General features: G+C 67.2%; 35 protein-coding genes and 2 tRNA genes (2 of these 37 running past the window's edge). 27 read left to right on the forward strand and 10 right to left on the reverse strand.

Going from position 1 to position 57,671, the window contains the following annotated elements:
- The 7 genes from ODR01_RS01295 to ODR01_RS01325 form a co-directional block, all read left to right on the forward strand.
- Positions 1–428, forward strand: partial view of a heavy metal translocating P-type ATPase gene (locus ODR01_RS01295; protein ID WP_316975782.1) — the 3' end only. 1,921 nt of this gene lie to the left of the window's left edge; only the last 428 of its 2,349 coding nucleotides appear in the window; its start codon lies beyond the left edge, outside the window; the stop codon is at positions 426–428.
- Positions 425–604: a cbb3-type cytochrome oxidase assembly protein CcoS gene (ccoS, locus tag ODR01_RS01300; protein ID WP_316975783.1), complete on the forward strand. Its 180-nt coding sequence runs from the start codon at positions 425–427 to the stop codon at positions 602–604. The genes ODR01_RS01295 and ccoS overlap by 4 nt, the downstream gene beginning before the upstream one ends.
- Positions 605–613: 9 nt before the next feature.
- The gene (locus tag ODR01_RS01305) at positions 614–1,384 is read left to right on the forward strand and encodes a sulfite exporter TauE/SafE family protein (RefSeq protein ID WP_316975784.1); all 771 of its coding nucleotides are present in this window, start codon (positions 614–616) and stop codon (positions 1,382–1,384) included.
- A gap of 34 nt (positions 1,385–1,418) precedes the next feature.
- The gene (locus ODR01_RS01310) at positions 1,419–2,024 is read left to right on the forward strand and encodes an SCO family protein (protein ID WP_316975785.1); all 606 of its coding nucleotides are present in this window, start codon (positions 1,419–1,421) and stop codon (positions 2,022–2,024) included.
- A 121-nt stretch (positions 2,025–2,145) separates the two neighbouring features.
- Entirely contained in the window at positions 2,146–2,766 is a 621-nt protein-coding gene (locus ODR01_RS01315) for a response regulator transcription factor (protein WP_316975786.1), read from the forward strand.
- Positions 2,767–2,888: 122 nt separating this feature from the next.
- Complete coding sequence (locus ODR01_RS01320) at positions 2,889–3,290, forward strand: response regulator transcription factor (RefSeq protein ID WP_316975787.1); 402 nt, start codon at positions 2,889–2,891, stop codon at positions 3,288–3,290.
- Between the two features lie 85 nt (positions 3,291–3,375).
- A complete protein-coding gene (locus ODR01_RS01325) occupies positions 3,376–3,747 on the forward strand; it encodes a response regulator (protein ID WP_316975788.1) in 372 nt (123 codons plus the stop codon).
- 10 nt (positions 3,748–3,757) lie between these two features.
- On the opposite strand, the gene ODR01_RS01330 is transcribed toward ODR01_RS01325, so the two are convergent.
- Together ODR01_RS01330 and ODR01_RS01335 are read right to left on the reverse strand one after the other, a co-directional pair.
- Positions 3,758–4,108, reverse strand: coding sequence for a MarR family transcriptional regulator (locus ODR01_RS01330; protein ID WP_316975789.1), 351 nt, complete (start codon positions 4,106–4,108; stop codon positions 3,758–3,760).
- An 83-nt stretch (positions 4,109–4,191) separates the two neighbouring features.
- Positions 4,192–5,574, reverse strand: coding sequence for a leucyl aminopeptidase family protein (locus ODR01_RS01335; protein ID WP_394356795.1), 1,383 nt, complete (start codon positions 5,572–5,574; stop codon positions 4,192–4,194).
- Between the two features lie 85 nt (positions 5,575–5,659).
- Between ODR01_RS01335 and ODR01_RS01340 the strand changes: the two genes are divergently transcribed.
- Both ODR01_RS01340 and ODR01_RS01345 read left to right on the forward strand, forming a co-directional pair.
- Positions 5,660–6,319 carry a glutathione S-transferase family protein gene (locus ODR01_RS01340; RefSeq protein WP_316975790.1) on the forward strand — a complete coding sequence of 220 codons (660 nt, stop codon included), beginning with the start codon at positions 5,660–5,662 and terminating at the stop codon, positions 6,317–6,319.
- A 64-nt stretch (positions 6,320–6,383) separates the two neighbouring features.
- Entirely contained in the window at positions 6,384–6,890 is a 507-nt protein-coding gene (locus ODR01_RS01345) for a copper chaperone PCu(A)C (RefSeq protein ID WP_316975791.1), read from the forward strand.
- A 173-nt stretch (positions 6,891–7,063) separates the two neighbouring features.
- Here the strand turns inward: ODR01_RS01345 and nikR are convergent, their stop codons facing one another.
- The 3 genes from nikR to ODR01_RS01360 all read right to left on the reverse strand — a co-directional run bounded on the left by nikR (position 7,064) and on the right by ODR01_RS01360 (position 34,096).
- Positions 7,064–7,540, reverse strand: a complete 477-nt coding sequence (gene nikR, locus ODR01_RS01350) for a nickel-responsive transcriptional regulator NikR (protein WP_316975792.1) — start codon at positions 7,538–7,540, stop codon at positions 7,064–7,066.
- Between the two features lie 118 nt (positions 7,541–7,658).
- Positions 7,659–11,060: a hypothetical protein gene (locus ODR01_RS01355; RefSeq protein WP_316975793.1), complete on the reverse strand. Its 3,402-nt coding sequence runs from the start codon at positions 11,058–11,060 to the stop codon at positions 7,659–7,661.
- A gap of 374 nt (positions 11,061–11,434) precedes the next feature.
- Positions 11,435–34,096: a right-handed parallel beta-helix repeat-containing protein gene (locus tag ODR01_RS01360; protein ID WP_316975794.1), complete on the reverse strand. Its 22,662-nt coding sequence runs from the start codon at positions 34,094–34,096 to the stop codon at positions 11,435–11,437.
- A 602-nt stretch (positions 34,097–34,698) separates the two neighbouring features.
- Between ODR01_RS01360 and ODR01_RS01365 the strand changes: the two genes are divergently transcribed.
- The 4 genes from ODR01_RS01365 (at position 34,699) to ODR01_RS01380 (ending at position 40,846) form a co-directional block, all read left to right on the forward strand.
- Positions 34,699–36,102 (forward strand): TolC family outer membrane protein, encoded by a 1,404-nt coding sequence (locus ODR01_RS01365; protein ID WP_316975795.1) that lies wholly within the window; start codon positions 34,699–34,701, stop codon positions 36,100–36,102.
- 84 nt (positions 36,103–36,186) lie between these two features.
- Positions 36,187–38,457, forward strand: a complete 2,271-nt coding sequence (locus ODR01_RS01370; RefSeq protein ID WP_316975796.1) for a type I secretion system permease/ATPase — start codon at positions 36,187–36,189, stop codon at positions 38,455–38,457.
- Positions 38,458–38,487: 30 nt separating this feature from the next.
- Positions 38,488–39,783 (forward strand): HlyD family type I secretion periplasmic adaptor subunit, encoded by a 1,296-nt coding sequence (locus tag ODR01_RS01375; RefSeq protein ID WP_316975797.1) that lies wholly within the window; start codon positions 38,488–38,490, stop codon positions 39,781–39,783.
- Between the two features lie 79 nt (positions 39,784–39,862).
- Entirely contained in the window at positions 39,863–40,846 is a 984-nt protein-coding gene (locus ODR01_RS01380; RefSeq protein ID WP_316975798.1) for an aldo/keto reductase, read from the forward strand.
- Positions 40,847–40,893: 47 nt separating this feature from the next.
- Here ODR01_RS01380 and ODR01_RS01385 read toward each other — a convergent pair.
- A tRNA-Ala gene (locus tag ODR01_RS01385) sits at positions 40,894–40,969 on the reverse strand.
- Between the two features lie 163 nt (positions 40,970–41,132).
- On the opposite strand from ODR01_RS01385, the gene ODR01_RS01390 reads away from it, so the two are divergent.
- The 8 genes from ODR01_RS01390 to lepA all read left to right on the forward strand — a co-directional run bounded on the left by ODR01_RS01390 (position 41,133) and on the right by lepA (position 48,182).
- Positions 41,133–41,435 carry a YggT family protein gene (locus tag ODR01_RS01390; RefSeq protein WP_316975799.1) on the forward strand — a complete coding sequence of 101 codons (303 nt, stop codon included), beginning with the start codon at positions 41,133–41,135 and terminating at the stop codon, positions 41,433–41,435.
- Complete coding sequence (locus ODR01_RS01395) at positions 41,428–41,760, forward strand: DUF167 domain-containing protein (RefSeq protein ID WP_316975800.1); 333 nt, start codon at positions 41,428–41,430, stop codon at positions 41,758–41,760. Before ODR01_RS01390 ends, ODR01_RS01395 begins: the two co-directional genes overlap by 8 nt.
- Positions 41,753–42,652: a bifunctional methylenetetrahydrofolate dehydrogenase/methenyltetrahydrofolate cyclohydrolase FolD gene (gene folD, locus ODR01_RS01400; RefSeq protein WP_316975801.1), complete on the forward strand. Its 900-nt coding sequence runs from the start codon at positions 41,753–41,755 to the stop codon at positions 42,650–42,652. The genes ODR01_RS01395 and folD overlap by 8 nt, the downstream gene beginning before the upstream one ends.
- A 399-nt stretch (positions 42,653–43,051) precedes the next feature.
- Entirely contained in the window at positions 43,052–43,336 is a 285-nt protein-coding gene (locus ODR01_RS01405; protein ID WP_316975802.1) for a FeoA family protein, read from the forward strand.
- Complete coding sequence (gene feoB / locus ODR01_RS01410) at positions 43,333–45,741, forward strand: Fe(2+) transporter permease subunit FeoB (RefSeq protein WP_316975803.1); 2,409 nt, start codon at positions 43,333–43,335, stop codon at positions 45,739–45,741. The genes ODR01_RS01405 and feoB overlap by 4 nt, the downstream gene beginning before the upstream one ends.
- Positions 45,742–45,745: 4 nt before the next feature.
- Positions 45,746–45,985, forward strand: a complete 240-nt coding sequence (locus ODR01_RS01415; RefSeq protein WP_316975804.1) for a FeoC-like transcriptional regulator — start codon at positions 45,746–45,748, stop codon at positions 45,983–45,985.
- A gap of 50 nt (positions 45,986–46,035) precedes the next feature.
- Positions 46,036–46,347, forward strand: a complete 312-nt coding sequence (locus ODR01_RS01420; RefSeq protein WP_316975805.1) for a PGPGW domain-containing protein — start codon at positions 46,036–46,038, stop codon at positions 46,345–46,347.
- Positions 46,348–46,379: 32 nt separating this feature from the next.
- A complete protein-coding gene (gene lepA, locus ODR01_RS01425) occupies positions 46,380–48,182 on the forward strand; it encodes a translation elongation factor 4 (RefSeq protein WP_316975806.1) in 1,803 nt (600 codons plus the stop codon).
- On the opposite strand, the gene ODR01_RS01430 is transcribed toward lepA, so the two are convergent.
- Positions 48,179–48,616 carry a hypothetical protein gene (locus tag ODR01_RS01430; RefSeq protein ID WP_316975807.1) on the reverse strand — a complete coding sequence of 146 codons (438 nt, stop codon included), beginning with the start codon at positions 48,614–48,616 and terminating at the stop codon, positions 48,179–48,181. The genes lepA and ODR01_RS01430 overlap by 4 nt on opposite strands.
- 90 nt (positions 48,617–48,706) lie before the next feature.
- Between ODR01_RS01430 and ubiT the strand changes: the two genes are divergently transcribed.
- From ubiT to ubiV, 3 genes are read left to right on the forward strand one after another with little or no spacing between them, the layout of a single operon-like run.
- A complete protein-coding gene (gene ubiT, locus ODR01_RS01435) occupies positions 48,707–49,387 on the forward strand; it encodes a ubiquinone anaerobic biosynthesis accessory factor UbiT (protein WP_316975808.1) in 681 nt (226 codons plus the stop codon).
- On the forward strand, positions 49,384–50,373 hold the full coding sequence (ubiU, locus tag ODR01_RS01440; protein WP_316975809.1) for a ubiquinone anaerobic biosynthesis protein UbiU: 990 nt from the start codon (positions 49,384–49,386) through the stop codon (positions 50,371–50,373). Before ubiT ends, ubiU begins: the two co-directional genes overlap by 4 nt.
- Positions 50,374–50,380: 7 nt before the next feature.
- On the forward strand, positions 50,381–51,292 hold the full coding sequence (ubiV, locus tag ODR01_RS01445) for a ubiquinone anaerobic biosynthesis protein UbiV (RefSeq protein WP_316975810.1): 912 nt from the start codon (positions 50,381–50,383) through the stop codon (positions 51,290–51,292).
- A gap of 23 nt (positions 51,293–51,315) precedes the next feature.
- On the opposite strand, the gene ODR01_RS01450 is transcribed toward ubiV, so the two are convergent.
- A complete protein-coding gene (locus tag ODR01_RS01450; RefSeq protein WP_316975811.1) occupies positions 51,316–52,014 on the reverse strand; it encodes a cytidylate kinase-like family protein in 699 nt (232 codons plus the stop codon).
- Positions 52,015–52,204: 190 nt separating this feature from the next.
- On the opposite strand from ODR01_RS01450, the gene ODR01_RS01455 reads away from it, so the two are divergent.
- Positions 52,205–52,295, forward strand: a tRNA-Ser gene (locus ODR01_RS01455).
- A gap of 467 nt (positions 52,296–52,762) precedes the next feature.
- Here ODR01_RS01455 and ODR01_RS01460 read toward each other — a convergent pair.
- A complete protein-coding gene (locus tag ODR01_RS01460) occupies positions 52,763–53,164 on the reverse strand; it encodes a RidA family protein (RefSeq protein WP_316975812.1) in 402 nt (133 codons plus the stop codon).
- 431 nt (positions 53,165–53,595) lie between these two features.
- Positions 53,596–56,589: a class I SAM-dependent DNA methyltransferase gene (locus ODR01_RS01465; RefSeq protein ID WP_316975813.1), complete on the reverse strand. Its 2,994-nt coding sequence runs from the start codon at positions 56,587–56,589 to the stop codon at positions 53,596–53,598.
- Positions 56,590–56,954: 365 nt separating this feature from the next.
- Here ODR01_RS01465 and ODR01_RS01470 point away from each other — a divergent pair, with 365 nt between their 5' ends.
- A complete protein-coding gene (locus ODR01_RS01470; RefSeq protein ID WP_316975814.1) occupies positions 56,955–57,182 on the forward strand; it encodes a hypothetical protein in 228 nt (75 codons plus the stop codon).
- A gap of 13 nt (positions 57,183–57,195) precedes the next feature.
- Positions 57,196–57,671, forward strand: partial view of an AAA family ATPase gene (locus ODR01_RS01475; RefSeq protein ID WP_316975815.1) — the 5' portion only. It continues 328 nt past the right edge of the window; the window shows 476 of its 804 coding nt (coding positions 1–476); it begins with the start codon at positions 57,196–57,198; the stop codon falls past the right edge of the window.

Consider the following 57,671-nt stretch of genomic DNA (forward strand, 5'->3'; position numbering starts at 1 on the left):
CTGCCGTCGGCGTCACGGCCTGGCGGGCCGCCTGCACGCCGGCCGAAAAGACGGCGCGGCTGGCCGAGCTGGCGGCGGCGGGGTCCACCGTGCTGATGGTGGGAGACGGGCTCAACGACGCCCCGGCCCTGGCCTCGGCCCATGTTTCGCTGTCGCCGGCTTCCGCCGCCGACGTCGCCCAAACCGCCGCCGACGCCGTCTTCCAGGGCGACCGCCTGGGACCGGTTGCCGAGATCCTTGGCATGGCGAGACGGTCGCAGCGCGTCGTTTACCAAAACTTCGCGCTGGCCTTCGGCTATAATGTGTTGACGGTGCCACTGGCGGTGGCCGGCTGGGTGACCCCGCTGGTGGCCGCCGTGGCGATGTCGGCCTCGTCGGTGGCGGTGATCGCCAACGCCTTGCGGCTCAACCGCGGGAGTGCCTTGTGAGCACGCTGCTGATCCTGATTCCGGTTTCGCTGGCGTTCGGGCTGCTGGCCCTGGTGGCCTTCCTGTGGGCCCAGCGGTCCGGCCAGTTCGACGATCTGGACGGGGCGGCCAGCCGTATCCTTTTCGACGATGACGATCCGCCGTCCCCGGCGAAGAAGTCCGGGCCGGAGAAATAGGAGGGGGAAATGGATGCTTTCGCCCCGTTCGTGGAATTCCTGGGTGCCGGCCTCGGCCATTGCCGCGCCGTCATCGAGGACCAGGGGACGCTCTTGGGCAGCCTGTTCATCGCCGGCCTGGCCGGCGGCGCCAGCCATTGCATCGCCATGTGCGGCCCCTTCGTGCTGGCCCAGTCGGTGGCCCGCCTGGAGGCGCTGCCGGTCGCCGACATGCGCCAGTTCCACCGGCTTGCCGGGGCGGCGCTGGTGCCCTACCATCTGGGACGGCTGACCACTTACGTCGGATTGGGCGCGCTGGCCGCCGCCGTGGCCGGCAGCCTGATGACGGCGGCCGGCCTCAAGTGGCTGTCGGCCGTTCTGTTGGCCCTGGCCGCCGCACTGTTTCTGGGTTATGGCATCCGCCGGCTGGCTTCGCGGCTGCCGGGATCCTCGACCGGCGGCGAAGGGTGGTGGTCGCGCCACCTGGGCCGGCGGGTCAGGCCGCTGTTCGAGCGCCCGGTCGGAGTACGCGGCTATGGGCTGGGGGTGGCCCTGGGATTCCTGCCGTGCGGGCTGCTGTACGGGGCGTTGACGGCGGCGGCGGCAAGCGGTACCGCCCTGGGCGGGGCCATCGTCATGGGCGCCTTCGCGCTGGGCACGGTGCCGGCCCTGCTGGTGGTCGGCTTCGCCGGGCACGTGATCGGGCGCCGCTGGCAGCCCCTGATGGTGCGGGCGACGCCGGCCTTGATGACGCTCAACGCGGCGCTGTTGGCGTTCATGGCCTGGCGGGCCGTCGCGTGATCGAACGATTGCACCCTTGGGAGACGAGAACGCGATGAAGACACCGCTCGCCCGCATCGGAATCGTGCTCGCCGTCATCGTCCTCATCGCCGTCGCCGGGCTGGCCGGCCGGCACTATTGGGGTTTGATCACCAGCGCGCCGGAAAGCGGCGCCGCCGCCATCGGCGGCCCGTTCACCCTGATCGACGAGAGCGGCCGCACCGTTACCGAGGCCGATTTCCGGGGCCAGCCGCTGCTTGTCTATTTCGGCTACACCTACTGCCCCGACGTCTGCCCGACGACGCTCACCGCCATCGCCGAGGCCCTCGACCTGCTGGGCGACAAGGGACACGACATCGCGGTCCTGTTCATCACCGTCGATCCCGAGCGCGACCGCCCGGAAAACCTGGGAGAGTATGTCAGGGTCTTCCACCCGCAGATCGTCGGGCTGACCGGCAGCCCCGAGCAGGTGGCGGCGGCGGCCCGCGCCTATCGCGTCTATTATGCAAAGGCCGCCCAGGACCCCGACGATCCCGAGGAATATGCGATGGACCACAGCGCCTACACCTACCTGATGGGGCGGGACGGCAAGTTCCTGACCCATTTCCCTCACGGCGTTTCGGCCAAGGACATGGCCGAGCGGATCGCCAAGCTGCTGTAGGCCCCGAATCCGGCCAACCTTGCGAAAACGGGGACAGGCGTTTATCCTTCGCTCAGCCTATAGGTGCGGCACCAGGGCCGGCCGCGATCGTTCTTAGGGATAAGAAGCCGTCGCCATGGGCATGCCCGAACCAATCGTCTATGTCGTCGACGATGACCCCGCCGTGCGAGACTCGTTGCGCTGGCTTTTGTCGTCGGTCGATCTCAAGGTCGAGACTTTTGCCTCCGCCCCCGACTTCCTTGCCGCCTACCGGCCCGACCAGCTCGGCTGCATCCTGGTCGACGTCCGCATGCCCGGCATGAGCGGGCTGGAATTGCAGGAGGAACTGACGGCGCGCGCGACCACGCTGCCGGTCATCATCATCACCGGCCACAGCGACGTGCAGATGGCCGTGCGGGCGATGAAGTCCGGCGCCTTCGACTTCATCGAAAAGCCGTTCAACGACCAGGCTCTCCTCGATCTTGTCCAGAAGGCCATCGAGGAAAACGAGACGATGGTTCGCGTGCGCCTGGAATACGACGAGATCCGCGAACGCTTCGACCTGCTGTCGCCCCGCGAAAGACAGGTCCTGGAACAGATCGTCGCCGGCGAACCCAACAAGCGCATCGCCTATCATCTGGGGTTGAGCGAGAAGACGGTGGAGGCGCATCGCGCCAAGGTCATGGAGAAGACTCGGGCCGGCTCGTTGGCCGATCTCATCAAGATGGCGACGCTGCTGGAGGCCGCTAAGGGGAATCCCTAATGTCGCCATGGTTTTTCCCAAGTTTCCCGGCTACCTTGTGCGTTTCATAGTGATGGCGGGCGACATCCTGACGATTTCGTCCAGGACGGTTTTTGGGAAACTTTTGGAAAGCGGTTCCTCCGGTGTCACCAGCAGGGCCTACCGTCTATATCGTGGATGACGACAACGCGGTTCGCCACTCGCTGGAATGGCTGCTCGCCGGCGACGACTTCGCCATCCGTACCTTCGCCTCGGCCCACGAATTTCTCGCGGCCTTCGACCCCGGCCATCCGGGGTGCCTGGTCGTCGACGTCCGCATGCCCGGCATGACCGGGTTCGAATTGCAGCGGGAACTGGCGGCCCGTTCCATCGACCTTCCGGTCATCATCATCACCGGCCACAGCGACCGCCAGATGGCGCTCAAGGCCAAGCGCGCCGGCGCGATGGATTTCCTGGAAAAACCGTTGGATGACCGGGTCCTGGTGAAGCTTATCCACAAGGCACTGGGGCGCGAGGAACCGGCGACGTCCGAAACCGAGTCCTGATTTCCGATTCTCGCGCCTTTCCATCGGCTCCTATTTTCTGTAGTCCTGATAGGACGCCGCGGCATCGAGGAAAAGGCGAACGCCCATGGCCAGCATTCTTGTCGTCGACGACGAAGACTTGGTGCGCTTCTCGGTCCGCCAGATGCTCGAGGACGAGGGCCACACCGTCAAGGAAGCGGCCGACGGCGTCGAAGGCATCGCCCAGCTTCAAAGCTGCGCCTTCGACCTGATGATCACCGACATCGTCATGCCCCGCAAGGAGGGCATGGAAACCATCGCCGAGGCCAAGCAGATGCAGCCCGATCTGCGCGTCATCGCCATCTCGGGCGGCGGCCCGGTCGGGCAGTTCCACTACCTCGAACTGGCCAAGCAGTTCGGCGCCGACGCCGTGCTGGCCAAGCCCTTCAAAAAGCAGGAACTGATCGCCGTCGTCGACGCCCTGGTGAAGCGGCCCTAGCCGATGCCGTTCAAGGGGCGAGTTCGGTCGCCGCCACCGACACGATGCTGCCCCATTCCCTGAGGAAAACCGACCCTTTGACCGTGCGCTGCACCAGGACGTTGCGGCGGTCGACGTCGTCGACCTTGCGACGCACCATCTCGAACTGGCCGAGCCGGTCCAGCGCCCGGGTGATCGCCGGCTTGGAGACATTGAGCGTGGCGGCCAGCCCGCGTACCGTATGCGGCGGCGACGTCAGATAGACGGTCAGCAGCACCGCCATCTGCCGCGCCGAAAGGTCCGGCGCCTCGCGCCGCACGCCGGCCAGCACCGCCCGGCGCCACAGGTCGAGGGCCTGCATATCGGAAAGCGGAAACGTCATGGCCTCCCCCCAATTCGTTCCGGAACCGTATCATTCTTAGCGGCGCCCCCGCCGGGAGGCAACAACAATCGGCGCGATGCGGCCTAGCCGAACCGTTCGGCCAGCAGGCCATAGGCGGCGCGCAGGCCCATCGCCTCGCCGCCCTCTGGCCGCCCGGGCCGCCCTTCGCTGTTCCAGGCCATGAGGTCGAGGTGGGCCCACGGGATCGACGGCTCGACGAACTCGGCCAGGAAGAGGGCCGCCGTGATGGCCCCGGCGTAGGGGGTGTCGGGGGCGTTCGAGAGGTCGGCCACTTTGCCGTCGATCAGCCGGCGGTACGGCGCGAAGAGCGGCAGCCGCCACAGCGGATCGTCGGTGTCGCGGGCCTGGCGAAGCAGGCTGTCGGCCAGGCCGTCGTCGTTGCAAAAAAGGGCCGGCAGGTCGGGGCCGAGGGCCACCCGGGCGGCCCCGGTCAGGGTGGCGAAATCGAGGATCAGCGCCGGCTTCTCGGAGGCCGCCTCGGCCAGCGCGTCGGCCAGCACGAGGCGCCCTTCGGCGTCGGTGTTGGCGACCTCGGCGGTCAGCCCCTTGCGGGTGCGGATGACGTCGTGCGGGCGCAGCGCCTGCCCCGACACGCTGTTCTCCACCGCCGGGACGAGGACGCGCAGGCGGACCGGCAGGCCGGCGTCCATCACCGCCGCGGCGAGGCCCAGCACGTGGGCGGCGCCCCCCATGTCCTTCTTCATCCATTTCATGCCCGAGGCCGGCTTGAGGTCGAGGCCGCCGGTATCGAAGCACACCCCCTTGCCGACCAGCGTCACCTTGGGCGCCGCTGCATCCCCCCACGTGATGTCGATCAGGCGGGGCAAGCGCGGACTGCCCTGGCCGACCGCGTGGATGGCCGGATAGCCGGCGGTGAGGAGGTCGTCGCCGATGATTTCGCGGAAATCGGCGCCGCCGCCGGCCGCCACCTGGGCGGCGGCCTCGGCCAATTCGGCCGGCCCGAGGTCGAGGGCCGGCAGATTGATGAGGTCGCGCACCAGCCGGGTGGCGCCGGCCAGCCGGGCGACGCGGCCGCGGTCGCATCCGGCCGGCCATTCGAGAGTGGCGAAGCCGCGCCCGGCCTTCTGCTTGTAGCGGCGGAATTCGTAAGTACCGAGCGCCCAGCCCAGCGCCGCGACTTCGGGAGCTACCGCTTCCGGCCCATCGCCGGCCAGGCGGTAAGTGCCCTTGGGCAGGCGGGCCGCGGCGCCGGCCCAGCCCCACAGCGGCCGCTCGGCGTCGAGCCCGACCAGCGTCATCGCCAGGCACCCGTCGTCGCCGGGCACGGCCAGCAGGCTGCCCGGCTCGGCATCGAATCCGGCGGCCTCGATCCAGGCCGCCTGCGCCTCGGGTTGGGTGGCCAGCCAGGGGTCGAGCGTTTTGGCCGTCACCGCCACCAGGGGCACCGCGTTCTTATCGCCGCCGTCCGCCAGATACTGGGTCACCGATCGATCTCCTGCTTCGCCGCGGGCCGGCCTTGATCCGCCGGCCCTCTTTTGTCCTTATAGCGAAACACAGGCGGAAGGAGGAATGAAGATGGCAAATTGCGTGCTGGTGATCGGCAACAAGAACTATTCGTCGTGGAGTTTAAGGGCCTGGCTCGCGCTCAAGCGGACGGGAATCGACTTCCAGGAAATCCTCGTCCCCCTCATGCGGCCGGAAACGAAGGCCGCCATCCTCGCCCATTCGCCGTCGGGCAAGGTGCCGCTGTTGCGCCTGGGCGACGATCAGGTGTGGGATTCGCTTTCCATCGCCGAAACCCTGGCCGAGCGCTTCCCGGCGGCCGGCCTGTGGCCGGCCGCCGCGACGGCCCGCGCCACGGCCCGCTCGGTGTCGGCCGAAATGCACGCCGGTTTCATGGCCCTGCGCCGCGCCCTGCCGATGAACCTGCGCGCCCACCTTCCCGGCCGGCCGCGGGCCGCCGACGCGGAGGCCGACATCGCCCGCGTCCAGGACATCTGGACCTCCTGCCGGACCCGATTCGGCGCCGCCGGGCCCTTCCTGTTCGGCGGCTTCACCATCGCGGACGCCTTCTACGCCCCCGTCGTCGGGCGCTTCCGCACCTATGACGTGGCGCTGACGGACGTCTGCCAGGCGTACGCCGACGCCGTCTGGCAAACCCCCGACATGCAGGCCTGGGTGGCCGCCGCCGTCGCCGAGGGTCAAAGAATCGCCGAATACGAGGCTTAAGTCTGGAAAATCCCGGCGTCCTTCCCATATTCAGGCACGTTCAACCATGGGAGGAAGCCGGCGCATGAACAGAGGGATTTTCCTGGCCTTGGCCATCGTCGTCGCCGGCCTCGGCGGCGGCGCCCTGGCGGCCGACATGAAAGCCGGTCCCATCGTGGTTTCCGATGCCTGGGCGCGCGCCTCGGTGACGCCGGCCATGAAGACCGGCGCCGCCTTCGCCGTGCTGGCCAACCAGGGGGCCGAGATGGACCGACTGGTGGCCGCCGAATCGCCGGTCGCCGAGCGGGTCGAACTGCACACCCACGCCATGGACGGCGGCGTCATGAAGATGCGCCGGGTGGACGCCATCGAGGTCCATCCCGGCACCCCCACCGTGCTGCAACCGGGCGGCCTGCACGTCATGTTCATCGGGCTGCGCGCACCCCTGAAGGAAGGCTCGGCGATCCCGCTGACGCTGATCTTCGAGAAGGCCGGCCGCATCGAGGTTTCCACCGACGTGCTGGCCCCCGGCGCCATGGGCAAAGGCCCGCAGGCGCCCATGCCGGGCATGGGGCACAAACCGGCCGGCTGAACCGGCCCCCCTCCCTGCCCTCCCCCACGAAAGGGAGGGAAGAAAAGCAAGGCGTCGGCGTGGCTCCCTCCCCCTTGATCGAGTTTCGGGGACACCATACTTAATTCACCGCTCTGCGCGCTGGAAACGAAGCGGCTTCCTGCGAATTAAGTATGGTGTCCCCGAAACTATCCTTACGTGCGCGGCCGGCTGTGGACGTGGGGGGTCTTGATGTCGCTGCCCGTTCCGTGAGCGTGGCGGCCGATCTTCACGTCGGCCGGCACGATGTGCAGGTTGCCGTGCCTGACGCCGCGCTCGGCGATCACCCCGTTGCCGAAACTTTTCACCGCCTCGGTCGGACCCTGCACGATCATGGCTTCCAGGCAGGTGTCGTGATCGAGATGGACGTGCAGGGTAGACAGGTTGAGGTCGTGATGGTCGTGTTGCGCCTGGGTGAGGCGGCGGGCCAGTTCGCGCTCGTGATGGTCGTAGATGTAGCTCAGGCAGCCGACGCAGAAGGCGGCGTCGCCGCTGGCGATGCGCTCGCCCTCAAGCTTGCCGCGCACCAGGTCGCGGAAGGCCTCCGAGCGGTTCTCATAGCCGTTGCGCTTCATGTAGGCGTCGAACTGCGCCAGCAGGTCCCCGTCCACCGTGATCGTGATGCGTTCCATGGCCAGCCCCGTTGCCGTTGCGGGCCCGATTGTAACCGGGGCGGCCGGCCGGCGCAGGAAAAAAGAGAGCGGCCCGATGGGGCCGCCCTCCATGGGCTTGCGCTATCCGGCCACGACCCTAGACGACGGTGTCGGCCAGCACGACGTTGCCGTCGCTATCCACCGTCAGGTCCGTCGACGCGACGTTCTGGATGATGGCGATGGCCTCGCCCTGGTAAGAAACCTGGGTGTTGCCGCCACCCAAATCGGTGAAGATCTCGTCCGGATCGGCATCGCTCAGGATCTCGCTGAAATCGAGGACGTCGCCCTCGCCGAAATCGGTGATGGTGTCGACGCCGGTGTCGTCCGCCATCAAGGAGAAGATATCGTTCCCGTCGCCGCCGGTGAGGACGTCGTCGCCGGCGCCACCGGTGAGAATGTCGTTCCCGGCACCACCCAGAAGCGTGTCGTTGCCGCCCTCGCCGATCAGCACATCGGCGCCGTCGCCGCCGGCGAGGATGTTGTCCAGGTCGTTGCCGGTGGCCGTAAAGTCGGCCGCGCCCTGCAGGGTGACGTTTTGGATGCCGGCGCCGAGTTGCAGGCTGAAGCCGGTGGCCCCAGCTTCGCCCGCGACGATGATTCCCTCGGTGTCGATCACTACGGCCTCGCCACCATAATCGCCCGCCAGCACGTGAACGGAACCGCCAGCCACCACGGCGTCGACGCCGGCCTGGACCGTGCCAAGCGGCGTCAGTTCGCTGCCCTGGCTGGTCGTCGAGCCGGCGTCATCCACCGTCACTTCGGTGCGGTTAGACGCCGTGTAGGTCTGGTCCTGGACGGCCCACCCGTCGTTGTCGTCGCTGAGCGCGAGAAGGGTCTGCTGCCAATCGGCTGTCGGCTCGGTGCCGGTGGGATTGGCGACGGTCGCGGTCCCGCTCCCCGTCCACAGGCCGTTCAGGTGAAGGTTGAGGCCCCATTCGTTGCCGTAGGTCCCTTCTGCGTTGTCCTCGATGGCGATGCCAGAACCGTCGGTGTATTGGATCGAAATGGCGCTCTTGGTGTTGTCAATGAGGTTGCCGGCAACGCTGCCCGTGTTGCCGATGCCGTTGATCAGGATGCCGTTGCGGACGTTCTCGATCGTATTGTTCTCGATCGTGAAGTCCTCGACACCGAAGAGAACCACGATGCCGCGCGTGATCTGCGACCCCCAGGCGTAGTCGACATAGGACTGATCCGCCGGCCCCTCGATGGTGAGGCCGCTGACCGTCACGTTGTCGGCACCGATGGTGATTGCGTTGATCCGCGAGGTGCCGTCTACCGTGATGACCGCGCCTTCGCCGCCGAGCAGGGTCACCCCCGCCGTGTCGATGACCACAGTTTCGGCGTAGGTGCCGGCAGCGACGTACACGGTGTCGCCGGACTCGGCCGCATCGATGGCCGATTGGATAGTGGTATACTGGCTGCCGGCGCCGACGATCAGCACCTCGCTGCCGTCCTCGAACGACAGCGTCTCGATGCCACTCAGCGTGTCGGTGCTGCCGTCGCCCGCGGTGTACGTCAGCGTCACGTTGCCGTCGGCGTCGACCCCCAGCGTGTAGTCCGCCAGGCTGCCGGCGTAGGTGACAGTGTCGTCGCCGGCGCCGCCGTCGAAGGCGTTGTCGGCGGCGGCGGCGATAAAGGTGTCGTCGTGGGCGGAACCGGTCACGTTTTCGATGCCGGTCAGCGTGTCGCCCTCGGCGTCGCCGCCGCTGCCGATGCCCCCGGCAAGATCGATCATGACGCCCGCCGACGAAGCGGAATAGTCCGCCGTATCGGTGCCCGTGCCGCCGTCAAGCCGGTCCGCCCCGGCGCCGCCGTCGAGCAAATCGTCGCCGATTCCCCCGACCAGGGTGTCGTCGCCGGCGCCGCCGTACAGTTTGTCATTGCCCGCTTCGCCATCAAGCGTGTCGTTGCTGACCTCGTCGGCCAGCGGGTTGCCCGGCTTGTCGGCCCCGTAGAGTTCGTCGTCGCCGCCGCCGCCGTAGAGCGTGTCGTCGCCGTCCTTGCCTATCAGCCGCTCGTTGGCGTCGGTACCGCGGATGGTCGTGGCGACGCTGTCCTGCTGATGGACCTCGCCCTGCAACTCGGCGACGATGCCGTCCGTCGCCGGATAAGCGATGTTGTAGCCCGTGGAGTCGACGGCGGCGTCCTCGCTGCCGTCGATGTTGAACACCGGCCCCCAGGCGGTCACGACTTCCGAAAGATCGAGGCCGGCGATGGCAAGGCCGTCGATCTCGCCATAGTTGTAGATGGCGACCGCGTTCTTGTGGTAGGCGCCCTCGACGGTCACGTCGGTGAAGGTGATCGTGCCGATGTCCGGCGACTCGCCGCCGGCGTCGAGGCCGGCGTTAGAAATGCCGGTTATTTCGATGCCGTAGTCGGCCTGGTTGGCGAGCGCGGTGCCCTCCGTCGCGCCGATCAGCGAAACGTTGGCGAAGGAGGCGTCGCCGGTGAAATTGTAGAGCTTTATCTGGGCGGAGCCGTTGAGGTTGGTCTGATAGCCGTTGCCGTCGAACGTGCTGTCGGTGACCACCAGGTTGGCGACGGAATCCTGATCGGTGCGCAGGCCGTACTGCGCATTGTCCTGGACCGTCACGTCGTCGAGCGTCAGCGTGCCGACGTTGACGCCCGCGCTGACCTGGATGCCGCACGCGCCGTCAGCGAGGGTGAGGCCGATGATCGTCACGTCGCCGCCGTCGAGGTCGCCGCTGATGGTGATGCCGTTGCCGCTGACGGGGTCGACGATCACCTCGGCGCCGTCCGCCGCCCGCAAGGTGACGGCCTTGGTCACGGACAGGGATTCGGCATAGGTGCCCGCGGCGATCACGATGGTATCGCCGGCCTCGGCCGCGTCGATGGCCGACTGGATGGTCGCATACTCGCCGCCGGCGCCGACAGTCAGCACGCGGCCGGCGGCGCCGGAATCCGGCTCCGGCGTCTCGACCGCGCTTTTGGAGTCGCTTTTGGTGTCGCTTTCGGTATCGCCACTGCCGGCATTATCGGCACCGGCGCCGTCCGACTGGTCGCCGCCCGTCTCCGGGCGCTCCACGATGGCTTGCAGCGGATCTTCCCCCTCGTCCTCCTCCAGCCGTTCGACGTCGGAGGAATTCTGGAACGCCGTGGAGTTTCCCGGAGACAGAACCGACTCCCGGGACGCTTCCTGGGAAGGTTCCGCCTCGCCGGCCGGCTGGATCGGCACCTCGCCGAGGTGGGAAGCGTCGATGATCGCCGCAACCTGACCGGTCGCAGCGTCGACCACGGTAAGTGTGGTTTCGCCGTCGCCGAGGTAGAGGGCCATGTTCTCGAAGACGATGGGCTGGGCAGCCCCACCGTCCGGTACGATCCAGACGTCGCCGCCATGGATCTCGACGTGAACCTGCTGGCCCTCCGGGGTAACGATCCTGATCTCGTCGCCGGCCTGAATGGCCGGAAGCTGGGTACCCTGAACGAGCTCGAGCTCGATCACCTCGCCCGACGCGCGTTCGATTCTCAGTTTAAGCACGATGTCCTCCCTCGGCGCCGGAATTTTCCAGCCAAGGCCCATCCGCTTCCCTGAGTGCGCGCCGACTAATTCTCCTGTAATGGTGGAAATGATGCGGCCTTACGGATTTCTAACCCCCCAAATCCGGAGGCGGCACCATTTATACGATTGCACTTACAGCGGTATCATCTTCTCCGGACTCGGACGGTTCCCTCCTTGAAATTGCCTCCGGCGGTTGGACCGCCGTGTTGGCAGCCTAACCAAGACGACGCGCCGACATCAATCGTTTTTGCGTTAATTTAGGTAATTTTGATTGGACGGTGCGGCCGCCCCCAAAAGAGAAGGCGGCCCGATGGGAGCCGCCCTCCGATGATTCGTATGGTCGAACTGTGGCTTTAGACGGCGGAGTCGGCCAGCACCACGTTGCCGCTGTCGTCCACCGTGAGCGAGTCCCGCGCGGTGTCCTGGACGATGGCGAGGACCTCGCCCTGATACGAGATCTGCGCGTTGCCGGCCCCGTCGTTCTCGAAGATCAGCTCATGCGCGTCACTCAGGATGTCGCTGAAATCGAGGCTGTCGCCCTCTTCGAAGTCGGTAACGGTGTCGATGCCGCTGTCATCGGCCATGAAGGCGAAGACATCGTCCCCGGCGCCGCCGGTGAAGGTGTCGTTGCCGTCGCCGCCGATGAAGATGTCGTCGCCATCGCCGCCGGAGAGGATGTTGTCCAACGCGTTGCCGGTAGCCGTGAAGTCGGCGGCACCCAGTAGTGTAACGTTCGCGATGCCGGCGCCGAGTTCAACGTTGATGCCGGTGGCCAAGGCGTCGCCGTCGATGGTGATCCCTTCGGAGCGGATCACCACGTCCTCGGCGCTGTAGTCGCCGGCCTGCACGTGGACGTGACCGCCGGCGACAACCGCGTCGACGCCGTCCTGCAGCGAGTCCAGCGGAACCCGCGGATGGCCAAGCCCGTTGCCACGGGTCACCGGCTCCCCGGTGGTGGGGCCGAGCGTGTTGTCGGCACCGGCCAGGACCTCGACATGGGAGCGATTGGCGAAATCGGACGCCAGATCGTGTTCTTCGGTGCCGACAGCGTACTGGTTGGTGATGTCGCCGTTCATGCCGTAGCGGCGGTCGACGATGGTCATGTCGTTGTTGGCCGCCGACAGTTCCATCATCTCCTGGCCGTAGTCCGTCGTGCTCTCGAACGGCGAGATGAAGTAGGCGCCGTCCTGGGTGCCGGCCAGATAGGTGACGTCCCATTCGTTGCCGACGGTGCCGAAGGAATTGTCGTCCAGATCGATGCCGTCGGAGCGGATGAGGAAGGCACCCCGGGTGTTGTAGATGTCGTTGCCGGAAACGTCGGCCGTGTTGTTCCCTTCGAAGGTCACGCCGGTGCGGACGTCATAGATGGTGTTGTCGCTCAGCGTCAGATCCTGGACGTTCTTGTTGACGAAGACGCCGTAGATGTAGCCCTGGGTCGCAAAATCGAGGTCGGTGAAGGCGGCGCTCAGTGGTCCGACGACTTCGAAGCCCGAGATGGCGACGCCGTTGGCGGCGACGGTGAAGGCGACGGTACGGTCGGCGAACACTGTCGTCTCCGGCAGGGTAACCTCGATCTTCGCACCGTCCAGGCCGGTGATCGTCAGGTTGGCCTTGTTGACCAGCAACTGCTCGTCGTAGGTGCCGGCCTCGACGACGATGGTGTCGCCGGGTTGGGCGGCGTCGATGGCCGCCTGGATCGACATGCCGTCCAGCACGCGGAAGCCGTCGGCGAACTTCAGGACCTCGACGTTGGAAAGCGTGTCGGTGCCGTCGGTGGCGTTGACGAGGGTGCCGGAGACGACGCCGTTGGTGACCGTCAGGGCGTCGGTGCCGTAATCCGCGCTGTCGCCGGAGAACACGGCGGTGTCGCTGCCGTCGCCGCCGGCCAGCGTGTCGTCCCCGCCGCCGCCGACCAGGACGTCGTCGCCGGCGCCGCCGGTGAGGGTGTTGGCCAAGGCATTGCCGGTGACCGAGACATCGGCCTCGCCAAGCAGCGTGACGCCGGTGATGCCGTCGGCAAGCGTGAGGGTGACACCGTTGGCTCCGGCATCGCCGGTGACGGTGAGCCCTTGGGTATGGACCACGCCGTCTTCGCCGCTGTAATCGCCGGCGTTCACGTGAACCTCGCCGCCGGCAACCACCGCGTCGAGGCCGACCTGAAGGGTGACCGGCGTCAGCGCGCTGCCCTGACTGGTCGTCGAGCCGGTGTCATCCACCGTCACGTGGGTGCGGTTGGCCGAGGTGTAGGCCTGGTCCTGGACCGACCAATCGTCGTTGGCGTCGCTGTTGTTGAGGAGAGCCTGCTGCCAGTCCGCCGTCGGGGCGGCCGAGATCGGCGTCGCGTTGGACACGATCGCGCCATCCACCATGTGGCCGTTGAGGTGGATGTTCAGGCCCCACTCGTTGCCGTAGGTCCCCTCGACATTGCCGGAAATCGCGATGCCGGCGCCGTCGGTGTACTGAATCGAGATGCCGCTCTTGGTGTTGTCGATGGTGTTGTCGGTGACGGTGCTGTTGGCGTTGCGGCCGTCGATCAGGATGCCGTTGCGGACGTCCTGGATGACGTTGTCGGTGATCGTGAAGTCGTCGGCGCCATTGCGTACCACGATGCCGCGGGTGATTTCCGATCCCCAAGCGTAGGTGAGATAGGAGACGCCATCGGGCACCGGCCCCTGGATGGTGAGGCCGCTGACCGTCACGTCGTCGGCGTTGATGGTGACCGCATCGATGCGGGTAGTGCCGTTGACGGTGAGGACCGCGTCGGCGCTGCTGGTGAGCGTCAGCCCGGCCTTGTCGAGGGTGACCACCTGCTCGTAGATGCCGGCCGCGAGGTCGACCGTTCCGTCCGTGCCGGCCAGATCCACCGCGTCCTTGAGATCGGTGCCGACACCGACCTTCACCGTGTTGAAGGAGGTGGCGAGGGTCGTGACCACGGCGCCGGCATAGAGGCCAAGCGCGTCCCCGCCAGCGTCGATGGTGAAGGTGTTGTGGTCAAGGGAGTTGGCGCCGGCCTTGACGCCAAGCCCTTCGTCCTCCGCGGTAACGATGTTCCAACTGACCGTGTTGCCGGTGTTCTGCAGGCTGATGCCGTATTCGGCGGTGACCGTGTTCCCGGTGATGGTGGCGTTACCCGCCGCGTACTGCGTCGTCGTCTGGATGCCGGTCAGCACGTCGCTGATGGTGTTGTGTTCGACCGTAACATTCTGGCCGGAGATGGAGATGCCGACAGAAACGCCGGCATCGGCCCCCGGTCCCTCGATAGTGAAGCCCTCCAACACGGTCCCATCCGCCCGTAGATCGAGGATGCGACCATTCGAGGGAACACTGCTGCCATCAATCGTCGCCCCCTCGGGAGCGATGATGGTGAGGTTCGCCGGGCCGCCGAAGGAGGTCGCGAACGGCGCGTAGGGGCCCGTGCCCGGGGCGACGACGATGGTGTCGCCCTCGCCGGCCGCGTTGATGGCGTCCTGGATGGTGGCGTAGGCCGACGGATCGGCCGAGTTGACGATCAGCAGGGTCGTCGAGCCGTCGGCGAATTTCAGGGTTTCGACGTCGATCAGCGTGTCGGTGCCGTCGTTGCCGTTCGTGGTGTTGGTGTCGGTGACCGTGACGTGGCCGTCGGCGTCGAGGCCCAGGGTGTAGTCCGCCCGGTCGCCGGCAAAGACGGCGGAATCGGCGGTGCCGTCGCCACCATTGAGGGTGTCGTCGCCGGTGCCGCCGCTCAGGCGGTCATCGCCGGCGTTGCCGATGAGCGTATCGTCTCCGGCCGCCCCGAACAGATAATCGGCGCTGTCGTCGCCGGTGAGGGTATCGATCCCGGGGCCGCTGACGAGTGACGTGCCAGCGGTCGCTTCGAGCAAGTCGCCAAACGCCGTCGCATCCGTTTGGCTATCGAAGAAGAAGGTGAACTCGCCGCCCTCGGGGCGGAACTCGCTGTTGGTGACGGCGTAGCCGTAGCCGTCCGGCAGGGTCAGGTTGGTGACCTCGTAGACGTTGCCGGTCAACTGGATATAGATCGGCGACGCCCCGTTGGTGGCCGCCGACTCCGTGGCCGAGAAGCTGCCGGTGAAAGTGATGCCGTCCGAACCGCCGGCGTAGTAAGTGCCGTCGGTATAGATGGCGACGCCGCCCCACGGATTGGCGATCGTCTCGAGGTCGTTGACGATGATGTTGCTGCTGTCGGTCAGCGTGAGACCGTTGCCGGAGGCCGTGCCGGTGCCGTCGACCGTGATGTTCGACAGTGTGGAGTCGTGGACGCCGTTGAGGTCGATCTGCGTCTTGTACGATTCCGCGACCGTCAGGTTCTGGAGGGTGATGTCGCTGATGGCGTCGGCGGTGCCGTTCGGCGACACCTTGAGGCCGTAGCTGCTGGCGCCGGCGGTTGCGGGGCCGTTCAGGGTGAAGTCCGACAGCGTGGCGCCGCTGGCGGTGAGCAGGATGCCGTAACCGGAGACAGCGTTGGCGTCGATAATGACGCCGTCCTCGCTCTCGCCCAAAAGGGTGACGTCCTTGTTGACGTTGAGCGTGGCAGTCAGCGTGTAGGTGCCGGCGCCAATGAAGATGGTGTCGCCGGCGGAAGCCGCGTCGATGGCGGCCTGGATGGTGGTGTAGCCCGAGCCGCCGACCAGCAGGACCTTGCCGGTCGAGCCAGCGAAGGACAGCGCCTCCACGCCGGTGAGCGTGTCTGTGCCGTCGGTGCCGGTCACCGTGAAGGTGCCGTCGCTATCGTTGAGCGCGATAGTGTAGTCGCCGAACGCGCCGGAGAAGCCGGCCACATCGGCACCCGCGCCGCCGTCCAGCGTGTCGTTGCCGGCGCCGCCGGTCAGCATGTTGGCGCCGGCGCCGCCGGTCAACGTGTCGTTATGCGCGGAGCCGACCAGGTTTTCGATGTCGGAGAGGGTGTCGCCACTGGCGTCGCCAGAGCTCACCTGCGCGGTCGACAGGCCGAGATCAACCGTCACGCCCTCCGCCGAGCCGGCGTAGCTCGCGGTGTCGTTGCCGTCGCCGCCGTCGAGGATATCGGCGCCCGCGCCGCCGATGAGGGTATCGTCGCCCGCCCCGCCCCACAACTCGTCGACGCCTTCCGACCCGCTGAAGGTCACGGCGCCGCTGCCGTTTGCCACCAAGGCAACGTTGGTGTCGTTGTCGGTATAGACATTATCCTGATGGCTTAGCGGCGTGGTGAAGGTTCCGTCCTGCACCAGCGCGTACATGGTGGAGGAGATTTCGTTGCCGTTGGCGACCGGCGAGTCGGTATTGATGAAGACCACGCCGTAGCTGGGAAGGTCGGTGCCAGTGATGGTGTTGCCGTTGACCGCCACCTCGGAGCCCGCGTTGTAGGCGAGCACGGCGCTGCCCAGGCCGTTCGACACCGGACCGGTGACGCCAAGGCCGGAGATGATATTGTTGGCGATCGTACCGTCGGTGCCGGCCTGGTTGCCGGCGCTGCCGATCTGGATGCCGTTCTGGGCCTGGACGCCCGGGCCGGCGCCGATGATCTCGTTGTCGTGGATATCAACGGTGAGGGTCGGGCCGGCGGCGAAAATGGCCGACTTCTGGAAGTTGTCGATCAGCGAGTTTTCCACCGTCAGCGTGTGCCCTTCGGCCCCGGCGTGGCTGTTGGCCACGATGGAATGGTTGCGCTGGTTGCCGGACGCCGTGGCGCCGGCGATCTCGTCCACCTCGGTGACGTGCACGTCGTTGACGTCGAGGTCGGAATTCAGCGCATAGATGCCGACAAACTGTCCCGTCGAGACGGCGCCCTGGGCGTTGCCGTCGACGGTCAGCCCGGTGATCGTCACATTGGCGTCGTTGGTGATGCCGATGATCGCGTGGCTGGAAACGTTGCGCGCGGTATCGACGATGTTGATCAAGAGGTCGGCCACATCGGGCGACAGCAGGATGGTCTGGCCCTGCCCGGCGCCTTGGATCGTGATGTCCTTGCCGTCGATGGTCAGCTGTTCCTGATAGGTCCCCGCCGCGACGAAAATGGTGTCGCCGTCGGAGGCCGCGTCGATGGCCGCCTGGATGGTGGCGTAGGCGCTGTCGGCGCCGACGATCAGCACCCGGCCGCCGTCGGCGAAGGCCAGCGTTTCGACGCCGCTGACGGTGTCGACCCCGGCGTTGCCGTCGGCGGCGTTGATGTCGGTCACCGTCAGGTGGCCGGCGCCGTCGTCGGCGATGGTGTAGTCCGCGCGTTCGCCCTGGAAGCTGGCGGTATCGGTGCCGGCGCCGCCGGTGATCGTATCGTCGCCGCCGCCGCCGAAGAAGTAGTCGGTGCCGGCGGTGCCGTTGAGGGTGTTGGCATCATCCAGTACGGCGTAGGGATCGGGCAGGGTGTCGGGATAGGTCACATCGTGGGCGACGTCCCAGCCGATGACGGCGGAAACCTTGATCGCGGTGTATTCGCCGTCGGCGTCGACCTTGCCGTCGAAATAGGGCCGCGTGCCGAAATCCTCGCCCGCTTCCGTGCGCGGATCATCTTCGGGATCGGTGCCGAACCGGCCGGCGATCGCCCCGTCGCCGAGGTTGCCGAGCAGGTTGTCGTGCAGCGACTGAGCGCGGCCACTCGGCACCTTGACGATGTCGAGCAGCGCCTGGCCGCCGGCTTGCAGATAGGCGGCATAGTCGTTGCCGAGAGAGACGAACGAGGTGTTGATCGCCACGTTGTAGTAGTCGCCCGAACCGACGTAGAGCTGGTCAAGCTGGATCCAGAAGGCGGCAAAGGCGTCCGTGTGGCTGCCGTCCACCGTCAAATTGTCGGGGATCAGCGACTTCTCGAGGCCGGCGAATTCCAGGCCCAGCAGGTTCTCGACGCTGGCGGCCGCGCCGTCGGCAGGCAGGGTGAGCCCGGCGTTGATGACGTCGACGGCGCCGTCGCCGACGATGGTCAGCGTGCCGTTGGCCTGCGAGATGACGTCGATCTGGGTGGCGTCCAGCGTGATGTCCTGGCCTTCGGCGGTGGTGATCTGCGTCAGGTTGCCGAGGTTGACGAACGCCACGTCGGCGTCGGCGCCCAGGCCGGACAGGTCGACCGAAGTGTAGGAGGCCGGCAGCTTGCTCATGTCGATTTGCAGCACGCCGTCGGCGTCGACATAGACGGCAGCCTCGGTGGCGAGGGTGGCGTCGGCCCCCATGATGGTGACGGCCTTGTCGAGCGTCAGCGTGGTTTCGGTCGTGGCGAAGCCGCCCTTCACCAGGATGACGTCGCCCACCTCGGCATCCGCCACCGCGGCGCTGATCGAGTCGTGGTTGACGTCGTGGTCGGGATCGGCCGTGTTGGCGACGATGATGTCGGCGGTCTTGACCGCCGTCTGGGTCTCGGCGACGACGTCGCCGGAGGCGATGTCGGTGACCGTCAGCGTCAATTCGTAGGTGCCCGCGGCATCGGGATCGAACGCCCCGTCGGCGGCCAGCCATTTCAGGTTCTGCGAGTTCTGGAGACCGCTGGTCCCGTTGGCCGTGCCGTCGTAGTAGTCCTCGTTCACCCTATCTTCGAAATCGTTCACGTCGAAGTCGGCGAGGACCGTCGTGCGGGTACCGTCAAGGCCGACGAATTCCACCGTAATCTTGACGTCGTAGTCGGCGATGGTCGCGTCTTCGCCGTAGGAAATGACGCTGTAGTCGAGGTTCCACAACGCGCCGACCACGCCGCCGGAACTGGTGGTGATGCCGGTCTCGGCGTAATACGTGCTGCCGTCGGGATCGAGATCGCCGTTGTAGCGCAGCTTGGCGCGCAACGCCGCTTCGATGCCAGCGGTCGGGTTGTCGGTGACGGTGAAGTTGATGTCGGAATTGCCGCTGCCCGGGTGGAAGCCGTCGGTGCCGCCGCCCACTTCCGGCGCCGCGTGGGCGATCTGGGCGTCGTATTTGGTGACGCCATAGTCGCTGGCCACCACGATATCGGCGCCCGGCGCCGCGTTGGCGACGGCATCTTCGTAGCTCGACCAGATGACGTTGCCGCCGACGACAAGCGCGCCTTCGCCGTCGACGAACGTGTTGTTGAGCAGCACGGCCGCGAGGTCGATGTCGCCGCTGTTGTCGAACACCTGCGCTTCGTTGTCGTCGAAGGTGTTGCCCTCGATGGTGACGTCGGAGGGCTCGTAGCCGTCCTTGCCGATGCGGATCGCATAGGTGTCGCGCCCGTCGCCGTCGGCGCCGTTGTCGTGGATGGTGTTGCCGGTGATGTCGACGCCGGTGACGTTGTAGGAAACGTAGATGGCGCCGTTCTCGCTGTTGCTGCCGGACACGTCGTTGTCGCTGACGACGACGTCGCTCATGTAGACGGTGATGCCGTCCTGGGCGGTGTCGTGGACGGTGTTGCCGGTCACCGTGGCGCCGGTGGTGGCGGCATCGCTGCCGCCCTTGTCGCCGACCTTGATGCCGTCGTTGGCCTCGATGTTGTAAACGAGGTTGCCGGAAATCGTCGTCCCTTCGGCGTTATAAACGTAGATGCCGGCGTCGGGCGAGCCGAGGTCGTGGACCTCGTTGTTGGCGATGGTGCCGTCGACCGAATGGGTTTCCTCGTTGCCAGACAGGTTGATGCCGTCGCCCTCGGTGTCGTAGACGACGTTGAACTCGACCCTGGCGCCGTCGGTGGACTTGAGCTGGACGCCCTCGTCGCCGGTGGAGCCGTGGACGATGTTGTAGCTGACGACCGGGTCCTCGATCAGGTCCGTCGTCTCGTTGGAACGGATCAGGTCGCCGGTGCCGTTGCGCACCTCGAAGCCGCTGACCGTCACGCCGTCGGCGGCGATGACGATGAGGTTGGCCAGCGTGCCGCCGCCGTCGATGATGCTTTCCCCGGCGCCGCCCGCCGTGCGCAGGCCCGCCGCCGTGCGCGGATCGACGTCGGCCTGGGCGCCCAAAAGCGTGATCGACTTGTCGATGACGATGGTTTCCGAGAGGTCGTAGGTGCCGGCCGCGACATAGATGGTGTCGCCGTCGGAAGCCGCATCGATGGCCGCCTGGATCGACATGCCGGGCAGCACATGGAAGCCGTCGGCGAACTTCAGGACCTCGACGTTGGAAAGCGTGTCGGTCCCCTCGTCGCCGTTGGCCGCGTCGGTGTCGGTAACGGTGATGGTGCCGTTTTCGTTGGCGGTGACGGCATAGCCCGCCCAATCGCCGTCGAAACTGGCGACGTCGTCGGCGTCGCCGCCGTCCAGCGTGTCGTCGCCGGTGCCGCCGATGAGGGTGTCGGTGCCGGCGCCGCCGGTGACGGTGTCGTTGCCGGCGCCGCTCTCGATAATGAAGCCGGCCGATCCCGCCTGCGAGGAGGCCGCGCCGTCGAACGTATCGGCGCCGTCGGTCATAACCAGGGTGACCGCGATGGGCGAGGCGTTGAAGTAGGGCGCGTTGCCGTAGTCGGTGACCGCCACGTCCTCGATGGTCACGTCGGAGGCGCCGGCATCGGTGAACTTGATGCCGTTGTAGGTGCCGTCGATGGTGCCGTCACTGATCGTCACGCCGGTCAGCGTCGCCGCCGGATTGCCATAGTTCGTGCCGTCGTCGCGCGCCTTGATGGCGATGGCGGCGCCGGTCGGATCGGACGTGGTGTCGGCCCCATAGCTGTGGCCGACGTCGGTCAGCGTGAAGTCGGTGATGGTGATGTTGCTGTAGTCGCCGTACTTGACGTTGAGCTCGATGCCGTTGCCATAGACGCCGTTGCCGCCGAAGGGCGTGTTGCGGCCGTATTCGCCGACGTCGGTCATCTCGACGCCGGTGATCAGCAGATCCTGCGCCTGCTCCAGGTAGACGCCCTTCTCGTTCAGGTGCTCGAAGGTGAGGCCGGAAATCGTGACGTCCTCGAACGCGCCGGTGCCCACGAAGGTGGTACCGTCACCGTCGCCATCGGCGTCCTGCTTGCTGGCGTTGATCGTGATGCCCTGGTAGCCGTGGGTGATCGAGCCGCCCTCGATGGTGAGGTTGGTGATCGTCGGGCCGACGCCGTTCATCGTCGGATAGCCGTTGGTGATGCCGGTGATCGACTGGGTGATGTCGACGTCGGCAATCGTCGTGCCGTCGGTGGTGCCGAGCACGATGGCGTTCTTGAAGCCGGTGAGGGTCAGCCCCTCGAGGGTGACGTTGTCCGCCGCAATCGTGATGCCGTCGGTGCCGGAATAGCCGGTCGCCGTTTCCAGCCAGACGTCGAGGTCGCCGCTCACCGGCGGCGTGCCGGTGATGGTGCCGGCGATGACGGTGCCTTCCGAGCCGACGAGTTTGATCCCATCCGTCGCGATGGCGAGGTTTTCGGCATAGGTGCCGGGCGCGATCAGGATGGTGTCGCCCTCGGCCGCCGCGTCGATGGCCGACTGGATGGTGGCGTAGTGGCTGTTGCCGCCGACCAGCAGGATGCGGCCCTCGCCGCCATGCTGGATGGCCTCGACCGCCGAAACGTGGTCGGTGCCCTCGGTGCCGGCCGAAACCGTCCACTGGCCGCTGCCGGCGTCGTAGCTGACATCGCTGGTGGTAAGCGCCGTCTCGTAAACCGCCGTGTCGTCGCCCGCCCCGCCGTCGATGGTGTCGTCGCCGGCCCCGCCGGTCAGCGTATCGTCGCCGTCGCCGCCGAGCAGCGTGTCGTTGCCGGCCCCGCCCGAAAGCGTGTCGTCGCCGGCGCCGCCGGTCAGCACGTTGTCGCCGGCATCGCCGGTCAGCGTGTCGGCCAGCCCCGAACCGGTGACGTTCTCGATGCCGGAAAGGGTGTCGCCCAAGGCGTCGCCGCCGGACTGCGCGGCGGTGCTGCCGAGGTCCACGGTCACGCCCTCCGCCGAGTCGGCATAGCTCGCCGTGTCAAGGCCGGCACCGCCGTCCAGGACATCGGCGCCGGTGCCGCCGGTCAGCGTATCGTCGCCGTCGCCGCCGTAGAGCGTGTCGGTCCCGCCGGCACCGACGAGCGTGTCGGCCCCGTCGCCGCCGTAGTAATAGTTGTCGACACCGGTGCCGGTGAAGGCGTTGGCCTCGTCCAGAACCGCGTAAGGCCCATCCAGATCGGCGGTGTAGTCATAGCCGTGCGCCAGATCCCAGCCGATGACGGCGGCCAGCGCGGCGGCGTTGCTGTAGAGGCCGGTCGAGGCATTGACGGTCCCTTCGAAATAGGGACGGCTGCCGAATACCTTGGCCGCCTCGCTGCGTGGATCATTCGCCGGGTCGCTGCCGAAGCGGCCGACGATCACGCCGTCCTGCAGGTTGCCGAGAATGTTGTCGTGGAGCGACTGCTGGCGTCCGGCGTAGTTCGGGGTGCCGGTCTTGGTCTGCACAACGTCGAGGATGGGGGCCCCGCCCGCTTCCAGATAGGCGACGTAGAGGTTGCCCAGTTCGGCGAAGGCCTGGTTGATGCCGACGTCGCTGCCAAGCGGGCTCGTGGCGTAGTACTTCTGGTCCAGGCTGATCCAGAACAGCTTGAACTTGTCGGCCTCGGTGCCGGTGACATCGACGACGTCCCAGACCGCCTCGGGGCTGTTGCTGCCATCGACCGTGATGTTGGAAATGTCGATGTTCGGAAGCGCCTGATTTTCCGTGCTCAGCGCGTCGAACGCCACGTCGACGACAAGCGTCGCATCGGGATCGACGTCGATGCTGGCGCCGTCGACCTGCTCGGCGGTCATCTTCAGTTCGGCGTCGGCGGCGACGACGAGGGGGCTTTCCGCGAACTCCAGGGTGGCGGCGATGCCGGTGAGATCGACCGATCCGGTGACGTCGCCGGTGATCGCCACGGTGCCGTCGCCGACGACCGTCTGGCCGTCGGCCTGCTCGGCGGTCAGCGTCAGCGTCGCGCCCTCGGCCACGAAGACGGTGTCGTCGGCGAACTCGAGCGTGCCCTCGATGCCCGAAAGGTCGGTGTCCTCGCCGACATAGACGGCCGGGCCGGCTTCGAGGTTGTCCCAGTAGATGTCGTAGGTGCGGCCCGCGTCCGGGTCGTCGGGCACCTGGTTGTAGCCCTGCAGGATGACCTTATCGATCTCGACCGCGTCGTAGACGCCCGAGGTGTAGGTGGCGTCGCCGACCTGATAGAGGAAGGTGCCGTCGGCCTGCAACGTGACGGTCAGGGTGTAGAACTGATCGTAGGCGAAGTCGGAAGGCAGACCGAAGTCGTGCCAGCCGCTGTCGCTTTCCCAGGCCCGGAAGGTGGCCACGCCATTCAGCGTCGAGAACTCGATGATCGGATAGTTGACGATCTCTCCGGCGGCGTCGGTCGCCACGCCCCAGAAACCGGCCCAGCGGAAGCTGCCGTCTTCGCTCGGCGACCAGTTCGACGGGATGTAGAGATCGACCGACATCTCGGTGGCGCCGTCGAGAAGATCGAACTGGCGGCCCTGCGTCTGGTAGAACGCCTGCGAAGTCTTGTCGTCCTCGCTGATGCCCTGCTTGAGGACCGGGTTGCCCTCGAAGGTCGTGTCGTCGACCTCGAACCCCGCCGGCTCGCTGCGGTCGACGATCCAGCCGCCGTCCTCGTCCAGGACCACCTCGTTGTCGAACCCGTCGGCGAAGGTGCCGCCGATGATGACCGTGCCGTCGCCGCCGACGCTCTGCTCATGCGCCTGCTCGGCGGTCAGGGTCAGGGTCTTGCCGGCCTCGACCTCGTCGGGCAGCGAGAAGCCGCCCGCGAGCGTGGCGCCGCTGAGATCCAGGCTGGACGCGATGCCCGAGAAGTCGGCGTCGTCCTCGAAGGTGCCGGTCACGACCAGCGTGCCGTCGCCGCCGATTTCCCGGCCGTTTGCCTGCTCGGCTGTCAGGGTCAGTTGGGCCCCGTCCCCAATATTCAGAGGAGCCTCCCCGAAGGTTAGGGAGGCAGCAATTCCGGTAAGGTTGACGATTCCTGCGACATCGCCGGCAATCGTCACCGTACCCTCGCCACCAATGTTCTGGCCGCTCGCCTGCGCAGCTGTCAGGGTCAGAGTCCTTTCCGCGCCAACCTCTTCATTCAGAATGAAGTCGCCGGTCAGGGTAGCGCCGCTGAGATCGAGGTTGGCCGTGATGGCCGAGAAATCGCCGTCTTCGACCGTGCCGGTCACCACGACGGTGCCGTCGCCATCGACCGTCAGGCCGTCGGCCTGCGCCGCGGACAGAATCAGGGTGTTGTCTTCACCGAGTCCGGCCACTTCGAGGGCGACGGTGGGATTCAGGCCCGAAAGATCCAGCGTATCCGCCGGCAACGCCGACATGTCGATGCGAAGCACGCCGTCGTCATCGTAGACGATGCCGGCATAGTCGTACTCGCCGGGTTCACTGCCAGTAAGCAGGGTCAGCGCCTTGTCGAGAATCAGGGTCTCCGCATCGGCGTCGTTCGCCACGATCACGTCGCCGGCCGCGGCGGCGGCGATGGCCGCCTGGAGGGTGGCGTATTGCGCCACGCCGTGGGCGTCCGCCTCGCCGTCGTCCTCCTCCTCACGCGACCCGTCGACGATGGCGCCCGGCTGGACGTCGACCACGATCGTCGTCTCGCCGACCAGTTCGCCGGAAACGGGATCGGCGACGGTCAGGGTGAACCGGTATTCGCCCGGCATGCGCGGGTCGAAGCCGAAACCGCTGAAGAAATCATCCCAGAAGTCGAAGCCGAGGTTCTGCGAATCCTGCAGGACGGTCAGGTCGGAGACCGCATCCTGCTGTTCCGGGGTGTAGCCCGGGATGGCGTTGAAATCGAGGACGAAGGGAGTGCCTTCACCCGACGCCGGATTCGTGTCGAGGGCCAGCTTGACGTCGAAATCACCGATGGTCTTGCCGCTGTCGGTCAGATCGATGCTGTACTCGATGTTCCACTTGGCGCGCAGCGGGTCGATGTTGCCGGGCACGGCGCTTTGCTGGCCGGCCCCGGCCTCGGCGTGGTAGGAGCCCATGTCAGGCGACAGGTCGTTGCCCAGATAGGCTTCCTTGGCCTTCAGGCCAACCTCGATGCCGTCCGGGTTGGTATCGATGACAAAGCCGGTGCTGGCGTTGCCGGTACCGACGTTGAAGCCGTTGGCAAGGGTGGCGTTGAAGGCCAGCGTCGAGCCGTCGCCGAAGACGATCTTTTCGACGTTGGCCAGCGTATCGGTTCCCTCGTCGCCGTCGACGATCCAGGTTCCGGCCTCGCTGTCATAGGAAAGGTCGAAGCCGCCGCGCTCGCCGTTGTAGGCCACCGTGTCGGTGCCGGCGCCGCCGTCGATCACATCGTTGCCGCCACCGCCGTAGAGGTAATTGTCGGCGGCCGTGCCGGTCAGCGTATTGTCGCCGTTCAGCCCGGCGTAGGGCCCCGGCAGGGTGTCGGGATAGGCGATGCCGTGGGCGATGTCCCAGGCGATGACGGCGGACGCGGTCAGGTCCGGATAGACGCCGTCTTCCAGATAGCCGGGGAGGGCCGGCCGGTCGCCGAATTCCTGGGCCTCGGGACTGCGCGGGTCTTCCAGCGGCGGCACCTTGTTGAGGAACCGGCTGTTGATCGCCGCGTCGCTGAGGTTGTTGAGCAGGTTCTCGTGCAGGCTCTGCTGGCGGGAATCGAAGGCGGGAGTGCCCTCGCCCCCCACCAGGATCTTGGTTTGCACGACGTCGAGGATCGGCGGGTTGTCGTCGGCGGTGCCGAGGACATTGTCGGCTCCGTCGAGATAGTCGACATAGAGGTTGGCGAGTTCGACGCCCGCCCTGTTGACGTCTGCATTCTGGCCGAGCGGAGCGGATGCGTAATAGGCGGCGTCCTGGTTCGTCCAGAACAGCTTGAACTTGTCGGCGTCGCTGCCGGACGCGATTTCGACATGATTCCAGACATCGACGAGGTCGCTCAGAATATTGTGGCCGCCGACCGTGACGCCGGCGAGGTCATAGACCGGCAACGCCTCGTTGTCCGAATCCAGCTCATCGAACGCCACGTCGACGACAAGCGTCGCATCGGGATCGACGTCGATGTTGGCGCCGTCGACCTGCTCGGCGGTCATCTTCAGTTCGGCGCCGGCGGCGACGGTCAAGGTGACTTCCGCGAATTCCAGGGTGGTGGCGATGGCGGTAAGATCGACCGATCCGGTCACCTCGCCGGTGATCGCCACGGCGCCGTCGCCGACGACGGTCTGGCCGTCGGCCTGCTCGGCGGTCAGGGTCAGGGTCTTGCCGGCCTCGACGTCGGCGGGCAGCGAGAGGCCGCCCGCGAGCGTGGCGCCGCTGAGATCCAGGCTGGACGTGATGCCCGAGAAGTCGGCCTCGCCCTCGAAGGCGCCGGTCACGACCAGCGTGCCGCCGCCGCCGATTTCCCGGCCGTTTGCCTGCTCGGCTGTCAGGTACAGCATCCCGCCGTCCTGTACGGCGAAGTCTATGTCGCCGGTGATCTTGGACAGCAGGCTGTCGAAGCTCGCCTCCGCATTGCCGGTGAGGACCAGCGTGCCGGTGCCAGTGATTTCGTCATAAGCCATCGCCTCGGCAACCGTCAGTTCCTTCGGACCATCTAGAGTCAGGATCTCGTCGGTCGGCGGCAGCGTAACGGCGAGCGCCGGGTCGATGCCGCTGAGGTCGATGCCTTCCACGCTGTCGCCGGTGATGACGACGGCGCCGTTGCCGGTGATGGTCACGCCGTCGGCCTGCGCGGCGGTCAGCGTCAGCGTATTGCCGGCCGCGACGGTGAGGGTGACGTGGCCGAGATCGGTGGCGGCGGCGAGCGTAATATCGCCGACGATGGCCGCGGTCAGCGTGCCGGTGGCGGTGATCGCGCTCAAATCGACCGCCGTCTCGCCCAGCCCGGTAAGGGTGACGTTGCCGGCGCCGGTGATGATCTGGCCGTCGCCCTGGGCGGCGGTCAGCGTCAGGGTCTGCCCGGAGGCGACCTGGAATTCGTCGACGACGTCGAAGTTGGCGGCCGTGATATTGATGCTGGCCGTCACCGTGGCGGTGACGGTGCCGGCCGCCGTGACGCCCGTCAGAACCGTCGCGGCGGTCAGGCCGGCGACGGTGACGTTGCCGGCGCCCGCGATGGCGGTGCCGTCGGCCTGGCCGGCGGACAGAGTCAGAGTCTGGCCGGAGGCGACGGTGACGGCGAAGGCGCCGAGGTCGGTGCCGGCGTCGAGCACGGCCGTCGCCGTCACCTGGACGGTCTTGGTCCCGGTCACCGCGATGGCGGAAAGATCGACCTCGGCGGCGCCGAGGCCGGTAACGATGACGGCCCCGTTGCCGGTGACGATCAGGGTATCGGCCTGCGCCGCGGACAGGGTGAACGTCGCCCCAGTGACGGTGACGTCGAAATCGCCGAGGTCGGTGCCGGCGGCCAGCGTCAGCGAGCTGCCGACCTGCAAGGTCTTGGCGCCGTCGACGGCGACCCCGGAAAGGTCGACCGCCGTCAGGCCGAGGTTGGTGACGGTGACGGCGCCGGCGCCGCTGATATCCAGGCCGTTGGCCTGCGCCGCCGTCAGGGTCAGCGTGCCGGCATCGACAACGATGTCGAAGCCGCCGAGCTTGGTGCCGGAAGCCAGGGTCGTCGAGCCGCCCACGTGCGCCTCGAGGGCGCCGGTCGCCGTGACGGTCGAAAGATCGACCGCGGTGGCGCCAAGGCCGGTGACGGTGACGCCGCCGGCGCCGGAAATCGCGTGGCCGGCGGCCTGGGCCGCCGACAGGGTCAGGACATGGCCGCCGTCCACCGCCAGGCCGAAGGTGCCGAGGTTGGTGTCGGCGTGGAGCGTGGTGTCGGCGGTTACGGCGATGCTGCGGCCGCCGGTGACCGTGACCTTGGAAAGGTCGACGGCCGCGCTGCCGAGGCCGGTGACGGCGACGGCGCCGGCGCCGGTGATCGGGGTGCCGGAGGCCAGGGCGGCGGTGAGAGTGAGAGTCTGGCCGGTGGCGACCTGGAACGCCTCGACCGTGTCGAGGTTGGCGTTGGCGGAAATGTCGACGCTGCCGGTCACTGTCGCCGTCAGGATGCCGGCGGGATCGACGGCGGAAAGGTCGGTGGCGGCGGCAAGCCCGATGACGGTGACCGCGCCGGCGCCGCCGATGGTGGCGCCATCCGCCTGCGTCGCGGCGAGGGTCAGCGCGCCGGTCACCGTGACCGCGACGTCGCCCAGGATGGTGCCGGCGGCAAGCGTAACGGTGCCCGCGACGGCGGCGCTGGCCGAGGCGGCGATGCCCGAAAGGTCGGCCGTGGCGGCGGCGAGGTCGGTGACGACGACGGAACCGGTGCCGCCGATGGTCTTGCCGCTGGCCTGCGCGGCGCTGAGGGTCAGGGTATGCGCGGCGGTGTCGACGGTGAAGCCGCCGAGGTTGGCGCCGGCGGCCAGCGTGGCATCGTCCGCCAGCAGGGCGGTCTTGGCGCCGGTGACCGCGATGGTCGAAAGATTCACGTCGAGGGCGTCGCCGGCCAGCCCGGCGACGGTGACCGCGCCGGCGCCGGTGATCGGCAGCCCGGCCGCCTGCGCGGCGCCAAGCGTCAGCGTGCCGGTGCTGGCGACCTGATAGGCATCGACGGCGTCGAGATCGGTGTTGAGGGTGATGTCGACGGTACCCGTGACCGTGGCGGTCAGCGTGCCGGTGGTGGTGACGCCGGAAAGGTCGGTGTCGCCCGCCAGCCCGGCAACGTAAAGGTTGCCGGCGCCGCCGACGGCGCGGCCGTCGGCCTGGGCTTCGGACAGGGTGAGCGTGCGCCCGGCGGGAACCGCGAAGGCGATGCCGGCGTCGATGGCCCCGAAGGTCATCGCCGAAGCGTCGCCGCCGAAGGTGAGCGTCGCCGAGGTGGCGCCGTCCGCCAGGGTGACGTCGCGCCCGTCGAGTTGGGCGCGGCTGAGGCTGACGTTGGCGCCCTCGTCAAGGACGAGGTCGACGGACCCGAGATCGGTGAGGCTGTCGAGCGCGAACGCGCCGGAAACCGTGGCGCTCGCGGTCAGCGTCCCGGCGATGCCGGAAAGATCGACCGCGGCGGTGCCGAGGTCGGTGATCTCCACCGAACCCGTGCCGGTGATGGTCATACCGTCGGCCTGGGCGGCCGTCAGGGTAAGGGTGGCGCCTGCGGCAACGGTGAGGCTGACGTTGCCGAGATCCACGGCCGACAGATCGGTAAGATCCAGGTTTTCCCCGGTAGCAACTTGGATCGTTACGCTGGCCGCCGTGATGCCAGACAGGTTGAGATCCGTCAGACCATTATCCAGCGCATCCGCCAAGTCGGTAATCGCGACAGTCCCGGTACCGATGATGGTACCGCCATTGGCCTGAGCGGCGGTCAGCGTCAGGATATGGCCACTGGTATCGATCGAATAAGCGCCGTACTCGATGTCGACATCGCAAACCGATTCGTCACCCCCGGTCGTGACCGTCGACAGATCAATGTCGGCACCAAGCAAGATGTTGCCGCCGAACCGGATGGTCACGACGTCGTCTGCCTCGAACGTGCCGATAACGCCGTCGGGAGCTGTATCGGGATTGGTGACCGCAGCAGCAAGTGCTGCGAACTGGGTCCCGTTGAAAACGGTGGTTTCTGGCTGGTAAACGACCCGGTCGGCGCCGAAACCGCCAAGGGGAGCGCTGTCATCCGCTCCGAGCAGCACGATGACCGCCGTTTCGCCCGGGCCGGCCGTTGGCAGATTGATCGTCAGATCAGGTTCCGTGTCGTGGACCAGCGTGACGACGTTGCCGACGGTGCTACCGACGGTATAGCCATCGGCAAGGATGCGCACTGTCGGCGGAGTGCTGCCACCCGGTTCGAAAGTCAGTTCTGTCAGGGAAAGGGTGTCGTCAACGCTGTTGGCGAAGAAGGCGGCGTCGAGAGTGATGACGATCTCGCCAGCCCCCTCCAAGGCCGCCAAGTCGTCACCGAGTTCGAGGAACTGGCTAGCCGACATGGCGATAGTGGAGTTCACCTCGACGTTCTCGACGCCGGAAATGGTCGCGCGCGAAATGTCGACGGTGCCGTTGCTGGCCTCCAGCGTATCATTGCCGCCGTCGAGGGCGACTGTGCTGCCGTCGGCCAAAATGAGGGTATTGCCAGCGTTCGCCCCGAAGTCGAACACGACGTGGTCGTTGCCACCGCCCAGCGACGAGATCTTCACGTCAATCGTGGCGGTGGTCACACCTCCGCCAAAAGCGCCGCTTACGTCGACAATGAGGGTGTTAGCCTCGGCGGTACCCGTGATGCCGCCGGTCAGCGCATCGACCTGAGCATAGGTCAGATGGAATTCCGAGGTGTTGGGCAGATTCAGGGCATCGCTGGGCAGGTCGAGCGTGGCATCGGTCAGGTCAATCGACGCGACGCTCCAGTTTGCGAAGTCCGCCGCGTCGTCCAGCGTACCGGAGGTAATAACCAATGTGCCGTCGCCGCTGATGGTCAAACCGCTGGCCTGCGCCGCCGTCATCGACACCGTCTGGCCGGCCGCGATGATAAGGGTTGCGGTACCCAAGTCGGTGCCGCTGTCGAGGATGGCGTTGCCGGTAGCTGTAACGGTTGCCGGGGCCGTAATGCCCGACAGATCGACGGCGCCCGAGCCGAGGCCGGTGATGGCGACGGTGCCGGCGCCGGTAAGCGTCAGGCCGTTGGCCTGCGCCGCCGTCAGGGTCAGGTCGGTGGCTTCGGCGCCGTTCGGCACCGTCAGGTCGGCCGTCACGTAAGTGCTGAGGGAGCCCAGGGACGTCGCGTTGCCGGAGAGGGCCACCGTGCCGGTGCCGCCGATGGGGATGGCGCCGCCGTCGAGGTCGGCCAACTGAACCGTGGTGAGCGTCAGCGTGGCGCTGGCGGGAACCGTGATGTCCGCCGTGATGGCGCTGAGGTCGGCCCCCGCGGCATTGCCGGAAAGCGCGACGGTGCCGGCCCCGGTGATGGCGGTGTCGCCGGCCTGGGCGGCGGTCAGCGTCAGGGTCTGGCCGGCCGCTACGGCGACGGCATTGCCGGTGAAGTCGAGCGTGGCCGTGATGCCCGTGAGGTCGGCGCTGGCGGCGGCATCGCCGTCGAGCAGCACGCGGCCGGTGCCGGCGCCGGTGCTGGTGATGGTGGCGCCCGCCGCCTGGGCGACGGTAAGGGTGAGGGTGGCCCCGGTGGCCACCGCGATGGAGCCGCCGTCGAAGCTGACGGCCGAGGCGATGTCGGTGAGATCGGCGCTGGCCGCGACGTCGCCGGCGATCACCACGGCGCCGCCGGTGATGGTGGCGTCGCTGGCCTGGGCGGCGGTGAGGGTGAGCGTCTTGCCCACGCCCACCGTGAAGGTGTCGACGGGCAGCAGGTTAGCGTTGGCGGAAACGTCGAGGTCGACGGTCACCGTCGCGGTGACGGTGCCGGTCGTGGTGACGTCCGAAAGGTCGGTGGCGGCCGTAAGCCCGGTGACGGTGACGGCGCCGGTGCCGGCGATGGCGAGGCCGCTGGCCTGCGCCGCCAGCAGGGTCAGCGCGCCGGTCACTTCGTAGACGTCGACGGCGCCCAGGTTGGCGTTGGCGCTGACGTCGACGGTGGCCGTCACCGTGACGGTGAGGTCGCCGGTCGCGGTGACGCCGGAAAGGTCGGTCGTGGCGGTGATCGCGCTGACGTCGACGGCGCCGGCGCCGCCGATGGCGGTGCCGCTGGCCTGCGCGGCGGACAGAGTCAGAGTCTGGTTGGCGGCAACGGTGACGGCAAAATCGCCGAGATCGGTACCGGCCGCCAGGGTCGCCGTGGTCGGCACGGCGGCGGTCTTGGCGCCCGTCACCGTGATGTCCGAAAGGTCCACCTGGGCGCTGCCCAGCGCGGTGACGGCGACGGCGCCGGCGCCCGAGATGGTCAGGCCGTCGGCCTGCGCCGCGGACAGAGTGAGAGTCCCGGAAGGCACGGCGATGCTGCTGGAAATGCCGCTGAGGTCGTCGCCGTCCGGCACGGTACCGCCGGCAACCGAGACCGTGCCGGCGCCGGTAACGGCGAGCCCGTCGAGATCGGCCGCCGCCAGCGTCACGGTCTGGCCCGAGGCGGTGGTGATGCTGGCGATGCTGCCGAGGTCGGTGAAGCGCACCGCCGTGGTGCCGGGAATGCCGGAAATGTCGAGGGCGTTGACGGTCGACATCAAGGCGCCGTTGACGACCAGCGCGCCGTCGCTGGCGATGGTGACGGCCGGATCGCTTCCCGCCGCCTGCAGGCTGACCTTCTTGGAAAGGGTCAGCGTGCCGGAGGGGAAGGTGGTGCTGCCGGTCAGCAGGATGCGCTCGCCGGCCGTCGCCGCGTCGATGGCGGCCGTCAGGGTGGTGTAGTCGCTGCCGCCGCCGGCGATGCGCACGGTGAGATCGTTGAACTTGAGGATTTCGACGGTCTTCGCCGAATCGCTGTTGCCGCCGCCGGCGATGGTGAGGGTGACGTCGGTGCCGCCGCCGGTCGCCGTGATCGTGAAGTCGGCGAAGTTGCCGCTGAACTTGGCGGTGTCGATGCCGGCGCCGCCGTTCAGCGTATTGGTGCCGGCGCCACCGATCAGGGTGTCGTTGCCGGCGTCGCCGGAAAGGACGTCGTTCCCCGCGCCGCCGATCAGCATGTCGTTGCCGCCGCCGCCGCTGATGGTGTCGTTGCCGGCGCCGCCGTCGAAGGTGTCGTTGCCGGCCGTCCCGGTGATGACGTCGTCGCCGGCGGTGCCGGCGTCGCTGGCGGTACCGACCGTGCCGATCTCGGAAGCGGCGTTGGAGATGGCCGTATTCAGCGCGCCGGCGGCCGAGTAGTCGCTCGTGGCGGTGGTGAGATTGGCGTTGTTGGCGGTCCCCTGGACCGCGTTGAGGGCGTCGTAGAGGGCCTCGGCCGACCCGTTCTGCGAGACGTAGGCGATTTGCGCCAGGTCGGTCAGCAGCGTGGTACCGCTGCTTCCCAGCGCGTCGACGGCGGCGACGATGTCATGGATGATCGTCGAGGCGTCGGCCGCCGCGTTGGAGACCTGGGTCTTGGCGGTGGCGCTGAGCCCCAGCGAGGAGGCGTTCGCCGCCGAGGTGATGATGGACTGGATCTCGGCCGCGCTGTCAATCGGCGAGCTGCCGGGGGTGGTGGTCAGCGCCGACGCCAACTGGGCGTACACGGCGTCGGTCGCCGTTCCCAGGGCGACGGAAGAGCCGCCGGCGCCTTGCAGGACCGATGCCGCCTGCACAACGGTGTTCTGGATCTGGATGGCCGCCGCCAGCGCATCGCCGGCGCCGGTGACGCCGTCCTCGACGCCCTTCACCGGATCGAAGGTCGTGAGATCAAGGTCGCTGGCCAGCCCGAACGCCGACTTGACCGCCGATTCGGCGGCGGCCACCGTCTGGCCGCTTTCCACCAGCGACTGGATCAGGGTGGTCAGCGGGGTGACCACCGTCGAGCCGGCGGGTGCGGTGAGCGTGCCCTTGAAGAACTCGCCGGTCGACACGTCGATGCCGCCGGTCATGACCAACTGGCCGCTGCCGCCGGTCAGCGTGAAGGCGCCGTTGGCGCCCGTGGTCGCGAAGGCCTCGCCGGTGTCCTGCACGCCGTTGCCGTTGGCGTCGGCGAACACCGTGGCGCCGACGATGTAGCCGTCGACGACGTTGCCGTTCAGCGTGATGACGATGGGGGTGACGATGGGATCGGGATTGGGAAAGGGATTGGGATCGGCGTCGATACCGCCCGAGCCGCCGCGGCCCGGTTCGCCGGCGCCCACTTCCGGGCGCTCCAGGATGGCTTGCAGCGGATCTTCGAAGCCACCCTCGGCCGGCTGGTCGATGGCCTGGGAGTTCTGGAATGGGCTGGAGCTTCCGCCGGAGGATGGCGGAGCAGGCGGGGCGTCGCCCGAGGCCACCTGCAACGGCACGGCCGCGCCGAGGTCGGCGAGGTCGGCCACATCGGCGACCACCGTGGTCTCGCCGGTCTGGGCGTCGACCACCGCGAGCGCGGTCTGATCGTCGCCCAGGTAGAGCGCCATGTTCTGGAAGACAATGGGCTGGCCGGCCTGGCCGGCGCCGCCGCTGGTCGTGACGACGACGTCGTTGCCGCGCACTTCGGCATGGACCTGCTGGCCCGCCTGGGTGACGATCCGGACCTTGTCGCCGGCCTGGATGGCCGGGACCTTGGCGCCCGGAGTGAGCTCGAGCTCGATCACCTCGCCCGACGCGCGTTCGATTCGCAGTTCTGGCATGTCCGCGATGTCCCTATCCCCATCGGCGCCGGAACTCCCGGCCTCAGGCCCATATGCTCCCCCGAGCGGGCACCGATTATGCTTCCCGTAATACTATAAGGGATGCAGCCTTCCTGATTCCCAGCCCCCAATCTGGAGGCGACATAACTTTTTCAGAAATTTACCCTTATGGTTGTATGGTCTTTCCATACTTTTGGCGTCGCGTCCCGAATGACTATGTCGGAATGGCTGTGCTCCCACCCCCCCAGTTTACTTAAGGTAGGCTCCCGATAGCAATGCCGTCGCGAGATTTTTAATTGAATTTTAACCAAATTTGAGGCGTGCCGCCGTTTTGCGGCCGTAAAACGCGGCGCGCCGCCATAAAACAGGCCGTCCGGAAGGGGCCTGCGCACCGCGGGCTGCGATGCTGGCGCTTGATTTCCTCAATAATTGTATTAGTCTAGGTGCGGCCGTCGCGGGGGGATTCAACCGTTGATTTTGCCGCGCGGCATTCGCCTCACGGGAAGGGGGCGCAAAAAGAGACAAGGCGAGGGGTTGGGCCTCTTGTTTTTTCTCGCTTGAGTATAAGGTATCGAGGGTTGGAGCTGTTGAGGGGGAAACTCGTGATTCCGTTCGCTGAAGTCGGTAGCGAGGCGATGCGCACCGCGCACGCCCCGGTTTCTGGTTGCCGAGTCGGCCGCTGGGGATACCCCGTGCTGGCCGGCGTGGTGGTCGGCCTGCTCGCGTTCGCCGGGGCTGACGGCTGGCGTTCCGCGCAGGCGCAGGAATTGCGTGAGGCGGTCGACATGGCCGTGCGCACCCACCCGCTGGTGGCCTCCACCCGCGCCGGATACCGGGCGGCCGGCGAAGGCGTCAAGGAGATCGAGGGCGAGTTCCTGCCCTCGCTCGATCTCTCGGCCGATACCGGCTATCAGCGCGCCCACCGGCCGGTCGGCTCGTCGGTCGACCAGAACCTGTGGCGCAACAAGCAGCGCCTGGCGCTCACCCAAATGCTTTACGACGGCCAGGGAACGACCAATCGCGCCGAGTCCTCGCGGGCGACGGCCGAGGCCGCGCAGTTCGAGGTCCAGGCGGCGGCGACACGGATCGCCCAGCGCGCCATCAAGGCCTATCTCGATGTCGCGCGCGACCGCCAGCTGATCGAGTTCGCCGGCGCCAACATCGATCTGCACAACCGGATTCTGGGGGACGTCTCGGAAGCCGCCCGCACCGGCGGCGGCTCGGAATCCCGCGTCGCCCAGGTCAAGACCCGCCTGTTCAACGCCCAGTCGCAGCGCCGACGGGCCGAAGGCAACCTCAAGAATTCGATCAGCGCCTATGTCGAGGCCATCGGCCAGATGCCGGGCAACCTCCAGGATCGCCCGTTCCCGCAATCGGCGCCGCCGGCAACGGTGGATGCCGCCATCGCCGAGGCGATGAAGAACAACCCGACGCTGCTTTCCTCGATCGAGGAGGAAAAAGCCAGCAAGTTCACCGCCGAGGCCGAACGCAGCGCCTTCCTGCCCAACCTCGACCTCGAATTCGCTCACGAGCGGCGCGACGGCGTGGACGGCACCAGCGGGCATGAAACCGATTCGACCGCATTGGTCAAGCTGTCCTGGAACTTCTACAAGGGCGGGTCCGATCAGGCGTCGGTGCGCCGCGCGCTCGAACGCGCCAGCGAGGCGATGTACAAGATCCATGAAATCGACCGCCAGATCCGCCGTGAACTCGACGTCGCGCTCAACGACTATCAGGTGACCCGCGACCAGGTGGCCCTGCTGCGCGACCGCGTGGCGACCGCCCAGGAAGTCACCACCGCCTACGGCGAACAGTTCCGGCTGGGCCAGCGCACGCTGATCGAGCTTCTCGATTCCGGCAACGAGCTTTTCCTCGCCCGCACCGAACTGGCGTCGCGGGAATACGACCAGATCCTTGCCGCCTACGAGTTCCTGGCGGTCAAGGGCACGCTGTTGCAGGACTTGGGCGTTCGAGTCGATATGGAAGCCGCCTCGGCGCCAAAATAGGACGCGGGCGACATCCCCGATCATTCGCGTTCCCGACCGGTCGCCGGATGCCGGCGTGGAACTTGAGTTGCGACGAATAGCGATATGACCGCCGAGAACGTCCTGAAAACCGGCACCCCCAAGCCCCGCCAGGGGACCACTCCCCCGGCCGCCCAGCCGGCCGAGACGCTGTCCTTCGACGGCGACTTCGCCGGCAGGGACAACGGATGGCCGGACGCCGCCGTCGGCGAGGCGGCGGCCGACGGCGACGACCCGCTGCTGTCCTGCCTGCTGTTTCTGGTGGCCTATCACGGGCAGGCGAAATCGACTTCGGTCCTGCTGTCCGCCCTGCCGCGGCCGGAGGGCCGGATCTCGCTCGACCTCTTCCGGCGTGCCGCCGGACGGGCCGGCCTGTCGGTGCGGGTGGTGCGGCGCAGCCTGGGGCGCATCCATTCGTGGACGCTGCCCGCCGTCCTGACGACGAAGGACGGCGGCGCCGTCGTCCTGCTCGGCACCTCCAGGCAGGGGCGCTTCCAGATCACCGCCGGCGACGCCGGCGAGGGCACCACCGAACTGGCCGATGGCGAACTGGAGAAGGCCTATTCGGGCTTCGCCATCCTGGTCAAGCCGGAGGTCGATCTCGGCGGCGAGCGGACCGGCGCCGACCTGGATCGGCCGCGGGCCTGGTTCTGGGGAACGCTGGCCCGCAACGGCTGGACGTACGCTCAGGTCGGGCTGGCCTCGGTCGTCATCAACCTGTTCGCGCTCGCCAATCCGCTGTTCACCATGAACGTCTATGACCGCGTTCTGCCCAACAACGCCGTCCAATCGGGCATCGCCTTGGCCATCGGCGCCGGGCTCGCGCTTTTCTTCGACTTCCTGCTCAGGAATCTGCGCGGCTGGTTCATCGATTTCGTCGGCCGCCGGGCCGACGTCATGCTGGCCTGCCGGATCTTCGATCAGGTCCTCGACCTCAAGGCCTCGCACCGCCCGGCCTCGTCGGGAGCCTTCGCCAGCATGCTGCGCGAGTTCGAGACGGTCAGGGACTTCTTCACCTCGGCGACGCTGGCCGCCTTCATCGACCTGCCGTTCTCGCTGCTGTTCCTTGCCGTCATCGTGATGCTCAGCCCCCTGATCGGCCTGGTGCTGGGCTCGGCGATGTTCCTGGTGGTGTTCTGGGGCGCCTTCGTGCAGTTCCCGATCGCCAGAAGCGTGCGCCACCTGATGACGCACGGCGAACACAAGCACGGCGTGCTTGTGGAAAGCCTTTTCGGATACGAAACGATCAAGATGGTCGGCGCCGAAGGTCGCATGCGCGCCAAGTGGGAAACGGTGGTCGGCCAAAGCGCCGCCATCGGCCAGCGGATGCGGCTGTTCAACAACCTGGGCGTCAACTTCGTGCAGTTCATCCAGCAGGCCAGCGTGATCGGCATCGTCGTCATGGGCATGTTCCTGGTCGCCGACGGCGGCGTCACCTCCGGCGGGCTGGTGGCGGCGGTCATCCTGTCGGGCCGGGCGCTGGGGCCGATGGCCCAGGTGTCGCAGCTGATGATGCGCTTCCACCAGACCTGGAGCTCGCTGAAATCGCTCGACGCCGTCATGCAGGGTCCGGTCGAGCGGCCGGCCGACGCCACCTTCCTGCACCGTCCCGACTTGCAGGGCCGCATCGAATTCAAGGGGGTGACGTTCCGCTATCCCGGCACCGACTACGACGTGCTGAACGACATTTCCTTCACCATCAATCCCGGGGAAAGGGTCGGCATCGCCGGGCGGGTCGGTTCCGGCAAAAGCACCATCGCCAAGCTGCTGGGCGGCCTCTATGCGCCGACCTCGGGGGCGGTGCTGCTCGACGGTACCGACCTGCGCCACATCGAGCCCAGCGACGCCAGGGCCAGCATCGGCTTCGTGCCCCAGGACGTCTTCCTGTTCAAGGGCACGATCAAGGAAAACATCGCCATCAGCGTGCCCCGGGCCAGCGACGACGACATCGCCCGCGTTTCCGAGGAGCTGGGCCTGCACGACTTCGTCGCCCGCCACCCCCTGGGCTACGACCTCCAGGTCGGCGAGCGCGGCGGCGGGCTGTCCGGCGGCCAGCGCCAATCCGTCGCCCTGGCGCGCACCCTGCTCAAGGACCCCACCATCCTGGTGCTGGACGAGCCGACCAACTCCATGGACACCGCGACCGAGAAGCGGGTGGTCGACGTGCTGACCCGCGTCGCCGGCGGCAAGACGATCATCCTGGTCACCCATCGCACCTCGGTGCTCAAGCTCGTCAACCGCCTGATCGTGCTGGACAAGGGCCGCATCGTCGCCGACGGGCCGAAGGACAGCGTACTGGGCACCCTCGCCAAGGGCGACGTGAAGGCCGGCCGGTAGCGCGCCATGGAATCCTCCGATACCGAATTCATGTCAGAGCTTCGGGCCGCGGTCAGCCGCCGGCCGAGCGTGATGGCCAACATGATCCTGCTCTCGGTGGTCGGCTTTTTCACCCTGGCCATCCTGTGGGCGGCATGGGCCGAGGTCGACCAGGTAAGCAGCGGCGAGGGCCGCGTCGTGCCGTCCCGCCAAGTGCAGGTGGTCCAGAACCTGGAAGGCGGCATCGTCTCCGAACTCCACGTCCGGGAAGGCGATCTGGTGAAGAGCGGGCAGGTCCTGATGCAGCTCGACACCACGCAGTTCTCCTCGGACTTCAATGAAAACCAGATGAAATTCCTGGGCCTGCAGGCGGTGGTGACCCGGCTTCGGGCGGAAATCGACGGCACGCCGCTCAAGTTTCCCGAGGAGATCGAAAAGCAGCTGCCCAAGGTCGCCGGCACCGAACGCGACCTTCATCTCTCGCGTTCGCGCGAACTGGCCGCCGCGCTGGCCAAGCTGGATTCCCAGCACCAGCAGCGCCTGCACGAGATCGACGAGGCCAAGGCCAGGGTCTCTCAGTTGCAGACCTCCATCAAACTGGGCCGCGACGAACTGGCCATCATCGAGCCTCTGGTGGCGAAGGGGATCAACGCGCCGGTCGAGGTCATCCGGCTGAAGCGCGAGGAAAGCCAGAACATGGGCGACCTCGAGGTGGCGAAGAAATCGATCCTCAAGCTGTCGGCCTCGATCGACGAGATCAAGGAGGGGATCAAGGAAGTCCGCGCCCAGTTCCGCAGCCGCGCACTCAAGGAACTGAACGAGGCCCAGGTCAACATGGCGGCGCTGGGTGAATCCCTCACGTCCCGCGACGACAAGCTGAGGCGCACGGTGATCCGCGCGCCCGTCACCGGCGTCGTCAAGCAGTTGTTCATCAACACCATCGGCGGCGTCGTGCGTCCCGGCATGGATCTCCTGGAAATCGTCCCCGCCGAGGAGAACCTGATCGTCGAGGCGAAGCTGAAACCGGCCGACATCGCCTTCATCCACCCGGGGCTGGATGCCGTGGTGCGCTTCACCGCCTACGACTACACCATCTTCGGTTCGCTGGCGGCGACGCTGGACCAGATCAGCGCCGACACCATCCTCGACGAGGAGAAGAAGGAGCGCTTCTACGTCGTCCGCCTCAAGGCCAAGACCACCAGCCTGCTCGACAAGCAGGGAAACCCGCTGCCGATCATCCCCGGCATGACGGTCAGCGTCGACGTCAAGACCGGCAAGCGCACCATCCTTCAGTACCTCATGAAGCCCTTCAACAAGCTGTCCGGCCAGGCCTTCCACGAACGGTGACGCCGGGCCGGCGTTTGGGCTTGCCTAAATCTGCGAACGGTTCTTAACTGGCCGGGTGGGAGTTAGGCTGGGGGATGCCATGAAAAGACGCCGCTTGGGCACACGGGGACCCGAGGTCTCGGCCATCGGGCTTGGCTGCATGGGCATGACCATCCGCTATGGCGAACCCAACGACGAGGAATCGGTGGCCACCGTCCACCGCGCGCTGGAGGCCGGCATCGACCTCATCAACACGGCCGACGCCTATGGCCAGGGCCGCAACGAGGAACTGGTCGGCCGGGCGCTGCGCGGACGGCGCGACAAGGCGATCCTCACCACCAAGTTCGGCAACATCCGCAACCCCGACGGTTCGACCGCCGTCAACGGCAAGCCGGCCCACGTCAAGGAGGCCTGCGAGGCCAGCCTGAAGCGGCTGGGCACCGATTACATCGATCTCTATTGCCTGCACCGGGTCGATCCCGCCACCCCCATCGAGGAGACCGTCGGCGCCATGGCCGACCTGGTGGCCGCGGGCAAAGTGCGCCACATCGGGCTTTCGGAAGCCGGGCCACAAACGCTGCGCCGGGCCCACGCCGTCCATCCGCTGGCCTGCCTGGAAACCGAGTATTCGCTGTGGTCGCGCGACGTCGAGGCGGACATCCTGCCGGCCTGCCGGGAACTGGGTATCGGCTTTGTCGCCTATTCGCCGCTGGGCCGCGGTTTTTTGACCGGCGCCATCCGCAAGGCCGGCGACCTGATCGAGGCCGACCGCCGCCGCGCCCACCCGCGCTTCGCCGAGGAAAACATCGCCCGCAACCTGAAAAAGATCGAAGTCCTCGAAGCGGTTGCCCGCGAAGCCCAAGCCAGCCCGGCCCAGGTGGCGCTGGCCTGGCTGCTGCAACAGGACGACGACATCGTCCCCATCCCCGGCACCAAACGGCGCACCTGGCTTGACGCCAACATCGCCGCCGTCGACCTCACGCTTGGCACCGACGCCCTTAACCGGCTGTCCGATGCGTTTCCTTTGGGCGGCACCGCCGGCGACCGCTACCCGGCCGGGCAGATGAAGCGCCTGGGCCTTTAGACGCCGAAGGCGGCGCGATGCGCCGCCTCAATCGATGTTTGGGAAAATGGTGGAGCTGAGGGGGATCGAACCCCTGACCTCGACATTGCGAACGTCGCGCTCTCCCAACTGAGCTACAGCCCCACGCCGAAGAACCCGGCGACCGCCGGGCCCGCGGATAATGTGTCGCACGAGGGCCTCTGTCAAGGCTTGGCGCAAGCCTTTTCCCGGCCGCCCCCAAACCTTGCGCCGCCGTCGCCGGGACGATAGGTTAGCGGCCGGCGTGCCAGGTTCGGGAATCGGTTTCATGGACGTACTCTTGGGTCCCCTCTTCAATATCGTCATCACCATCGTCGAGCTTTACATGTGGGTGGTCATCGCCTCGGTCATCCTGAGCTGGCTGACCGCGTTCAACGTGATCAACACCCACAACCGTTTCGTCTACATGATCGGCACGGTCGTCTATCGCCTGACCGAGCCGGCGCTTCGACCCATTCGCCGCGTCCTGCCGAACCTGGGCGGGCTCGACCTCTCGCCCCTGGTGCTGCTGCTGGGACTGGTCTTCCTCAAGGAGGTCCTGATCAGATTGGCGTTGCGGGTCATTGGCTGAGACCGACGATTTTCTGGCGACGGCGGCGGGGGGCGTCGGCGTGCGCCTGGTGGTGACGCCCAAGGCGTCGCGCAACCGCGTCGAGGGGGTGCGCCGCGAGGCCGATGGCGGTGCCGTGCTGCGCGTCGCGGTGACGGCGGCGCCCGAGGACGGCAAGGCCAACGCCGCGGTGATCAAGCTGCTGGCCAAGATCTGGCATCTGCCGAAAGGCGCTTTTTCGATCCGCGCCGGGGCGGCCGCCCGGCGCAAGGTCTTGTTCATCGAGGGCGACGCCACCGAACTGGCGCGCCGCATCAGGAAGTGGGTGGAAGACGACCATGAGTGAAGCGAAGATCATCGACGGCAAGGCCTTCGCGGCCGGCCTCAGGCTACGCGTCGCCGCCGCCGCGGCCGAGTTGAAGACCCGGCACGGCCTGGTTCCGGGACTGGCGGTGGTGCTGGTCGGCGACGACCCGGCCAGCCAGGTCTATGTGCGCAACAAGGGCGCCCAGACCGTGGAGGCCGGCATGGCCTCCTTCGAACACAAGCTGCCGGCGGCGACCGGCCAGGCCGAACTGCTGGCCCTGGTCGCCAGGCTCAACGCCGACCCCGCCGTGCACGGCATCCTGGTCCAACTGCCGCTGCCCCGGCAGATCGACACCGAGGCGGTGCTGGCCGCCGTCGACCCCGCCAAGGACGTCGACGGCTTCCACCCCGTCAACACCGGCAAGCTGTGGAGCGGCGCCGCCGACGCCATGGCGCCGTGCACGCCGGTCGGCTGCCTGATGCTGATCAAGGACGCGCTCGGCGAGCTCAAGGGCAAGCGCGCCCTGGTGCTGGGCCGCTCCAACATCGTCGGCAAGCCGATGGCCGCCCTGCTGCTGGCCGAACACTGCACGGTGACGCTGGCCCATTCGCGCACCGTCGATCTGGCCGCCGAATGCCGCCGCGCCGACATCCTGGTCGCCGCCGTCGGGCGCGAGCGCATGGTCAAGGGCGACTGGGTGAAGCCGGGCGCCTGCGTCATCGACGTCGGCATCAACCGCATTCCCGCCCCCGAGAAGGGCGAAGGCAAGACCCGTCTGGTCGGCGACGTCGACTTCGAAGGAGCCGTCACGGTGGCCGGATCGATCACCCCGGTGCCCGGCGGCGTCGGGCCGATGACCATCGCCTGCCTGCTGCGCAACACGCTGATCGCCGCCTGCCACCAGAAGGGCGTGGCGGCGCCGGCGATCTAGCGTCCGTCGAGGGGTCGGCGGCATGACCGAGCTGACCGTCACCGTCCTCGCCGCCGCGCCTTGGTCGCCGCCCTTGGCGAACGGTCGTACAGGGGGCTCTATTTCCTGCGGAGCCTCGGCAGCCCGGCGGAACGGCCGGGGCATCGGGCCGGGCCGCATCGCCGCCACGCAATATCCCCCATATCGATCCGACCTCCCCAACCGTGGGTCATGAGGATCTCCGCCATCGCCACATAAAATCATTCAAAAACAAAAGGTTATGACGCTTTTTAGGAAAGTCTGCGGTTGCGATCAATTCGCATTTTCCTTGACTCCAAAGACCGTAAAGCCTATAGGGAAAAACGAAATTGATTATCAGTTTCTGCCCGGCTAAATACACTCGCGGTAGAAACGTGGCTGGTGAAGATCGTGTCAAACGACGCTTCTAAATCTTCCGGGAATCCCGTCTTTCCGCTGGCGGACGCCGTAGCCGGAGACCGCCTGATCATCGCCTCGTTCCATGCCGGCAGGGACATGAACCGCCGTCTGGCCGATCTCGGGCTGCCGATCGGTGCCCAGATCGAGGTGGTCCACCGCCAGCACGGCGGCCGCATGGTGGTCGCCCGCGATCTGTCGCGGGTCGCGCTTGGCGCCGGCATGACCGACAAGATCATGGTCACACGAACGAACGGAACCGCTGAATGAATCTGTTTCGGCCCTTCGGCTTCGCCGCCCGCAAATGCTGCGAGGTCAGCAGCGGCCCGACCGCCGAACCGGGCGTCGCCGCCTATTCCATCGCCATCGCCGGCAATCCCAACTGCGGCAAGACGACGCTGTTCAACGCGCTGACCGGTGCCCGCCAGAAGGTCGGCAACTGGCCCGGCGTCACCGTCGATCGCAAGGCCGGCCGCTTCGTCGAGAACGGCACCACGGTATCGGTCGTCGACCTGCCCGGCGTCTATTCGCTGGCGGTGGCGCCCGGCAGCGGCTCGATCGACGAGCGCATCGCCCGGGACTACATCCTGTCCGGCGAGCCCGACGTCATCGTCAACATCGTCGACGCCACCAACCTGGAGCGGCACCTGTACCTGACGGCGCAGATCCTGGAGATGCGGGTGCCCATGGTGGTGGCGCTGAACATGACCGACGTCGCCGAGCAATTGGGCATCGACGTCGACGTCGACGCGCTCTCGCAGCGCCTGGGCTGCCCGGTGGTCTCGATGGCCGCCGCGCTGGGCCGCGGCATCGACGCGCTCAAGGCCGCCGTCAACGAGACGGTGCGGGCCGGCCATGCGCCGACCCAGACGGTGGCCTTTGGGCCGGTGCTGGAGCCCGCCGTCGCCCGCCTCGTCAAGCTGGTCGGCGGCATTGCCAAGGAGCGCGGCCTGGATGCCCGCTGGCTGGCTGTCAAGCTGCTGGAGGGCGAGGGCATCGCCCGGCGGGTCACCGGCGGCATCGCCGACCTCATGGTCGGCAGCCTGACCGAGGAATTCAAGAAGGCCGGCGCCGAGGACCCCGACGTGCTGATCGCCGACAGCCGGTTCGGGTTCGCCCACCGCGTCGCCGCCGAATCGGTGCGCCGGCGCGGCCACGTGTCACGCACGACGTCGGACGCCATCGACCAGGTGATGCTGCACCGCTGGGCCGGCCCCCTGATCTTCTTCACCGTCATCTACGCGATGTTCCTGTTCACCATCAACCTGGGCGGCGCCTTCATCGATTTCTTCGACATCGCGTTCGGCACCGTCTTCGTCGAGGGCACCCGCGCCCTGATGACGATGATCGGCGCCCCGGAATGGCTGACCGCGCTGCTGGCCGACGGCCTGGGCGGCGGCATCCAGATCGTCGCCACCTTCATCCCGATCATCGGCTTCCTATACCTGTTCCTCTCGGCGCTTGAGGATTCGGGCTACATGGCGCGGGCCGCCTTCCTGGCGGATCGCTTCATGCGCGCCGTCGGCCTGCCCGGCAAGGCGTTCGTGCCCCTCATCGTCGGCTTCGGCTGCAACGTGCCGGCGATCATGGCGGCCCGTACGTTGGACAACGCCCGCGACCGCATCGTCACCGTGGTGATGGCGCCCTTCATGTCGTGCGGCGCCCGGCTGGCCGTCTATGCCCTGTTCGCCGCCGCCTTCTTCCCGACCGGCGGCCAGAACGTGGTGTTCGCCCTTTACCTGATCGGCATCGCCGCCGCCGTCGGCACCGGCATGATCGTCAAGCGCACCCTGCTCCGGGGCGAGAGCACGCCCTTCATCATGGAACTGCCCGGCTATCACCTCCCGCGACCGCGAGACGTGCTGATCCAGACCTGGAACCGCCTCAAGGTCTTCATCTTCGGCGCCGGCAAGGTCATCGTGCTGGTGGTCATGGTCCTGAGCTTCTTCAATTCGCTCGGCACCGACGGCACCTTCGGCAACCAGGACAGCGAGAAATCCAGCCTGAGCGCCGTCGGGCGCGCCATCGTGCCCGTCTTCGAGCCGATGGGAATCGGCGACGACAACTGGCCGGCCACGGTCGGCATCTTCACCGGCGTGTTCGCCAAGGAAGCGGTGGTCGGCACGCTGAACACCCTCTATTCCGGCCTCTCGGAAGCCGACGCCGAAGAGGGCGAGGCAGGCGCCGAAGACGGTTACGACTTCGTCGGCGGCATCGGCGAGGCCCTCCTCTCGATTCCGGCCAATCTGGCGGGGCTGGCCGGCGCTCTGCTCGACCCGCTGGGCATCGGCGCCGAGAGCCTTCAGGCGACGGTCGAGGACCAGGGCGTCGCGGGCGGCACCTTCGGCGCCATGGCCGAACGCTTCCACGGCCAGGCCGGGGCCTTCGCCTATCTGCTGTTCATCCTGCTATATACGCCGTGCGTCGCCGCCATCGGCACCATCGTCCGCGAGGCCGGCGGCCGTTGGGCCTTGTTCGTCTCCGCCTGGACCTTCGGCTTGGCCTACGGGGCGGCGGTCGTTTCCTACCAGAGCGTCACCCTGACCGACCACCCCCTGAGTTCGGCACTGTGGATCGGGGGTGTCGCGCTGGTCTTCAGCCTGATCGTCGCCGCGATGCGGGTGGGCGGCCAAGTTTCCAGACGCCACCGCGCGCTGGGTAACGAAGCGGGGTGAGGCGATGATCCTTTCCGACCTCAAGGCCTATCTGCGCGACCACGGGCAGGCCTCGCTGCCGGCCATGGCCCGCCATTTCGAGGCCGACGCCGAGGTGCTTCGCGGCATGCTCGACGTGTGGGTTGGCAAGGGCACCGTCCGGCTGCGCCCGCCCGAGGGCCATTGCGACGGCTGCACCGCCTGCCATACCCGCTGCGACGAAATCTACGAATGGGCAGCGGCGCCATCGGCCGGCCACGGCTGAAGGCCCCGGCCCCTTGCGCCGGCGGGCGACCCCCGCCATCTTCACATCCCATGGGTTTGCGTTCGCCTGAATGGCGCCGCTGGGCGCTCCTCATCGGTGGCTGGCTGTTCGTCGTTCTCGGCGTCGCCGGGCTGTTTCTCCCCTTTTTGCAGGGCTTCCTGTTCCTGTTCGTCGGCCTCGCCCTGCTGTCGCTGGCCTCGCCCCGTATGCGCTTGATGAGGATGCGCGTCGGCGCGCGATACCCGGCCTTCCGCACCGCCGAGGCGCGGGCGCGGGCGTGGATGCGCGAAAAGGGACGGCGCTTCGGCTTCGCCGGCCGCAAAACCGGGCCCGGCGATCGCCCCCCTTCATCCGGGTCATGACAGACGGCGGGCAACCTGATAAAAGCGCGGCCATGACCGATCTTGCGCACATCCGCACCTTTGCCATCATCGCCCATATCGACCATGGGAAATCGACCCTGGCCGATCGCCTGATCCAGTTGTGCGGCGGCCTGACGGCGCGCGAGATGCGCGAGCAGGTGCTCGATTCCATGGACATCGAGCGCGAACGCGGCATCACCATCAAGGCGCAGACGGTGCGCCTGGAATACACCGCGAAAAGCGGCGAGATCTACGAGCTCAACCTCATCGATACCCCCGGCCACGTCGACTTCTCCTACGAGGTCAGCCGCAGCCTCGCCGCCTGCGAGGGATCGCTGCTGGTGGTCGACGCCACCCAGGGGGTGGAGGCCCAGACGCTGGCCAACGTCTACATGGCCATCGACAACAACCACGAGATCGTTCCCGTCCTCAACAAGATCGACCTGCCGGCGGCCGAGCCCGAGCAGGTCAAGGACCAGATCGCCAACGTCATCGGCCTGGACGCTTCCGACGCCCTGATGATTTCGGCCAAGACCGGCCTGGGCGTGCCCGACGTGCTGGAAGCCATCGTCAAGCGGCTGCCGGCCCCGAAGGGCGACGATGCCGCCCCGCTCAAGGCGCTGCTGGTCGATTCCTGGTACGACCCCTATCTCGGCGTCATGATCCTGGTGCGCATCTATGATGGCGTGCTCAAGCGCGGCATGAAGATCCGCATGATGGCGGCCGGCACCGTCTATCAACTGGAACAGGTGGGCGTCTTCACCCCCAAGGCGAAGACCGTCGATCAACTGGGCCCCGGCGAGGTCGGCTATTTCACCGCCTCGATCAAGACAGTGGCCGACACCCGGGTCGGCGATACCATCACCGAGGACCGCCGCCCCACCGCCCACGCGCTGCCCGGTTTCAGGCCATCGATTCCGGTGGTGTTCTGCGGCCTGTTTCCGGTGGATGCGGCACAATTCGAAGACCTGCGCATGTCGCTGGACAAGCTGCACCTCAACGACGCCAGCTTCCATTTCGAGCCCGAGACCTCGGCCGGACTGGGCTTCGGCTTCCGCTGCGGCTTCCTGGGGCTGCTGCACCTGGAGATCATCCAGGAGCGCCTGGAGCGCGAGTTCGACCTCGACCTCATCGCCACCTCGCCCTCCGTCGTCTATCGCATCCACATGACCGACGGCTCGCTGGTCCTCCTCCACAATCCGGTCGACATGCCCGATCCGGTGCGCATCGACCACATGGAGGAGCCGTGGATCAAGGCCACCATCCTGGTGCCCGACACTTATCTGGGGGCGGTCCTGCAACTGTGTACCGAGCGGCGCGGCGTGCAGGTCGAGCTCACCTACGTCGGCAACCGGGCGATGGCCGTCTACCGGCTGCCGCTGAACGAGGTGGTGATCGATTTCTACGACCGCCTGAAGTCGGTATCGCGCGGCTACGCCAGCTTCGACTACGAGATGGACGGCTACCTTGAAGGCAAGCTGGAAAAGGTCTCGATCCTGGTCAACGGCGAGCCGGTCGACGCGCTCTCCTTCATCTGCCACGCCGCCTATGCCGAGCAACGCGGACGGGCCATCTGCGAGCGCCTGCGCGACCTCATCCCCCGCCAGCTGTTCAAGATCGCCATTCAGGCCGCCATCGGGCGCAATGTCATCGCCAGGTCCACCGTCAGCCCGCTGCGCAAGGACGTCACCGCCAAATGCTACGGCGGCGACATCACCCGCAAGCGCAAGCTTCTGGAAAAGCAGAAGGCCGGCAAGAAGCGCATGCGCCAGTTCGGCAAGGTCGAGATCCCGCAGTCCGCCTTCCTGGCGGTGCTGAAAAGCGGCGACAACTAGGGCTTGGCCTCTTCCTCCCGCTCGGCCGCCAGCCGGTCCCGGAAAGCCTGGAACTCCTTCTCCTCGGCCTCGGCCTGCTCGGCCAGGGAATCGTAGAGGAAAAGGGCGTCCTCCTCCTGCTGGCGGGTGGCATCGGGCTGCCCGCGACGAGGCCGGCCGAACCACAGCATCAGCCCGCCGGGAAGGCCGAACAGCGCCCACAAAGGCAACGCCAGAACGCTCGTCGTCAGCGGGTCCCACGCCCACGGCCCCAGCAGAGCCTCGAGCCGGATCTTGGTCACCACCAGGTTGCCCGGGGCCAGCGCATACCACACGTCGTAGGCCGTGAGCACGAGGCCGGCCCCGTGCGGTCCCAGGCGGGCCGCCGTTTCGGCGGCGGCGCCCAGCAGGGCGGCCACCAGGAACAGCCAGCCGAACGGAAAGAGCGCGCGCATGCGCCATCTTAGCCGCAACCACCGCGCCCGCGCCAAAGCAAAGTCGCCCCGCGGTTGCCCCGGTCGGGGGCGATGGGGTATAGCTGGAGCATGGACCGATCCCGCCGCCTGACCCCGCCCTTCTCGCCCGTCCTGCTGGCCGGCCTGGCTGCGCGACCGCTGCCGCCGATGGCCTTGCAGCCCGCGCTGGCGCTGGCCGTGCGCATCGTAAGGCGGCGCCATCCCGGCCTGTTCGACCGCTTGAAAGGCGTCGGCGCGCCGAGCTTTTTGATCGATCCCATCGACCTGCCCTTCGTCTTCCTGCTGGAGACCGACCCCGAACGGCCGCGCCTGATCGCGCTGTCGGAGGCCGACGGCGCCGTGCAGGCGGCCAGCGCCACCGTCCGCGGGCCGCTGATGACGCTGATCGACCTGGCGGAGGGACGGCTCGACGGCGACGCCCTGTTCTTCTCGCGCGACCTGGCGGTGGAAGGCGACACCGAGGCGGTGGTGGCACTGAGGAACGCCATCGACGACGCCGAGATCGACCTGACCGCCGATCTGGCGTCGCTTCTGGGACCCCTGGCCGGGCCGGCCCGCCTGGCCATCAACGGCGCCGCCGCCCTGGTGTCGCGGGCGGCCCGCGATCTGGAAACCCTGCGCGAGGCGGTGATCGCGCCGGCCGTGCGGCGCGCCGACGCCCAGGCCGCCGAACTGCGCGAGATCGAGCGGCGCATCGAAGGGGCCGGCGCCGCCCCCGGCCGGACGCGCCGGGCCGGCTCTCCCTCATGAGCCGGCGCCTGGATCTGGTCTGCCCGGCCGGCACGCCGGCCAGCCTGCGCGCCGCCGTCGACGCCGGGGGCGATGCGGTCTATCTGGGGTTCCGCGACGAAACCAACGCCCGCAACTTCCCCGGCCTCAACTTCAGCCGCGACGAGTTGAAGGAAGGCATCGCCTACGCCCACGAGCGCGGGGCCAAGGTGTTCGTCGCCGTCAACACCTATCCCCGGGCCGGCAACCTCGGCCCGTGGCGCCAGGCGGTCGACGACGCGGCGCGCCTCAAGGCCGACGCCGTCATCCTGGCCGACATCGGGCTTGCCGATTACGCGGCCCGCACCCATCCCCAACTCGGCCGCCACCTGTCGGTGCAGGCCTCGGCCTCCAACCCGGCGGCGATCGGCTTCTATCGCCGGGAGCTGGGGGTGCGCCGGGTGGTGCTGCCGCGGGTCCTCACCATCGAGGAGATCGCGGCACTGAATGCCGCCATCGAGGTCGAGACCGAGGTCTTCGTGTTCGGCGGCCTGTGCGTCATGGCCGAGGGCCGCTGCACGCTGTCCTCCTACGCGACGCCGTGTTCCCCCAACCGCGAGGGCGTATGCTCGCCGGCCGCCCACGTGCGCTACGTCGAGAAGGGGGACGCCACCGTCACCAAGCTGGGCGACTTTACCCTCAACGTCGTTCAGGGCGGCGAGCGCGCCGCCTATCCTACCACCTGCAAGGGCCGCTACCGGGTGGCCGGGGCCGAGCGCTACCTGTTCGAGGAGCCGGCCTCCTTGAGCGCCATGCACATGCTGCCCGAACTGGCGGCGGCGGGCGTCACCGCGCTCAAGATCGAGGGCCGCCAGCGCGGCCGCGCCTATGTGGCGCAAGTCGTGGCCGCCTTCCGCCGGGCCGTCGACGCGGTCGCCGCCGGCGCCCCGCTGCCGGCCGAGGAACTGGCCGCGATCACCGAGGGCGGCAAGCAGACCACCGGCGCCTACCGGCGAAGCTGGCAGTGAGGAACCCGTGAGCGCCGCCCGCCCCGCCCTGCTCAGCCTTGGGCCCGTGCTGTTCCCGTGGCCGGCCAAAGCGTGGCGCGACTTCTATTTCCGCATCGCCGACGAGGCCGACGTCGATTGCGTCCACCTGGGCGAGGTGGTGTGCTTCAAGCGCGCCGGCCTGCACGCCCAGATGATGGAGGCGGTGGGCGAGCGCCTGGCGCGGGCCGGCAAGGAGGTGGTGTTGTCCTCGCTGGCGCTGATCATGAACGAGGCGGAGCTCGACTCCGTGCGGACGCTGGCGGCGAAGGACGGCGCGCTGATCGAGGCCAACGACATGGCGGCCGCCGCGCTGCTGGCCGGCCGGCCGCACGCCATCGGGCCCTACGTCAACGTCTATAACGAGGGCACGCTGGCCTATCTGGCGGGACGCGGCGCGGTGCGCGCCTGCCTGCCGTTCGAGCTGCCGGAAACCTCCCTCGCGGCGCTGGCGGCGGCCTCGCCGGTGGAACTCGAGGTGCAGGTGTTCGGCCGCGTGCCGCTGGCCCTCTCGGCCCGCTGCTACGCGGCCAGGGCCCGCGACAGGAGCAAGGACGACTGCCGCATCGTCTGTCGCGAGGATGGCGACGGGCTGGCCGTCGACACGCTGGACGGCGCCGCTTTCCTGGCCGTCAACGGCACCCAGACGCTGTCTTCCACCTGCGCCAACCTGGCGGCCGAGGTGGGCCGGCTGCTGGCCATGGGAATCCGCCGCCTGCGCCTGTCGCCCCACGCCATCGACATGGTGGCGGTGGCCGAGGTCTTCCGCGCCGTCGCCGACGGACGCCTGGAAACCGCCGAGGCCGACGCCCGGCTGGCGGCACTCGCCAACGGCATGGCCTTTTCCAACGGCTTCTTCCATGGCGCCGAGGGCGCCGCCTTCATCGGCGAGGCCGAATAGCGCCAAGCCCGGCGACGGGCCGCTCAGCCGGCCGCCGCCGTCGCCTTGGGAACGGCAAGCCCGGTCGCTCCCTGCATGGCGACGATCATGTCGACCACCGGGTCCATCGACACCAGCTTGTCGGTGTTGACGACGAGATCGAAGTTGGTGGGGTCGTTCAAGCGCCGGTGGAACATGTCCCACACGAACTTGCCGCGCTTGCGGTTGCTTTCGCGCACCTTCTCCTTGGCCTCCTCCAGGCCGATGCCGTCCTCCGCCGCCACCCGGACGGCGCAGGCCTCGACCGAGCCGGTGATGCGCACGCGCAACGCCGGGCGGTTTTCGAGAATGACGTAGGCGCCGCGCCCGAGGATGATGCCGCCCAGGCGGTGCAGGGCGCGCACGGTGGCCGCCAGCTGGGCCAGATAGTCGTCGCGGCTGACGTTCTTGGCGAAGAAGGCGGCGTAGAGCCAGGCGTCGGCGGCGGTGACCGCGTATTCGTTGAGGCTGGACATCAGCTTCTTGTCGACCTTGGCCTGGCGGGCCACGGCGTCGAGGATTTCGGACCCGTAGACCTCGAGCCCCAGGCGGGCGCCCAGCGCGCGGGCCGCCGCGTCGCCGCCGCTGCCCATGGTCCGCGACACGATGATGGTGGGCCGGCGGACCTCGCCTGGCGGCCGTTCGTGGCCGGACTCGGCCGCCCGGACCAGCGCCCGCACCACGCCCTGTGCGTCGATCGACATCGTTCTCGCTCCTGCCCGGGCCACGCCTGGCCGGCCCGGATGGCCGATGCCTCGCGGCCTTCGCCGCGGGACCTCCCTGCGCCCATTGTGCGCTTTTCGGGCGTTCCAAGGCAACTCCGTCGGTGGCGGGCGGCCCGGCGCAAAACCGTTGCAGACGGCCCCTTCCTCGGCTAGGTTGGCGCCCCTCCAGGGAGGGATGGCCGAGCGGTCGAAGGCGCACGCCTGGAAAGTGTGTATACCCCTAAAGGGTATCGTGGGTTCGAATCCCACTCCCTCCGCCACCCTACGCCTTCGGCTTCGGGTGGCAGGCCACGACGTGGGCTGACAGCCGAAGGCGTTTGGGCGTAGGAGTGCCCTCCGAAGCCTTGGCGCAGGAGGGCTGGTTCCGCCCGGTATTTCCCCCTTCGGCTTCGGGTTTCTGCCGTCTCCTTGAAGTCCCATGCAGCCGCGGAAACCGAGGCCATCGCCCGCGAACGTGAACAAGACCTCAAGTCCGGCTCTGGTAAGGCGCCATAGGCTTGTCATCCTTTGTCGTCTCCTGTCGTCACGTGTCATCATTTCTGTCGCCGGACAGCCGCGGCGCCCTGTCGGAAGGCGAGCCCCAAGGCCGACGGCGGCATGGCGCGGACTCCCCGCTCAGGACCAAAAAGATATTTATGGAATATATGCCTATATAAGGGGCGAAAGTCAAGCCGAGGGGCCGGGACCTGCCCGGCGAGGCCGCGCAGCGGCGTTGCGCATCGGCACCCTAACCGGCAAGCGCGACGGTCGCTTCGATCTCGATGAGATAGTCGGGGTTGGCGAGTCCCGAGACGAAAACGCCCGTCACCGTCGGCGGGTCGGTGCGCTCGCCCCACACCTTCACCCAGGCGCCAAACGCCGCGTGGAGGTCCTGCCCGGCGAGAATATAGATTTTTACCTGGATGAGGTCCTCGACGCCGGCATCCGCCGCTTCGAGGCAGGTGACAAGGTTCTTGAGGGCCTGTTCGGTCTGCTTGGCGAGGTCGCCCTTGCCGACGACCTTGCCGTCCTTGTCGAGCGCGTTCTGCCCCCCGATGAGGGCGATCCGGGCGTCGGCGGGCAACACCACCATCTGCGTGAAGGCGGGGTTCTTGTGCATGGCGTCGGGATTGATGCGTTCAACCGGCATGTTCGGCTCCTTTGGCTTTGGCGCGGTGGCGCGCCCTCTTCATCAAGCTTCCGCGGCGCTGCCTCTGGCGCACCGCTGCCGTTTGCCGCCGAGGGAGGGATCAACGAACGTCCGCCCTCCATCCCGGCCAGCATCTGGAATCGGAAACGGACCGATCCGGGAATCCCCGCGATTCCGTCCGGCCGGAAAAGGCTCCAGACAGCTTTATTTAGCGACGCAACCGCAACGGTCTAGGGTGTCCGGCATGTCGGAGAGCATCCGGCCTGGCTTTCCAGGACATCGGCGGCGTCTACGCGACGGCGGGCGGCGCCGTGAAGGCCTATGGGGCCGTGGAAACCGACGCCATCGCCCGCGAACTTGAACGGTCCAGCTCGGGCAAGGCATTGGCCAAGAAACGCTTGCGGTAAGGCCGCGCGCGTCGCGAGGGCCGCTCAACCGACGGCATCGAGCGGTTCCGCCTCCCCGTCTTCCACGGGCGCCTCGGGGACGCCCGCTTGAGTTTCGGCGCGGGCGTGGTTGAGGGCGAGCAGTCGGGCCAGCGCATCCTCCTCGCCGATGTCGGCCGGCCAGCCATAGGCGGCGGCGACCGCCGCGTCGAGATCGCGATGCGCGTTATCCAGCCAGGCGGGACGCTGGTTGTAGAGGTTGGTCAGCGTTCGCATCTTCAACTCCGCCTCGGCCTTCGGCCCGACGGGCAGGATGCGGTCGGGGAAACCGGGAACTACCTCAGGTACGATCTTGATTAGGTCGGGCGGGTTCAGCCAGTTCCGCCGCAGCTCGTCTAGCCGTTTGGCCGCCGCCGCGATGGCCTGGGCGCGCGGGTCGGAGGCGTAGGCTGTAGCTGGAATGTTCGGGGTCATGCCTTCGGGAAAGGGGAAGGTATCAAAGCATGTCGTGATTGTGTACCGCGGATCATTCCCAACCCCATGCCACGAACCAACAGCGAGCGCCCATGCATTGTGAAAACGACTGCACAAAATACCGAAACAGACGTCATCGCTACGGACAATCACCTGTAGTTTGTGATCGGGCACAGTCGGGGGCTTCAACCAAGCAAATATACGGTGCTTGGAAACCTCCGGTGTCACTATAAATCGATACGCTGAGGTCAACGCGCGCCACATCCCTGGGCGCGGCTCTACATGCCTCCACCATAATCTGCGATACGCTTCCCTATTGTTCTTCAGTCGCACGGGCTTTACGGCTGTCTGGATGTACGTGAACGGCGCCTCATAGAAGGAAGCTGTGGTTTCATCCATCGTCCAGCCAAAGTCCACGATCCATTTGTCGGCGGCGCGACGGGATATATCCATGCCGTTGACCCATGGCCGCAACACGTCCGCGTTCGGGCGACCGTTCGGATTGAGCGGCAACAAGAGCCAGCGGCGGGCGATCTCGCCCGGTACATCGAATGCCCCGCCCTTCGTGTCGCCCATGAAGGCGACGCCAGCATTCTCCGCCAAACGGCGGGCGGTCGTCAGGTTGTTCAGGCCGCCGGTCAGGTCGGCGTTGATCCGTTCCACCACTCGACCATCAAGACGTGCCTGGATTCCCTGTTGCAACCCAGCGAAACATAGCAAAGACACTCGCACGGCCGCACCGTCCACCACCCAAGGCTCGTCGTCCCACGCTTCGAAAATGCCCCCCTCCGCGGCAATCGGGTCAAGAACGCGGCGATTGGCGCCACCCCGGATCGAGTTTGTGGAGACGAGGCCAGCCGCAGTCAGGCTGTTCTCCTTGATCAGTTCCCAGCCCTTGGCAAACCAATACGCGACAAGATCGGCCTCGGCCGGAACGCGCCCTTCATAGGCGGCGAACAGGCGTTCGACATAGTCATCCTTCAATGCCGCCCTTAGACGCTTGCCCCCAAGGAACGGTGGATTGCCCACCACCACGTCGGCCTCCGGCCAAGCAGCCTCCTTCCCCTCGGGCGTCAGCAGGGCGTCGCGGCATTCGATCTGGTCGAGGCGTCCGAGGATCGGCGCGCGCTTGACCAGGTAGTCGAAGGCGTTGCGCATCTGCCATTGCAGCTCGCCGATCCAGATGGTGACGCGGGCCAGTTCGGCGGCGTAAGGGTTGATCTCGATGCCCTTGACCGCCTGGGGCGTCACCCGCTGGTCGTCGAGCGGCAGGCCGAGCGCCTGTCCCTCCTTCAGCACCTCCAGGTCGAAGTCCTTGAGGTGGATAAGGGAGAGATAGAGGAAATTCCCCGACCCGCTGGCGGGATCGAGCACGCGAAAAGCGCCGAGGCGCGCCCGGAAGGCCGCCCAGGTTTCGCGCGCCGCGTTCTCGGCCCGCGTGCGCGCCGCATCGGATTTCGCCCGGTCGCGGGCCGCCCGGTGGGTGGCGATCTCGGCCTTCGCCGCCTGCCATTCGCGGCGCAGCGGCGCCACCACCACCGGCTCGATGATCTTCATGATCGTCGCCGGGTCGGTGTAATGGATGCCTACCCCCTTGTCGGCCGGATTGGCCACGGTCTTCCGGCTCTTTCCCGGCTTGGCCGCTGGGTCGAACAGCGAGGCCATCACTTCCCGCTTCTCGGGGTCGAGGCCCGCCTCGAACAGCGTGCCGAAGATCGAAGGTTCGATGGCGCTCCAATCGAGCCGCGAAGCATCGTGAAGGTCCCTGATCTCCACGTAGCCCAGCGGCAGCACCTCGTCGTCGTCGAACAGGCCGCCGTTGAACCAGGGGATGGAAACGGTGCCGAAGCGCCCGCCCTTGTCCTTCATCGAACGGAAAAGCTCGCGCAGCATGGGCTGGAAGCCGTCGGGCGATTTTGCCGATTCCTCCAGGATGTCGGCGAACACGCGGCCGGGCAAAAGGTCGATGTCCTCGACGAACAGACAGAAGACCAGGCGGTTGAGGAAGTGGGCAACCTTCTGCGGATCGTGCTTCTGGGAGCGGAGCTGGCCGGCGAGGGCGCCAAATTTCTTGGCCGCGTCGCGCGTCACTGCCTCGCGGGTAACGGAAGGCTTCAGCCTATCGGGGTCGGTAAAGCACCAACGAAGGGTTCGCCGGGCCTCGACACTCATCAGTTCGGGCAGATGGAATGTGTGCTGGACGGAGACGGCGCTGGTGAAATTGGTATGGATGCGGATCTCCTCCATGTCGGAGACGATCAACAGCGGCGGGTTTTCCAGCGCGTCGGCGTATTCCTTGAGCTGGGCGTAGGCCTTCACCAGGTTCTTGTGCGGCCCCTTGTATTCCCAGGCGAAACGGTCCTTCCGCCAAACGTCGGCGCGGCCGGGCCGGCCGTCCAGCTTGAGCACGCTTTTCTCGAAGGTATAGAACTCGCCGTGCGGGTCTTCCTCCTGCGGTTTCTTCACGTCCAGGAGGTCGCACAGATCGAGGAAATGCTCCTGGGCCGCGGACCGTTCCGTGCGGGTCGCGCCTCTCCACTTGGCGATGAATGCCTCGGGGGTCATGCCCTCTTTTCCTTCGAGCGTTATCCCGTCCCGCCGCGGGTGCACGGAAGGGTAACCTTTGCGACTTAGCGTGGCAATCACGTCCCCGAGTGGATTTGCCGGACCGCCTGGGTCATCACGCTCTCGCGCCGCCTATGCGGGGTGGCTTTCCCTTTCGGAGGATGCTAAAAAAGAAATTCGTTCACAGGTTGAATCCCATGCGCCCAAATGGCGGCGGGAGGAATTTCCTTTGAAGAGGACTGTGAGGAATTGAAACGGCCCAGGGAGGGATGGCCCCCATTGGACACATGGAACCAGTGAAACCGATCGTTTATGAGTTTTCAGCCTATACGTGTGCGGAGGGGAGGTCGCCGGAACCGTTTTCCATGGCGATCTCCACGCCCGAGGCCATTGACGAAATGCTCGCCGCCTGCCACCTGATCTGTCCGTTCGTGCGCCCCCGGCCGCTGACCATTCACGGCGTGGACGGAAACCAGGCGCTGGAACTGTCGCGGCGATTCGTCGAGAACTGGCTGCGCGAAGACGGCGTCCGCCTCGTCGACGCCGAGGGCCGGACCGTGCCGCTGCCGCCGGTGCCGAGGGTGGAGGCTTGATGTCGAGGGCGCCATGGCCAAACGTGGAAGTTCGCTGAACGCCCCTTTTCTCAGGCGGCTGTCGGTCGTCGAAGAACGGGTCGAGAAGGATTCGTTTCCGTTCAATCGTCTCCCCTATCTCGCGCGGCCCGACTTCTCGCTCGGCTTTTCGCGGCGGGTGACCTTTCTGGTGGGCGAGAATGGCGCCGGCAAATCGACGCTGCTCGAGGCAATTGCCGCGCTGTGCGACTTTCCCGCCGGCGGCGGGTCGCAGGACCATTGGCGGATCGAAAACGAGGACCCGTCCGCCAACCGGCTGATCCAGGCGCTGCGGCCGGAGTGGCTGCCGCGCGTGCGCTCGGGCTTCTATCTGCGGGCGGAAAGCTTCTTCAATCTTGCCGCCTACATCGATGACGTGGGCGACATCGATGGCCTCTATGGGGGACGGAAGATGCACGCCCAAAGCCATGGCGAATCCGTGCTGGCTTTGCTGGCGCACCGGCTTCGCAG

Source organism: Shumkonia mesophila, assembly GCF_026163695.1.
GTDB classification, from domain to species: Bacteria; Pseudomonadota; Alphaproteobacteria; order Rhodospirillales; family Shumkoniaceae; genus Shumkonia; species Shumkonia mesophila.

Coding starts and splice junctions, on each gene's coding strand:
- ODR01_RS01330 (WP_316975789.1), bottom strand. CDS start 4,108: ATGACGTTTCCGCTTTCCGATATGCAGGCCCTCGACCTGTGGCGCCGG.
- folD (WP_316975801.1), top strand. CDS start 41,753: ATGAGTGAAGCGAAGATCATCGACGGCAAGGCCTTCGCGGCCGGCCTC.
- ODR01_RS01360 (WP_316975794.1), bottom strand. CDS start 34,096: ATGCCAGAACTGCGAATCGAACGCGCGTCGGGCGAGGTGATCGAGCTC.
- ODR01_RS01375 (WP_316975797.1), top strand. CDS start 38,488: ATGTCAGAGCTTCGGGCCGCGGTCAGCCGCCGGCCGAGCGTGATGGCC.
- ODR01_RS01390 (WP_316975799.1), top strand. CDS start 41,133: ATGGACGTACTCTTGGGTCCCCTCTTCAATATCGTCATCACCATCGTC.
- ODR01_RS01450 (WP_316975811.1), bottom strand. CDS start 52,014: ATGTCGATCGACGCACAGGGCGTGGTGCGGGCGCTGGTCCGGGCGGCC.
- ODR01_RS01345 (WP_316975791.1), top strand. CDS start 6,384: ATGAACAGAGGGATTTTCCTGGCCTTGGCCATCGTCGTCGCCGGCCTC.
- ubiU (WP_316975809.1), top strand. CDS start 49,384: ATGAGCCGGCGCCTGGATCTGGTCTGCCCGGCCGGCACGCCGGCCAGC.
- ODR01_RS01340 (WP_316975790.1), top strand. CDS start 5,660: ATGAAGATGGCAAATTGCGTGCTGGTGATCGGCAACAAGAACTATTCG.
- ODR01_RS01315 (WP_316975786.1), top strand. CDS start 2,146: ATGCCCGAACCAATCGTCTATGTCGTCGACGATGACCCCGCCGTGCGA.
- ODR01_RS01420 (WP_316975805.1), top strand. CDS start 46,036: ATGGGTTTGCGTTCGCCTGAATGGCGCCGCTGGGCGCTCCTCATCGGT.
- lepA (WP_316975806.1), top strand. CDS start 46,380: ATGACCGATCTTGCGCACATCCGCACCTTTGCCATCATCGCCCATATC.
- ubiT (WP_316975808.1), top strand. CDS start 48,707: ATGGACCGATCCCGCCGCCTGACCCCGCCCTTCTCGCCCGTCCTGCTG.
- ODR01_RS01470 (WP_316975814.1), top strand. CDS start 56,955: ATGGCGATCTCCACGCCCGAGGCCATTGACGAAATGCTCGCCGCCTGC.
- nikR (WP_316975792.1), bottom strand. CDS start 7,540: ATGGAACGCATCACGATCACGGTGGACGGGGACCTGCTGGCGCAGTTC.
- feoB (WP_316975803.1), top strand. CDS start 43,333: ATGAATCTGTTTCGGCCCTTCGGCTTCGCCGCCCGCAAATGCTGCGAG.
- ODR01_RS01370 (WP_316975796.1), top strand. CDS start 36,187: ATGACCGCCGAGAACGTCCTGAAAACCGGCACCCCCAAGCCCCGCCAG.
- ODR01_RS01465 (WP_316975813.1), bottom strand. CDS start 56,589: ATGACCCCCGAGGCATTCATCGCCAAGTGGAGAGGCGCGACCCGCACG.
- ODR01_RS01305 (WP_316975784.1), top strand. CDS start 614: ATGGATGCTTTCGCCCCGTTCGTGGAATTCCTGGGTGCCGGCCTCGGC.
- ODR01_RS01430 (WP_316975807.1), bottom strand. CDS start 48,616: ATGCGCGCGCTCTTTCCGTTCGGCTGGCTGTTCCTGGTGGCCGCCCTG.
- ODR01_RS01415 (WP_316975804.1), top strand. CDS start 45,746: ATGATCCTTTCCGACCTCAAGGCCTATCTGCGCGACCACGGGCAGGCC.
- ODR01_RS01380 (WP_316975798.1), top strand. CDS start 39,863: ATGAAAAGACGCCGCTTGGGCACACGGGGACCCGAGGTCTCGGCCATC.
- ODR01_RS01310 (WP_316975785.1), top strand. CDS start 1,419: ATGAAGACACCGCTCGCCCGCATCGGAATCGTGCTCGCCGTCATCGTC.
- ODR01_RS01460 (WP_316975812.1), bottom strand. CDS start 53,164: ATGCCGGTTGAACGCATCAATCCCGACGCCATGCACAAGAACCCCGCC.
- ODR01_RS01325 (WP_316975788.1), top strand. CDS start 3,376: ATGGCCAGCATTCTTGTCGTCGACGACGAAGACTTGGTGCGCTTCTCG.